The following is a 57,671-nucleotide window of genomic DNA, read 5'->3' as shown; positions in this document are numbered from 1 at the left end:
TTTGCAAACCAGCTTTTTAGACAAGCTAATATTCCAAAACGCTTAATTCCGGGAACTATCGCGCTTGGTGCATTTACATTTACCATGGATGCATTGCCGGGTACGCCACAAATCCAAAACGTAATTCCAACCACATTCTTTGGCACCAATATTTATGCCGCACCATTTCTAGGTATTATTGGCGCTATTTTTGTTCTATGCATGGGTTTGAGTTACTTAGAATGGCGTCGCCGCGCTGCTGCAAAAACTGGTGAAGGCTTCTCTGGTTTTGGTGTAGACAATACGCCATATCAAGAAATTGAAGCCGATATGACTGGGCAAAATAACGGAAGTACGGTACGTCAGTTTTTAGCGTTTGTACCTCTTATTCTTGTTGCAGTAATGAACAAATATTTGTCTAAAGCCATTAAAGAGTGGTACCCAAATGGCTTTGATTTCGCCACGGTCGGTTTAGCTGACTACACCGTAGATGTAGCAAAAACTGGTGCGATCTGGGCAGTTGGTCTTGCACTTATTGTCGGGATTATTTCTGCAATTTTGTTTGATTACCAACGTGTCGTGACGAATTTTAAAGAGGGCATTAATGCCAGTATTGGTGGCTCACTTTTAGCAGTGATGAATACGGCTTCTGAGTATGGTTTCGGAGCAATTATTGCGTCATTACCGGGCTTTGCCATGATTAGTCATGCAATGAGTAGCACTTTCACGAATCCTTTAGTGAATGGGGCGGTGACCACAACCGTTTTAGCGGGTATTACTGGTTCAGCTTCTGGTGGTATGAGTATCGCTTTAAGTGCAATGGCCGAACATTATAACGCCGCGATTTTACTAGCAGGTATTCCGCCAGAAGTTATGCACCGCGTGGTTGCAATGGCATCGGGGGGGATGGATACGCTTCCGCATAATGGTGCTGTTATCACTTTACTCGCTGTTACAGGTTTAACCCACAAGCAGTCGTATAAAGATATTTTTGCAGTCACAGTAATTAAAACGTTAGCGGTATTTGTGGTGATTACGGTCTTTACCGTAACGGGTATTGTTTAAATCAGCGCGTTATAAGTATTAAGGAGTAAATAAATGACAAAACTTTTAGACGGTCAGGTCGCTTTTATTACAGGTTCTGCAAGTGGTATCGGTCTAGAGATTGCTAAGAAATTTGCTCAAGAAGGTGCCAAAGTTGTCATTTCTGACATGAATGCTGAAAAGTGCCAAGAAACGGCGAACTCACTTAAAGAGCAAGGTTTTGATGCACTATCTGCACCATGTGATGTAACTGATGAAGATGCTTATAAACAAGCCATTGAGCTGACTCAAAAAACCTTTGGTACGGTTGATATCTTAATTAACAATGCTGGTTTTCAGCATGTTGCGCCTATTGAAGAGTTTCCAACTGCTGTTTTTCAAAAGCTAGTTCAGGTCATGTTAACAGGGGCATTTATTGGTATTAAACATGTTTTTCCAATCATGAAAGCTCAAAAATATGGCCGTATTATTAATATGGCTTCAATTAATGGCCTAATTGGTTTCGCTGGAAAGGCAGGTTACAACAGTGCTAAACATGGCGTGATTGGCCTAACAAAAGTTGCGGCATTAGAATGTGCACGAGACGGTATTACGGTAAATGCCTTATGTCCGGGTTATGTAGATACGCCATTGGTTCGTGGGCAAATTGCAGATTTGGCTAAAACCCGTAATGTAAGTTTAGACAGTGCGCTTGAAGATGTAATTTTGGCAATGGTTCCTCAAAAGCGTTTATTGTCTGTCGAAGAGATAGCTGACTATGCAATTTTCCTTGCGAGTGGTAAAGCTGGTGGAGTAACAGGTCAAGCTGTCGTTATGGATGGTGGTTACACCGCCCAATAATTTAAGTGTTTTAAAAGCCGCTTATTTTAAATAGGCGGTTTTTTTATTCGTTAAAATTTACGATAGTCTACTGTTTTAAATAATGATTTATCTCTACTGTATTTATTTATAAAAAATCTAATAAAATAAGTTTGTTAAGGTATGAAATTATACTTTAAAGGTATTTAACTTATTTCCATTTTTAAAATTTAATAGAGTATGAGAAAGTAATTTTTACTCTCTTTCTTGATTAGATATTTTTTCAGGAAAACTCGTCAATTAAAGGATATTAATTGGCATACAAGTTGCTTTTTAAGCAATAAGTTATTTAGCTAGGTGAAAAGGATATGATATCACTCAGCCAACAGACGGAACTCAATCATTATTCACGCAAAGCTGAATTTGCGCAGAATTTGATGTCCACGATTTGTGGTGAACACCGTCTAGACACAATTTACAAAGACACTCTCGATTTTCACTATGACGGAATGCGTTTGCCTAATAAAAAAATGGCAATCGGTACAATCAGTTATGGTGCAAACGTTGCCATTAACATCTCAAATTTAAAAGCGTATAGCATTAGCTTACCTATACAAGGGCGACAAGCTCTCAATATTCGTGGCGCTCATTATCAGTCTGATGAAAACAGAGGCCTTATTGTTTCAAATAACGATCAACAAGATTTGATTATTGATAAAGATTGCAGAAAATTTCAGGTGGTTATTCCTGAGCGGAGTATGCAGATTGTCCTTGCAGATCTACTGAATAAACCTATAGAAGCTCCCATTATTTTTAACCCTGAAATGCATCTGGACTCGGAGCAACTTATTGGTGCATGGTGGAAGAACATTCAAAATTTTGTACAGTTAAAATCGCAATATAGTAATTTTTATGGTTTGCAGATGTTGTCTGAAGACTATGAAAATTTTGTAATTAAAGCGTTATTGTTGTCTCAAGAAAATAACTACTCTGAAGCCTTAAAGTCACTCTCGCATCAGGATGAGCCAGCTTATATCCGTAAGGTTCGTAATTTTATTATTGAACATGCGCACGAAGAAATCTGTGCAGAAGACTTGCAACGTCTGGCTGGGGTTTCAAAATCAAAATTGTATGACGAATTTCAACAATACTACGGCACAAGTCCTATGTCGTATTTAAAAAAATATCGTCTCCAACAAATTTATAAAATCTTGAGCACCACAGGAGCAGATAGAAAGATTTCTATTTCAAAGCTTGCCTATGACTGGGGCTTTAACCATTTAAGTCGTTTTTCTCAAGAATATCGTGAAGAGTTCGGAGAAAATCCAAGTGAGACTAAAGGAAAAATTTTCTGATATTTAATTTTTCGCAATAAAAAAACTGATTTAATTACTTAAATCAGTTTTTTTATTTATTGATTAATAGTTATAGACTTTCTTCGAGCTTTAAAACTTGTTTGTTTTTAGATTTCTCATAAATCACTTTCAGGCTAAGCGCAATAAATGAGATGAATGTTGGTAGTGCAAGAATAAAGAAAATACCGCTTAAGCTTAGGTTGAAAGTGAAAATGAGCGAGCCAAAGAAAGCGCCTAAAATTGCACCGATACGACCAATACCATGCATCCATGAAACACCAACCGCACGGCACACTGCTGGATAGAACATAGCTGCAAGTGGCAGTAATGAAGACTGTGCACCTGCGAGTAATGCACCAATTAAGAAGATAGTAAAACCTAACAAGAAAATATTTGAGCTCACTAGACCAGCAACAATGAATAGGCCAAAAGCAATCAGATATGAATATTTAATGACTGTAGTTGGATTCAGTTTATCCATGTACCATCCCATAATGGTTGCGCCAATCACACCACCAAAAGGGAAAATCGCGGCAATTAAACTAAACTGTTGAGTACTAAAACCTGCTGTTTTTAGAATTGTTGGCATCCAGCTTGTTAAAAGATAAAACACCAATAGACTGGTAAAGCAGCAGAGCCAAAGCATGCTTGAACCCCACAGGTATTTACCTAAAACGATTTTAACCGGATTTTCACCTGAAGCATTTTCTGCTTGAGTTAAAACAAGTTTTACCGGCTCTTGGAAGGAATGTCCTTGAATGTTTTCTAAAATACGCTGAGCTTTGTCTTGTTGATGACGTGTAATTAAGTATTGAGTTGATTCAGGTAATTTAAGCAATAAAGCAACCACTAAAATTAGGGGAATGCTTCCGCCAATAATAATCACTTTTGCCCAGCCATAACTTTCTAATAGATAAGCTGACAGCACACCGCCGCAAGAAATTCCTAGCATGAAACCACAACCAGCTAGACCTGTCAGGAATGCTTTACGTTTTACAGGCATATATTCAGAGACAATGGTACTAATGTTTGGCATGGCTGCGCCTAAACCAACACCTGTAATGAAGCGATAAATCATTAAATCTTTGGTCGAGTCGGCAAAGCCACACAAAATCGTAAATATTGAGAATAAAAGGCTTGTAAAAACAATGACGCCTTTACGTCCAAACTTATCGGACAAAGGCCCAGAAATGATTGCACCGATTGACATACCAACTAAGGCAGCACTTAAAACCGGAGCAAGTTGCGGCTTGGTAATTCCCCAATCATCAAGCAATGCTGGAGCAATAAAACCAATAATTCCTGTGTCTAAGCCATCACAGAAGAAGACAAAAAATCCGAGTATAAAAACCATCCACTGCAATGGGGACAGTTTTTCGCGGTTGATTACCGAATTTGCATCTATCGTTTTCATATGTATTCCTTAACTCATTAAAATTTTCTGCTGTAATTAACAAAGAAACGGTTTTCCGAAAAATCGTTTCCATGCTTAACGTCGTAATTGATAAAGATGTACTGAAGGGCTAAACCTTTGAGAAAAGGCTGTTGAAGGGCATAATTGACAATAACGTTTGCTTCACTTTCTTTGTTTTTTAAGCCATCTGCTGTTTTAAAGTGATCGCCATATACATACTTCAAAGTGGTATTTAAACCGGGTACATAATCTTTAAAGTCATAGCCATAGATGAAGTGATAAGACTTTTCATCTTGTTTGAAGAAACCGGTCGTGTTCCAGTTAATAAAATAAGTTTCAGGCAAGAAACCATCAGGCAGTGGGTAAGCAGACTCGCCAATAATTTGTTGATAACCTAAACCAAAGCTGTGATTTTTTACTTTGAGCGTTTCTAATAAACCTACATTTTGCGCATCGATGTCGAAAAGATTTCCACTATCTTTGGCATTGAAATATTTGAATTTTGAATTAACTGAAAAATTAGAGTTCTTCCATATGTGGTCCATTCCCACATAATGTTTATTATATAAATCCTCCATATTTCCGAAGTAATATTCGCCTTTCAAAGTAGGAGTGATTTGATAGCGCAAATCTATGTAGTTAAGGCCATCGGAGTAGCCAGTCACGCCCTTTGAAGTAAAAGAAAATCGATGAAAATCTTCTTCATTTCGCGGTGATACTTTTTCAATACGGCCAATTTCAGCAAAAAGCTTATCGCTCAATTGAGACTTAAGGTTGGTTCCCCAATAAGATGTCAGGAGTTGTCGGCTTGCATCTACAGTCGTTACGGGTAAATCCAGCCATAATTCACCAATGCTTAGTAGCGTTTTGTTATAGCCTAACTTTAAGGTTGCGCCATATTTTAGATAATCAGGTGCTTGGGACTGCGTCGCTTTATCAAAAGGTAATACCGTATCTGCAACATGTTTATCTTGGCTTAAACGAACCGCATATTGTGCTGAAGCATTTGCGCCAATTTGAATCGGAGTGCCGCCAATTTCTAACGGCGTGTCGTGCATATTGGAGTTATAAAATAGAGAGATGGATTGTGACCAGCTACCCGTGTCTTTTACATCTGGGTTGTCATAGTTTCTATCTATATATGCATTTTTTAATGTAAATTTCCATTCTTCATCCGCTGAATAAGCCTGAGTGGAAAATGCACTACAACATAAAATATTGATGAGCATTAACGTTTTTTGTTGTCCATAAAGTGGCCATGGTCGATGCATAAATAAAACGCCTTAATTTAGAAAATGACTGGGCTTTTTTATGTAATCAAACGAATTACATGACTTGATTGAACTATTTTTAGCCAATCGTCACTATCCAATAAGTCCTAATCTTCATCCATTTTTTCCAAATTAGATAAAAAGTATTAATTTTATTTTTAATTTAAGGTTATGAAATTTATTAGTTTTCTTATTTTTAGTGTTTTATCCATTTTTATTGATTTTGATAATTGCGCAGAGATTGGATAGTGCTTGCAGCTTTTGGACAGCCTAAAAAAATATTCGGATAGAAGATAAAGCCATAACAATGTCAGGAGTTGACACTATGGCTGGTCAAACCGTTCAAATTAAAACAGCATCTGGAAAGCAGTTCAGTGCATATCTAGCAATACCAGAAACAGAAAAAGGACCAGGAGTGGTGCTTTGTCAGGAAATCTTTGGGGTGAATGCAGCCATGCGGGAAAAGGCAGACTTTCTTGCAGAAGAGGGTTATACCGTTTTAGTCCCTGATTTATTTTGGCGTGTAGCACCTAATATCGAACTAGGTTACACACCAGAAGATTTTCAAAAAGCTTTCGAGCTTTATCAGCAATATGATGAAAATCTTGGGGTTGAAGATATTCAGGACAGCTTATATTTTTTAAAGACTCGACCAGAATGTGACACCTCTACAGGCCTTGGTGTGGTGGGCTATTGTTTAGGTGGAAAGCTTGCGTATCTTGCAGGTTGTCGACTTTCGGAAGTGGCATGTGCCGTAGGTTATTATGGTGTACGCATTGAAAAAGCGTTAGATGAGTTAGCTAACGTAAAAGGGCGTTTGGTTTTACATATTGCAGAACTGGATCAATTTACACCACCAGATGCGAGACAAGCGATTGTTGATGCAGCCAACCAATATTCAAATGTACAAGCTTATGTTTATGAAGGTGTTGATCATGCTTTTGCACGCCCAAAAAGCAATCATTATCACAAACCTTCAGCACGCTTTGCCCACGAGCGTACAGTAACAGCTCTACATGACACGATTGGGCCGAAATATGACCTAGTCGCACTATGGGAAGAGCATATTCGTCATGAGTTCGATACGCGTGATGTGCCTGCAACCATGGCAACCATGGCAACGATGGTTGCAGAACCTTATGTCAACCATATTCCAACCTTAACTGGTGGTGTAGGCCAAAGCCAGCTTGCCCGTTTTTATCAATATCACTTTGTTCACCAAAACCCGAAAGATATGAAGATTACTTCAATCTCTCGTACGGTTGGCTCAACGCAAGTGGTAGACGAGTTCATTATGAGCTTTACCCATGACGCTGAAATTGACTGGCTATTACCGGGTGTAAAACCGACTGGTAAATATGTCGAAATTCCAATGTTAGGTGTAATTCAGTTCAGAGGTTCAAAGTTGTGCCATGAGCATATTTACTGGGACCAAGCGTCGGTACTCGTTCAAATTGGTTTATTAGACCCAACAGGCTTACCAGTTGCAGGTGTCGAGACAGCACGAAAACTTCTTGATGAAGACCATCCTTCAAATACGTTGATGCCATCTTGGTCAAGTAGTGAAGGCAAGCCAGTCAATTAAGGAGTATCTGTAATGAATATAGATTTGAAAGGAAAAGTCGCTGTAGTGAGCGGCGGCGCAACACTGATTGGTAAAGCTGTTGTACAAGCTTTGGTGAGTACGGGTGCTCATGTCGCTATTTTAGATATTGATGCCAAAGGCAAGGCGATTGCTGAAAGCTTTAACCATGATGTGATGTTTATTCAAACCGATTTAACCAGTGATGCGGCTATTCAACAAGCTGTGGCAGATATTCACCAACATTTAGGTGAAGTGAGTTACTTGGTGAATTTGGCATGTACATATTTAGATGAGGGTTTTAAATCTTCACGTCAGGACTGGTTACAAGCACTCGATATTAATTTGGTCTCTACCGTTGAGCTGAGCCGTGCTTTATACAATGACCTAAAAAAACAGCAAGGTTCAATCGTTAATTTTACTTCAATCTCGGCCAAAGTGGCACAAACAGGGCGCTGGTTATATCCAGTGTCTAAAGCCGCCATACGTCAACTCACACAAAGCATGGCAATGGATTTTGCTGCCGATGGTATTCGCGTCAACTCAGTTTCACCGGGTTGGACATGGTCTCGTGTCATTGCAGAAGTCAGCGGTAATAACCGCGAAAAGGCCGATAGCGTGGCAGCCGATTATCACTTACTAGGCCGATTGGGTCATCCCGAAGAAGTTGCCAATGTGGTTTTGTTTTTATTGTCACCCGCTGCGAGTTTTGTCACCGGAGCCGATTATGCGGTCGATGGCGGATATTCAGTGATGGGCCCTGAAGGATCACAGCCCGCTATTCCACGTTTAGCCGAATAGCACAGCGTTTTAAAAGCACATTTAGAAAATTATGGAGAATATTATGCGCCGTATTGCAATTGTTGGAGCAGGACAGTCTGGTTTACAGCTTGGTTTAGGCTTATTAGATACAGGCTATGACGTGACAATGATCACCAACCGAACTGCCGATGAAATTCGTCAAGGTAAAGTCATGTCAAGCCAGTGTATGTTTCATACCGCTTTACAAACTGAACGTGACTTAGGTTTAAATTTTTGGGAAGAAGAATGTCCAGCGGTAGAAGGCATTGGGCTAGCTTTAGTGAACCCTGAAAATGGTGGTAAAGCATTTGAATGGAGTGCTCGTCTTGAGCGCTACGCTCAATCGGTCGATCAACGCGTCAAAATGCCATATTGGATGGAAGAGTTCGAACGCCGTGGTGGTCGATTAGTGATTCAGGATGTGGGTATAGAAGAGTTAGAACAACTCGCAAACGACTATGAGCTTGTATTACTCGCGGCTGGTAAAGGTGAAGTCGTTAAACAGTTTGAGCGTGATGATGCACGCAGTGTTTTTGATAAGCCTCAACGCGCTTTGGCTTTGACGTACGTCAAAAACATGAAGCCAATTTCGCCATACTCTCGTGTGACTTTTAACATTATTCCCGGAGTAGGTGAATACTTTTCATTTCCAGCACTTACCGTGAATGGACCTTGCGACATCATGGTATTTGAAGGTATTCCAAACGGGCCAATGGACTGCTGGCAAGACATCAAAACACCTGAACAGCATCTGCAATGCAGCTTGGACTTACTCAAGAAATTTGTGCCTTGGGAGTATGAACGCTGCAAGCATGTTGAATTAACCGATGCAGGCGGTTATTTAGCTGGGCGTTTTCCACCAACCGTACGCAAACCAATTTTGACATTACCATCTGGCAAGAAAATTTTTGGTATGGCAGATGCTTTAGTGGTAAATGACCCGATTACTGGTCAAGGCTCAAACAACGCTGCTAAGTGTAGCAAAATCTATTTCGATGCCATTTTAGCCAATGATAATCAAGGTTTTAGCGAACAATGGATGGTTCAAACTTTTGAGCGTTATTGGGCTTATGCAGAAAAAGTGGTGGCTTGGACAAATAGCCTATTAGTACCACCGCAGCCGCATGTTGTTGAGCTATTAGCAGCCGCAAGCCAAAACCAGAGTATTGCTTCAGTTATGGCCAATAACTTTGATGACCCGCGCGCTTTCGCTCCTTGGTGGTTTGATGCAGATCAGGCTCAAGCATTCATGGTTTTAAAAACCACAGCAAAAGTGGCCTAAGGCCAAAGCATAAAGGGAGATATGAAAATGGACACAATTGAAACTCAAGGCTTACAAACCATCAATGCTGAGAACCCAAGAGAAATTCGTAACTTACTTGGACAGTTCGCAACTGGCGTTACAGTGATTACAACCCGTGGTAAAGATGGTCGAAAAATAGGAATGACAGCAAACTCTTTTTCCTCATTGTCTTTAGATCCACCATTAATTTTATGGAGCCTTTCAAAAACAGCTCCAAGTTTGTCTGATTTTGTAGAAGCTGAATATTTTGCCATTCACATGTTGGCGCGGGAGCATCACCAGCTTTCGGGGCATTTCGCTCGAGGTGCTGAAGATAAATTTGCAGGCGTTGCACATCAACAATGTAATGCAGGCGTTCCAATTTTGGCAGATGCACTCGCAACGTTAGTTTGCCGAAATATTAATCAATACGAAGGGGGGGATCATCTGATTTTTATTGGTCAAATTGAACAATACCAACAGCGTCAAGGTGAACCTTTGGTTTTCCATGCAGGGAAATATCGTATTGCGGCAGAGCATCCAGAATTAGCACATTAATTCACAACAATCACGATCAATCAGGTCGTGATTTTTTTTATAAGAAATAAGAAGATGAAAAGTACTTTAATTAAACATGGCTTTTTAGCAGGGACATTGTTGGGTTTGCCATTCATTACACATGCATATGATTTACCGACTGTGAATTTAGGCATGACCAGCTTTCTCGATGGCGGATTACCCGCAGGACCCGGCTGGTATGCTCAAACCTATTTTCAAAATTACGATAGCAATAAATTGGTCGATGCCGATGGACAAAAACTCGGTTTACCTAAAACAGATTTAAATTATCAAGTATTGGTTGAGCAGATTAGTTATTTATCGAATGTTCGAGTAAAAGATAAAGCTAGCCTAGGGATGAATTTTTTAATTCCCTTTGTCAGCAAAATGGACATGGATGATGGCTTGAATAATGCTGCAATTAAAGCTCAAAGTGGTTTTGGCGACCTTATGATCGGACCTTTTATTCAGTTCGATCCAGTCATGGGCGCACAAGGGCCGAAGTTTGTGCATCGTTTTGAGTTTCAGGTCAATTTACCTACTGGCGAATACGGCCAGAAAAAAGATATTAATCCAGGCAATAACGCCGTTTCATTTGATCCTTATTGGGCAGCCACATATTGGTTTAATCCAAAATGGACAGCTTCAACACGTATCCATTATCTCTACAATTTTAAAAATGATGACCCAAGCTATGCGTTTACAGGTGCAAGTGATATGCAAGCTGGGCAAGCAATTCATGCAAATTTCGCAATGGACTATGCCATTACCGAACAGTTCCGTTTAGGACTAAATGGCTATTGGTTAAAACAAGTCACTGACACCGAAGTTGATGGTGAAAAAGTAAAAGGCCGACGTGAACAAGTTTGGGCAATTGGTCCGGGTGCGATGTATAGTTTTTCTAAAAATGATCATTTGGTCGCAAATGCTTATTTTGAGCAAGATGCTGAAAACCGTCCAGAAGGTACACGACTACAAGTTCGCTATGTACATCATTTCTAATCTATAAAAAATTGATTAAAAAGCCTTTTATATCAATAAATATAAAAGGCTTTTATTCATTTATAAACTATGAAAAAGTGGAGGTAAATAAGCCTGAGCCATCGATTTTCCCTGAACGGCGGGTAGAAGACGGTAACTCACCATAACGGCGTTTGTACTCTTGAGAAAAACGGCCTAAATGAGTAAATCCCCACTTAAATGCAACGTCAGTGACCGATAAATTTTCATTGTGCATCAGCTCTAAATGAGCTTGCTCAAAACGTAATTCTTTTAGATAAGACATTGGGGTGGTCCCCAAATAATTTTTAAAACCGGTAAATAACGTTCGAACACTCACACCTGCATGTTCAGCCAAAATTTCGACATTAAGCGGTTCATGTAAATGTTCTTTAATATAGGCTTCTGTACGCTTCACGAAATAAGGAGAGACTGTTTTTTCTTTATAATGATCAATTTTATGTAATGCATTATTAGGTTGACCATAAATCAGTGCATTAAACAGATTTGACTCAAACTGTTTAAAGGCTAGAGGGTGATGGAGTGGATGTTGCTCGCATGCTAAGGCATCCATCAAGGTTCTAACGAGCTGTAAAAAATAGGCTCCACTTTGTGTAGAAAAGTCTAATTTGGGGTCAAAAACGAGTAAGTTGTTTTCTAAATCAGCAATGTGCTGACGGCAATGGTAAGTAAAATCATCCTTTGAAACTTTTAAAATGAGCTGCGGTGAGTTCGCGTGCCAGCGCATACGTAAAGATTGCTGAGGAGAAATAAGAGAAGCAACTTGAGAATAAGAAATAAACTTTTGTGAACCAAACTCGATTTCTGCGTAGCCTTGAGTTGGAATTTGAATTAGGTAAAAGTTATCCAGATGATCTGGTTCAATAATGACATCCGCGCCATATTCCAAGCGACTAATAGACAGTGCGCCTGTTTTAACATGGTGCATGGTTGCACTGAAATCTCGCTTCTGCTGAGAGATTTTAAGATCATGCGGTTTAAAAATTTGCCCGACATTTCGGCAAGTTTCGCTTAAATCGTGGTGATCAAACACCAAATTATGATTGGTAAAGATAGACTCATTTTGAAAATGACGTCCACTGAGTTCGTGGGAGTTGGCTTGGTTCATATTTATCCCTTTTGGCTCACTCCTGTATTTACTTGTGTTGCAAAAACTTTAAAACTTCGCTGTGCAGCAAGTAAATACGGCACTTAAAAAATTAAGTTACTCGCAAATTACAATGAGATATAAGCAAAATACAGACCAATTTAACCGCTAATTAATGTGATTTCCTCAAATTTTTAATTCGGATCTAGTCCATCAATTTAATAAATTCGAGAAATAGAATAGAGGGATATAAAAGGCGCTATAAGTTAATCTCATCGTGACCTTATTCCTTAAGATCTATCAAAATTTATAGCAAATCCGAGTGAACTGGTCAATTTATTTTGTCGGAATTTATTATTTTATACTGTTGAATATAAAGGTTTTTTAGTTTTTTAAATAAAAATTCAATATACCCTTTATAAGAGTATATTGAATCATTTCAGGTTTAGTGGTTTTTAAATTATTTGCACTTAAGCTATTTATATTTTCAACGTGATGTATTGCTCTGTAAAAACTTCTCGCTGTAGATCCGGTAGTTTTGCAGAGCTTGTTCATCTAACCAATTTTTTACGGCTTCAATCATTGGCGGTGGGCCACATAAATACATATCAAAAGCCTGTTCAGCCAGTTGATCTTTATTTAAATGCTCATGAATATAACCCGCTTTACCTTGCCAAGCCTCGGTTGCTTTAGTCACAATCGGGTGATAGCTAAAGTTTGGTAGCTGCTCCGCGTAGGCATGTAAACGCTGTTGTTCGCATAAATCGGTTTCATTATTTACGCCATAGTACAACTGAACAGCAGGTGAGTTAGGCTGCTCAACCAAGTTATCAAGCATTCCCAAGAAAGCTGATAATCCTGTTCCACCAGCTACAAAAACCAGTGGTCGCTGTACTTCGCGTAAATAGAAACTACCAAGCGGTGCTTCAATAAGTAGGATTTGTCCAACCTGACAACGATCACGCAAGTAATTGCTCATCACACCATCTGGCAAAAGACGAATTAAGAATTGCAATTGATTGGTTGCGTTTGGTCTGTTAGCAAATGAATAAGAGCGCCAATCTTCAGTATCTGGAATTTGCAAACGAGCATATTGACCCGGCAAAAACTGAAGCTGTTCAGCATGGCTGCTTGCATCAAGATGCAAAATTGCTGTCGTTTCAGAAACCAGCTCAACCGCAGTCACTTTGGTTTCAATTTTTAAAGTATCACCAGCGTTACAGATAGCAGAATCATGGTCGAAATAAAAAGCTGCATCTGATTTCACACGCGTCTGGCAAGCTAACATTTTACGCTCAGCCAAATCACGCTCACTTAATGCATCTTCATCAACATATTCTTGTTCATAAATACCAGTTTCACACTGACCCTGACAGGTACCACAAACACCTTCACGACAGTCTAGCGGTAGGTTAATCCCTTGGCGAACTGCTGCATCAAGCAACAATTCGTCCTTATTTACCGAAATGAAAAAGGTTTTGCCATCGGCAAAGTTAAGTGCAACTGAATGTCCCATTTTCATACCCCTTAAACGTGATAGAAGTCTAAAACGGAATCAATTTTGTCATTGAGCAAAATGCTATGCTGACGACGAATGCGGAAACCATCTGCTGTTTGACGTAAAAGATAAGTAGCGTGTCCGTAAAAACAGCCTTCTAAACCTTGACGGTTATACAGTGTTTGCCATGCAACTTTTGCTTCAATTAGACCATCATCAAGTGTTTTAACTCGAATGTTATTCATGCTGTGTAACGTACGTGGTAATGGCGTTGCAGAAGCTGCTTTTCCTGTACGAATACGGAATACACGGTCTTCGAGTCCAGTGCGGTCTGCGTAATAAATATAAGATAAGCCCTGATTCGGATCTTGAACATAGTTATGGTCATCAATCCATTGCGGAATATGATATTCACTATCTTCATCGTAAAGTTCTAAATAGGCATCCCAGTCATAAGCATCACAAAGTTCTGCTTTTTTGTACAAAAACTGAGATACAGCAAAATATAGTTCTTGTGACATGGTTACACCTCATCCATTACGGCATTGTTTTCGAAAGTAATATCCTGCATTTTCAGCGCTTTCTTGTTTAAGCCATCGAGCATTAGACGTTGCCAGTGTCCATGTTGATTTACATAGAGCCCTTCATGGGTAAACTCACGGCCAGTAATGACGGGTTGAATGCCTAAATCTTGTGAGTTTTTGGTTGCGCCATATTCCCAAGACTGACAGCCACGAGAAATATCGCTCCAACGTTCAAGACGTGCTTGGAAACCTTTTTGCTGTTCACGGAATTCAACTAAATCGTCTGGTGTACCAAGGCCTGATACGTTAAAGAAATCTTCAAACTGGCGAATACGGTTACGGCGCGCTTCAGCAGATTCGCCTTTAACACCAATACACTGACTAATGACTTCGGTTTTATTCCATGCCACAGGACGAACAATACGAAGTTGTGAGCTAATCTGGTCCATAAAAAATAGACTAGGGTACAAGTTCAAGTTTCTTAAACGATGCATTGCCCACTCAGCATATTTGTCGCCATATTTTTCGACTAAATAAGGCATAACGGTGCTGTAACCCGGACGAACTGTTGGATTTGGCATATCGCTAAACAGCACACTATGACCATTTTTAAAGCTAAACCAGCCATCATCAGTCTCGGAGTCACCCGCACCTAATTTGCTGTAATCGAGTGTGTCGAGTTCAGCACCTTTTGATGCATTGACTTGTTGGCGATGTTGAACTGTAGAGACATAGTTATAGTGAACAGTACTTACATGGTATCCATCTAAGCCATTTTCGTTTTGCAGTTTCCAGTTACCTGCAAAGGTGTAAGATGACTTGCCTTGAAGAACCTCAAGTTCACCTGTTGGTGACTGGTTAACCATTAAATCAAGGAACAGTTTTGCATCGCCCAAAAAGTCTTCTAGTGAATCTGTTGCTTGAGTATCAAGGCTTACAAATACAAATCCACGATAGCTAGCAATACGGCCTTGTTTTAATCCACGGCTTGATTTATCGAAATCTTCGCAATATTCACTCGGTGCTTTTACTTTGACCAAGCGGCCATCTGACTTGTAGCACCACGCATGGAATGGACAAGTAAATGTAGACTGGTTGCCTTTTGCAACACGTGTTAAAGTCGCGCCGCGATGCTCACAAGCATTGACCATGGCGTGTAATTCGCCTTTACCATCACGGCTTACAATAATCGGCTGACGACCAATTTGAACCGTGAGGAAATCATGATTGTTTGGAATTTCACTTTCGTGACATGCATAAATCCAAACCTTTTCAAAAATGAATTCCATTTCCAAATCAAACAGCTCAGGCTCGGTAAACATATTACGTGCAATACGAAACACGCCATCTTTAGGACGGAAGTCGATACATCCATCTACAAAATCATTCCATTGTTTTAAATTAGATGAGGTCATTTGCTCAATCCTATTCATTCAGCTTTTAACTGATTGAACCGCGATTAGACCTTTACCTCTATCCGTTTTTTCCAGATCTTTATCCACTTTGTGCAGTTTTGATTTTTTAATAAAATGATTTTCAAGGGAGTAATGAGGATTCTAAATTTGTATGGTGTCTTATCTTCTTAAACTTCCCTATAATCCTAAAGAGCATAAAGTGAAACCTTGTGAGTTAAACCTATGAAAGAACACAAATTAAAATTACAAATCAGAGTTCTTTCAGAGCGAAATATTGCATTTGGTCCTGGAAAGGCAGACTTACTTGAAGCAATTGAGAGAACTGGTTCGATCTCACAAGCTGCAAAATCTATGAATATGAGCTACCGCCGTGCATGGCAGTTGGTAGACACCATGAATCAGTGCTTTGAAACAGCTTTAGTTGAAACTCAAACGGGTGGAACACATGGTGGTGGGGCAGCGGTCACAGCTTTAGGCCAGAAAGTCTTACAACACTATCGCCAAATGGAAATAAACGCTCGACAAGCCTTAGAACATGATTATCAAATTATGAGTAGCTATTTAAAAAATTAAATTAAAAGACTTTGTAGTGACTGAATCTTTTTTAATTTGGTATAACTTTTGCTTAATAAAAAGTGCACGCTGAAAAAGCACTGCTGCAATTTTCAGTTACACAGATAATGGCGTCTATTCTGTACTATCGTAAAAGATGGTCGGGAATAGGCGTTTTTTATTGTGTATCCGAAATAGTGGCTGGCATAAACGACTGATCTGTTTACAGATTTTTATGGACATCGCTATGTGCTTCTTGGCATGGTGATGACCATAAAACTAATCAAGCTATTAACCGACACTAAAGGAAAATAGGTTTTAAAAATAGAGTATCTCTATAGATAAACTTTCAGCATATTGCACCAAAATGAAGTTTAAAATGAGAAATGTACCATCTACCTGCATTTAGGTCCTCTAATATTTAACTGATTTCTGCTTTTCATCATCTACGTATACCGCTATATTCTAGGATATATATCGCTGTATAAATCGATAAAAAAGGAAAAACAATGGTAAGCCCTATACAGATAAAAAAAATCGCTATAGTCAGTTCAATCATAAGTCTTGGGTTATCAATCAGCCTCTCTGTAAAGGCCGAATCGGTTACTGTTTATGCAGCAGCAAGCTTGACCAACGCGATTAACGATTTAGAAAAAATTTACGAAAAACAAAATAATATAGAAGTCAAAACTTCATATGCAGGTTCATCGACCTTAGCTAAACAAATTGAAGCTGGAGCACCAGCCGATGTATTTATCTCTGCTGATACACAGTGGATGGATTATCTACAAAACAAAAAATTAGTTGCAGCAAATGACCGTATAAATTTATTAGGTAATCGATTAGTACTGATTACACCAAAAGGACAATTATTAAAGGTTAAATTGGATAAAACTACCGATCCAAATAAAGTGTTTACAGGGAAGATTTGTACAGGGGATACCAAAAGTGTGCCTGTAGGCAAATATGCTAAACAAGCATTTACCAATTTAGGTTGGTGGGGGCGTATTGAGCCAAAGTTAGTTGAAACAGAAGATGTTCGAGCAGCTCTAAACTTTGTGGCGCATGGTGAATGTCAGGTGGGCATTGTTTATGCAACCGATGCAGCGATTAGTAAAGACGTGAAGGTAGCAGGCGTATTTCCAGAAAATACCCATTCGCCAATTATTTATCCTGTAGGGATGGTTAAAAAGAATCCGAGCTCAACAAAGTTCTATCAATTTTTACAAGGCAACCAAGCCAAAGCTGTCTTTAAAAAATATGGCTTTAGCGTGTTGGCTCAAGCAAAACCATGATGTTTTCTTTAACCCCAGAAGAACTCAGCGTTCTGCAACTTTCTTGTAAGGTTGCAGCAAGTTGTCTTGTCGTCAGTATTATTCCTGCAATTTGTGTGGGATGGTTTTTGGCGCGTAAAGAGTTTTGGGGTAAGTCATTCATTGAAACATTGGTCTTTTTACCATTGGTACTGCCCCCAGTTGTGCCGGGTTATTTGCTATTACAAGTGTTTGGAAACCGCGGCATTATTGGGCAATACTTAGCGCCTTTAGGATTAGAGTTCGCATTTAACTGGAAAGGGGCAGTTCTTGCTTCGGCAGTGATGGGTTTTCCTCTCTTGGTGCAATCAATTCGTTTAGCGATTGAGCTAGTCGATCAACGTTTAGAAATGGCAGCAAAGACATTAGGTGCCTCATCTTTAGGTGCCTTTTTTCATGTTACTTTGCCTCTTGCCAGCAGTGGTATTTTAATTGGTGCCATTTTATGTTTTTGTCGTAGTTTAGGTGAGTTTGGGGCCACCATTACTTTTGTTGGCAATATCTCTGATGAAACAAGAACCTTACCTTTGGCCATGTATAGTCTGATGCAACAACCAGATACAGAGACTGCGATTCAAAGGCTTATTGTTTTATCGTTAAGCGTGGCATTTTTAGCGCTATGGTTTGCACAGTGGTTTCATCGTTATCAAAAAAAGCGCTTAGGGCGGTAGAGTTATGTTGATTGATTGCCACTTTCAGCTACAAATGGGTCAATTTCTTATTGAACCTAGTTTCCAGTCAGATGCTTCTGTTATTGGCTTATTTGGTGCCTCTGGTTCTGGTAAAACTTCAATATTACATGCCATTGCAGGATTAAACACACCACGTAGTGGACTAATTAAGATACAGGATCAAACATGGTTTGATTCAAATCAAAAAATTAATTTGAGCACGCAAAAGCGGCATGTTGGACTGGTTTTTCAAGATGCTCAGCTTTTTCCGCATAAAACGGTAAAGCAAAACTTATTATTTGGTCTTAAGCATCTTTCCCAACAAGAACGTCATTTTGAGGCTGATTACATTATTGAATTATTAAAGTTAGAACACTTGCTACAACGTATGCCAATCAAGCTCTCAGGTGGTGAAAAACAGCGCGTGGCACTGGGTCGAGCATTGTTATATTCACCTAAGCTGTTACTACTTGATGAGCCTTTATCAGCACTAGATGCGAACCATAAAGCTGAAATTATTCCTTTTTTTCAAAAGGTAAAACAGGAAATAAAAATTCCGATGATTTATGTGAGTCATGATATTCAAGAAATTAAACAACTGACCGAAACAATGTGGATTTTATAATTTTTCATATTTCACACATTATTTCAGTCATCTTGATTTATGGTTGTTAGCTAGCCCATAAACTGCCCAGTGGAGCAGCTTTCAAGCGATCTTGGGCTTGTTGATAAAAACGCCAGAAGGCGAAAGCAAAAATGACAGCCAAGAAATCAACCAGCAAAATTTCTCCACCATGTACCCATAAACCACTTTGTGGAATGAAGTAGGCCGCAAGAGACGTAAGAGGAATCGCAAATAACACAAAAACCAAGGCCAATAGCAGTTGGGGTAAAGCTTTCGCATAGCCAATCACAAAGGTATAAACCAAGGTCAGTAGGAAAATCGCATAATAACCATACATAAAGAGGTGATTCATGCTTTCAATATTGAGTGCTGCAAAGAGCCAACGACTGACCAACATGGTGCCCACTACAGCTAAAACACATCCTAAGCACGCACCAATGGTTAAGTTCGCAAGGAACACAACATCTTTACGCTGCACGGGAACAGGATCTTCAGCACGCTTTTGCTTACGTGCACGAGTTTCAACCCAAAGAATGTTGCCTGTATAAAATAAGAAAGCTCCGCCAATACCTAAAACAAAATAGATCCAACGTACGCCTGTGCCACCAAAACTCCCAAAATGTAGGCTAAACATTGCATTGATTAACTTATTACCAGCATCAGTCTGTGTGTTAATGCCTTTATGATTAAAGTGCTCAACCGCGTAAGGATTCATGCGCATAAAGTCTTGATTCGCACCGCGTAACATCTGATCTGAACTATATAAAGCTATACGTGCATTGGCTTTTTCAGGTTTATCTAGACCACTGAACTGGATATAGTCAACTGAATATTCAGGCGCAACTTTTTTGGCTTGAGCTAATATTTGCTGCACATCAATCTGTGTTTGTTTAGGTTGGATAAGCGCAGGAGGCGAACGTTGAAAAATAGGCTGTCCTTTGAGTGCAAGTTGTCCAATCGCATCATAAAAAAAGTCATGAAAAGCAAAGACAATAACGCTAATACTAATAATGATATGGAAAGGTAGACTGGTAATTCCGATTACGTTATGTGCATCTAACCAAAAGCGCTTTTTATTCTTGCCAGGGCGAATAACAAAGTAATCTTTCACTAATGTTGGTAAAAGTATAATTACGCCTGAAAGTAAGGCAAGAAAATATAAAATTGAAACCACACCCATCACATAGAGACCCAATCCGTGATGGCCTGCCATGCCTGGTATGCCTGCTGTTTCATGCAACTGTTCTATCAGCCAGCCTGCTTTAGATAAGTTTTCTTGAGCAACAATTAACTGACCTTTGTCATCTAAGCTTGCCATCCACGCGGTCTGAGCAGTATTAAAACCATCTCCACGTTCATGTTCACTCCACGTAATGGGCGCATAGTGAAATTCATTCGACGATAAATTCAGTGTGAAATTCTTTTGCGCAGCAGGATAGGCGGTCTGTACTTTCTGAATAAGATCATTATATTGGTTGGGTGAGACTTTAGGTAAAACTTGCTGCGTTGGCGTAGCCCATTTACTAATATGGTGCTGAAACATGCTGAGGCCGCCAGCAAAAAAGCAGATAAAAAGCAAAATCCCTGCACATACACCCACCCAAGTATGCATGCTTTTTGCAAGTTTCATGATATCCGAACGTACTTTCATTGTTTAACCCCGAATTAGAAACACACAGCTATAAGCCAGTACGTTGGCAACAAATAAATAAACCATTGCTTGTCTTCCTGTCACAAAGAAATAGGTGCCAAACATAATTGGCATCCAAACCCAAGGAACACTCCACATGCCTAATTGGGCCAAAAGATCCATCGAAATATAAGGCTGACCCAATAAAACAATCAGGTTGCCAAAAGCAATGGCAAGGCTTAACCCTAGAACACCACCAGCAAAGGTTTTACTCCACCAGTCTGGCTGAATAGGAGACTGAATTTTAGCTTTCATGAAACCAGTTTCCGTTTAAAAAGCGCCACAAAAGGAAGGAACGACCATGCAAAAATGAGAAGCATGAACCAACAAAAAGCGGCAACAACTTTGGGTAAGCTGGCAAAGAGTGCAATTAATCCAATGATTAAAAACAACAGGCCTAAATACTTAAATAGAGTGGGAAGATGTTGAGATAACAGGTTTTGGTTGCTATGACTACAATAGACACTGACCGCTCCCAACAGGGTCAAAAAAAGTCCTATAAGTTTCATGATCAATATTTTTAAATAAATTAAGGGGAAAATTTATCCAACAGTATAAGTAAATAATAATTATTATCAAATGATAAATATAATTATTTATCGATATGTTACCATGCGATAAGATAGGAGATAACTCGTTAAAAATTCTTTATTTGATGTCAAATTCTGTAAGTGATTATTTATATATTCCTGAGTTTCTTTGTGGATTGATTTTCGAAATTTCTAAACCAATTTTATTTAAAATGCCGTTCTATTGTTATGGTTTAGACTTATCAAAAACACTGCATTTACATATAGATCAGCAATTAGAGCATCCCCCAAAAATTGTTCAAGCCCATCCTAAACGCCAACATGAATATTTATGTGGAAGGATATTAGCTCAAGCTGTTTTAAAACATCATTTAGATTTAGATCAGCCACTAACATCTATGCACGAACATTTGCCCATCTGGCCACCCCATGTTTTGGGTAGTATTAGTCATTCACAAAATAAGTTGATCGTTGCGCTATCTCACAATGCGATTTATTTGGGAATTGATATTGAGCACTGGGTAAGCTCTGAATTTGCTCAAGAGAGTGCACATCTTATTTTAACGCCTTCTGAACTTGAACTTTGGAAGATTAAAGCCTCTGAGTTTTTTGATTTTTCTCAATTTGTAAGCTTAATCTTTTCTGTTAAAGAAAGCTTATATAAAGCTGTATATCCTATTGCTAAACAATACATCGATTTTTTAGAAGCATCGGTAGTCGATATTGATTTTGAAAACCAAAAATTATTTTTAGTTTTTACATCAGAAATACGAAATCGCCATCAACTCTTAGAACATTATCAAGGCGGCTGGAAAGTGGAACAAGACCATATTATGACTTGGGTTTTTAAAGCTAATAGATCTGCTTGAAAACAAAAGAAGGCAACGAATTGCCTTCTTTAAAATTATGGCTTAATTTTCTTGTAATTTAGGATCTTGGAATCCTGTTTCACGCATATCTTGAGAATTGAATAAGAACATAAATCCTACCGCAAAACTTAATATGCCGAAGAAGAGAATGCTTCCTGATATTGGTAAAAACCGCGTTAAAAGTCCTAAAGTTGTGGTTGCAATCGAGTCGCCTAACGCATCTTGTGCAAGCCAGATTGCGTTAATACGTCCTAAATATTCATCAGGTGTATGTCCTTGCACAATGCTGTATTGAAGCAAGTTAGCAATCGACATCAAATATCCAAATACACACAAAATTGGTAAAGTCACGATGAGCCACGGTGAAAGTCCAATCATAATCATGCAGCTAAAAACACCTAAGCACGTATAGAGCATGACTAAGCCGGGTCGAAGTAACCTTGTTGTCCATCCACTCAATAAGGCGCCTAAAGTCGAGCCTAACGGAACGGCTGAATACATAAGTCCGAGTTCAAATGCGCCGCCGTGAAAAATTTCATCTGCCATTTGCGGAAAAATAATACGAATAGCACTGCTAAAACTCAGCAATGTTCCAATTAAAATGGTGCTACCGACTACTTTATTTTTAAAAACAAATTTAAACCCTTGAGCTAATTGGCGAAGAGGACTTTCACCATTTGATGAGTGTTGCGGTTTAAGTGCAGGCAGCCCCATTAATAAAAACACAGTAAGTAACGTACCCACCGTTGAGACCCAATACACAGTTGCAATACCACTAGCAGCAATTAAAATACCGCCGATTGCTGGTGAAATAACGGTTGCAAGACGTACTGATACCATACTAATCGCACGGGCTTGTACAATATTCTCGCGTCCTACAATCACAGGCATGATCGCCATCATTGCGGTTACACCTAGTGCACCAAAGAAACCATCCCATGCTGAGAGAAAGTAAATAGCATAGAGCGAAGGGTGCTCAAACATGGCGTTGATGGCGAGGCCTGCAAAGCCTAAACCACACACACCACGTGCCAATAAAATCAGCCATTTTCGATCTTTGCGATCTGACAGCAAACCACCAAGTAATAGGCCAATAAACATGGCTATGCCTTCAAAAGCCATTGCGACGGCAACATTTAACGAACTACCCGTAATGTCATAGACCTGTTTTGGAATAGCCACGACTAACATGCCAATGGTTAACAATGACAATGTACGGGCAATAAATACATGTCGGAAATGAGCATTACGTTTTAAAAGACTAAAGTCGGTCAATATAGATTTGAAGCTCATGGCGTGTGCTCCTCTAAACCGCGCGCCTGACAAATCATGCGGTTTAAAATCGGACCAAGTGTTTCAAGCTGCTGTGGAGACAATATATCGGTATGGTCCGCTTCGCTTAGCCGAACAATATTGAGTTTTTTAACTAAAGGTGACCATTGTTGTTCTGGTTGGATATACGGCAGCAAGTCTTTTTCAGCGACAACTAAGTGTAGTTCACCATTAAACTGCGGCATTTTATACGGTTTTAATAACCGTACCGCATCGCGATAGTTCGCAAAAATATCCTCTTGTAAGCGGCGGGTTTCTTCATTTAATGCCGTATCTGCATCGGCTAAAATATCATTGAAGAATTGAAGCTGTTCTTGTTCAGCTTCAGCATTCATTTCCTCTACCGATAAATCTAACCACTGATGAATTTCAGCAGGGTAAGTGTCTAATAAGCCGAGATAATCAACTTTTTCACCTTGTTCAGTGAGCTTCGCTGCAACTGCATAAGCCACAGTGCCGCCAAGTGAATAACCTAATAAGGTATAAGGTCCTGTTGGTTGTTGGTTGCGAATAATCTCAAGTTGTTTTTCAACCAGTTCGTCCATGTCATTGCTATTTGCCAAGAGGCCATCTGGTCGAGGTGACTGCAATCCAATAATGGGTAAGTCGGAATGCAAATAACGATTCAGCACCGTATATTGCCATGCTGAACCAGAACCGGGGTAGAAACAGAACAATGGATGCCCAGAGCCAGAACGGATTGGTAAAATTGGTTGCATGCCAGTTTGTTCAACTTCTGCCAAACGTTCTTGTGTAAGCAGTAAAGCCGCTAAACGCTGAATAGTGACATGACTCATCAATTGGCCAATTGGAATGGTCCGCTTAAATACTTTTCGGATTTCAATTGCAAGCTTCATCACCAAAATGGAATGCCCACCAATGGCAAAGAAATCTTCGTTAACACCAATATTCTGATCTGTATTTAAAATTTGCTGGAAAATACGTGTCAGTTCATGTTCAAAAGCAGTGGTGGCGTACTGTTTTTCTGTATTTGAAGGGTCAAGTTGTGGTTGCGGCAGCGCTTTACGGTCCAGCTTACCATTATGACTTAATGGAAATTGCTCGACCAACATATAGTGTGTCGGCACCATATATGCAGGAAGCTGTTTCGCCAATTGTTTCTTTAACTGGTCGATGTCCACAAGTGCAGTTGTTTGCAAGTAAGCGACCAATTGAACATCTGCTTTATTTTGCTCAGAAGAGATAGGATGTACAACCACATCAAAACCGCTGATTAAGCGTAATTGTTGTTCAATTTCACCCAGTTCAATACGTTGCCCACGTATCTTTAACTGGTCATCAGCACGGCCCACATATTGAATACTGCCGTCTGCATGCCAACGGGCAATATCACCAGTACGGTACATGCGTTGACCTGCTGCGAATGGGTTTGCCACAAAACGTGTTGCCGTTAAGTCTGCTCGATGTAAATAACCCATGGCCAATTGATGGCCTGCCAAGTAAAGTTCACCGTCCACTCCAACAGGAACAGGGCGTAAGTATTGATCTAAAATATAAAGCTGGGTATTCCAGACTGGATATCCAATCGCAACGCTACTTTCTTCTGGATGTAATCCTAGTGTTGCGTCCATATAACTCACATCTACCGCAGCTTCCGTTGGACCGTATAAGTTATGTAGCTCACAGCTAAAGTGCTCGGTAAATGATTTTGCTAAAGCCGTTGGTAATGCCTCACCACTACAGAACACTCGGCGGATTGGTAAACTTTGACGCTGAGCAGATGACAAAATTTCGGTAGCAGCATTTTCAAAAACAGCCAACATTGACGGTACAAAATGTAATGTTGTTACCTGATATTTTTGAATGAGGCTTAATAATGCCAATGGATCACGGTGTGCATCCACAGGAGCCATAACCAATCGTGCACCTACTAAATATGACCAGAAAAACTCCCATACCGAAACATCAAAAGTACATGGCGTTTTTTGCAAAATCGTATCGGTTGCTGACAGTGGATATTCTGATTGCATCCATAAAATACGGTTCACAATGGCTTGGTGAGAAACCATGACACCTTTTGGCTGGCCTGTTGTACCCGATGTATAGATTAAATATGCCGGATGCTGTGGCGTAATGACTGTCGTTTTATAGCTGCTTAAATCAACTTTTGTTTCATCAAACAATTCATTAAAAGCAAAGGTAGCTATTGATGGATGGGCAATAGGAGCTAGATCTTTTTGTTCACCAATCACAAGTTTAGATTTGGCATCCTGCAACATAAATTTGATGCGTTCAGTCGGATGTTGTAAATCAATAGGTAAATAAGCTGCACCTGCTTCAATCACCGCTAAAATCGCGATACTCAGTTTGACAGATCTTTGTAGGGCAACCGCAACAATATCTCCAGCTTGTACACCCGCGCTTTGCAATTGCTGTGCCAAAGCACAAACTTGCAAGCGCACTTCACTGAAACTGAGCTGATGATTTTCATCTGATAACGCCGTTTGTTCAGGCGTAATTCGAGCTTGTTCTCTGAGTAATTGCTGTAACGTGCTCTGGCGAACATAGTATTGAGTTTGATTTGTCTTCTGGATTAAATCGCGTTCTTCGGCCAGTTGTAAGCGATAGTGAGCTAGAGAAGTCTCTGGTTCATTTAATGCAATTTCAATCAATTGAACCATTCGCTCAAGGAAGTGTTCAGGCTGATCAATTACACCACGCTGTTCGAGTAATAGCTCAATTTGATGATCAGGAATAACTAACAAAGCAAGCGGGTAATGGCTATAACCACGATTTGTGAGTTTGGAAATCACAGCATCGCCAAGTTTTTGCTGTAAATACTGATTATCAGGGTAGTTTTCTACGACTAACAAACTATCGAAAAGATTGCCTTGTCCCACTAATTGCTGAATTGCACCCAGACCCAAACCATCATGTTCTAAATGTTCAACATGCAATTGCTGTAACTGAGTCAATTGCTCCCAAAGTGTTTGCTGCATGTTGAGCTTTACACGTACTGGAATCGTATTTAAAAACAATCCGATCTGCTGATCTAAGCCATTGATAGGTGCTGAACGCCCAGAAACAGGAGTACCAAACACAATATCTTCACGGTGAGCATAAATATTTAAAGTCATTGCCCAAATCATTTGCATGAAGACATTGAGCGTGATGCCTTGCTGGCGTAATTTGTGTTGAAGTTTCGCACCCAACTCAGCACTTAAACGATATGAAGTTTCCTGTACAGCTTGCTGTGCTTGATTAAATAAAATAAGTGGCTGTAAATCTGCTAAATCGCGTTGCCAAATTACTTTTGATGTTTCATGGTCACGTCCAGATAAAGCTTTGATTACTGTTTCATAACTATATTCAAGCACTGGCAATTGTTGATTAGTTTGCTGATAGGCTTTAATAAAGTCTTGTAAAAACAGCGGAGTGGACCAGCCATCTGTTAAAAGGTGATGCACCATAATCAATAATTCGGACTGTTCTGGAGCATGTTGAATTAAGGTTGCCCGAATTAAGCCGTAGGGTTGGTCGAGGTGAATCGGTTGCTGTAATGCTTCTTGAATGGTTTGCTCAAGCAGATCGGGAGTGACTGAGCAAAACTGAACTGGCCAAGCTTGAGTAGGATGTAATGAATAGATAAAAACAGGTTCTTCAGCTAATTCGCTATCAAAATGTCCGCCTAATTGAGGGTGACGTTTTAATAAGGTAATCAACGCTTGCTGCAAACGTACCGGATCAATGTCTCCATTTAAACTAAGACGAGTAAAAGCATTATAGTTCGATTGATTTTCTACTTGAGACAAGAACAGCATGCCTTTTTGTAAAGGAAGCAAAGGTAAAATAGTACTGTTTTTTCCATATTTTTCTTGAACTTTTTGCTCTAGGTCTGCTGAAAATAACGGTTTTGAAACGGCCGCTTGTTGTTCATCTAAACGGGTGAGTTGCGGTGCCATAGCGGCGACTGTTTTAAATTGGAATACATCACTTGGTCTTAAGCCGTAACCACGTTGGCGCAATTGAGTACAAAGCATAATAGCCGAAATACTATCGCCGCCTGTCATAAAGAAGTCGTCATCAATCCCAATGGCATCGAGCTTAAGAACAGATGCAGTAATTTGGCATAAAAGCAGTTGTTCAGGTGTTTCGGCCATTCGGCTATGGGTACGAATTTGAGGCTTTGGCAGTGCTTTTTTATCAACTTTACCACTTACATTTCGTGGAAATTCGGACATAACAGTCAGGGCAGAAGGCACCATATATTCAGGCAGATTTTGGCGTAACTGACTTAAATATTGCTGACTTAATTGCTCACTCGTTTTTTCATCAAGCTCAATGTCTTTAACCACACAATAACCGAGTAAACGATGACTGTTATTAATCGGTTCTGCAATCACGACTGCGCTTTCAACATTGGCTAAAATCGAAAGTGCATTTTCAACTTCACCAATCTCAACTCGATAACCACGAATTTTAATCTGGTCATCACAGCGCCCCATAAATTCAAGCTTACCCGCGCTATTCCAGCGGACTAAATCACCCGTACGGTACATGCGCTGTCCATGTTCAAATGGATTCGCTACAAAGCGGGCAGCACTTAAGTCAGCGCGTCCTAAATAACCATTGGCGATCCCAAAGCCAGAAATATAAAGCTCACCAATGACACCAGTTGAGCATCGTTGTAAGTGGTGATCTAGTACATAGGCCTGTGTATTACCAATAGGGTTACCAATGACAGGGCGAGCTGTCTGCTTTAATTCTGCTCGGAAAGTATCAACCGTATATTCTGTTGGCCCATATAAGTTATGTGCAAAAAGCGCTGGCTGAGCATTGAGCTGTTGCCATAAAGCTAACGGTGCAGCTTCACCACCAATCAAAATAAGGCTTGGTTGATGCTGATTTTCAGCAAATAAACCATTCGTCATCATTTGCGCACAAAAAGATGGCGGTAAATCAAGTGTATCGATTTGTCGGTGCTGAATTTCTTGTACTAAGCCAAAAGCATCACGACGCATGTTTTCATCAAAAATATGTAGCTCTTGGCCCCATAACATCCAGAAAACTTGTAACCAAGATGAGTCAAACGAGAAAGAGTGTGTATGAGCTGCACGTAACGGACGCTCAGGGAAACGCTGATTTACAACTTCTAATACTGGCCAGTAAATGGTTGGTTTATGCGACAAAATGAGGTTGAGTAAAGAACCATGTGTATTCATTACCCCTTTAGGACGACCAGTACTTCCTGAAGTAAAAATTACATAAGCAACATCTTGGAAATCAAATTTACGATTTTCGGCAGCAATATCACTCGCATCTTGCTTTCGAATTTGTGTTTGAACATCTTCATGATCAAGATATAACTGCTGAATATTTTGTGGTAATTGCTGTGCAAGTGCTTGTGTGGTTAATACAAATAATGGATTGGCATCTTCACACATCATTTGCATACGATCGATTGGATAATCTAAATCGAGAGGTAAGAAACTCGCACCAGAATTGAGTACAGATAACATCACCACAACTGAGTCAATTGAACGAGGAATAGCTCCAGCAATGACCGTTTGCTTTTTGGCTCCATTTTCTTGTAAAAAACGAGTGAGTTGATTTACTTGTACCGCAAGCTCAGCAAAACTAAGATGCTGAAGGTTTGGACGTTCACCACTCACAATTGCGGTACGTTCGGGATACTTTTTAATTTGCTCATAAAAAATATCTAGAACATTATTATATTGTTCAGGATGGCTAACACGTGGACCAATACCACTTTGAGTCAGGGTAGCAAGCTCTTGTGGTGTCGTAATATTAAAATTGCTACATGCCTGTTCTGGACGAATTAGAGCTTGTTCAAGCAATAAAGTTAGGCGTTGACCGTGGTTAAATAGCTCATCTTGTGTATAACGCTGCGAATCTGCACGTAGTTCGATAATGAGTTCATGATCTTGAACAATAAAAGAAAACTCAAAATCATCAATTGGTCCTGTAGAAATATGGTGTGTTTTGACCTTTTCACCGTCTAACACCAGATCTTGATCAAAAGCTTTATAGTTTAAAATAGGGCCGTACATTCGTTCATGAATATCGATACTATTTAAATCTCTTAAAATTTGTTCAGCATCGTATTTTTGATGCGGACGAATTTGTCGTAATTGCTCTTGTACGTGTTGAGCCAAGCTCACCCAACTGTCTTTTTCAGCAACTTTAAACTTCACAGGCAAGACATTTACGGTTGGTAAGGTTGAGCGAATCGCTTTTGAACCTAAACGACGCATGAATGGAATACCATTAACCAAATCAGCTTTATCAGTCATTTTGTAAATATAATGTAATGACAATGACATCATCATATCATTCAAAGCTAATTTAGATTGCGCAGCTAAAGCCTGAATTTGCTCTAAAATTCCTGTTGAAAAACGTAGCTGATGCTTAATAAATGTCGCTGTAGTTTTTGCCGCTAAATGATGAGTACTTAAACTAATTGGACTGGGTAAATCTTCACAATATTCCTTCCAAAAAGCTTGGTCTATTTTAAATTGATGGCTATTTTCATAAGCCTTACGCTCCGAAATAACATCATTTACGCCAATGAACGGAGAAATCGAAAGGTCTTTTTCTTCTTGTAATTGTTGATAGAGTTCAACAATACGTTTGGTCAGGTTAATCATGCTAAAGCCATCAAGCATGATGTGGTGATAACGTTGATACCAATACACTTTATCATGCGTCGTAAACAACACCTGACGGAACAGTTGAGATTCACCCGCTTTAAGTGATTTAGCACATTGACGATCTGATGGCATCCAGTCCCATAAACGTTGCTGAGCTTTTTTAGGCGTTAAATGACAAAAATCAAATTCTTCAATTTGAAACTTAACTTGTTTATTAAGCTCAATAAACGGTTGAGACGGGTCAGATGAATATGAGGCAATGACCGTATCGGCTTCATTTAAGCCGATCTGAATTGCTTTTTTGAACGTTGAGATATCGACAGTTTTTGGTAGTTCCAAGCAATGCGCAATGGTATATAAATCTTCAATTGAACTTAAATGGTCGGCAAGGAAAATCCCAAGCTGAGTAGATGCCAATTCAAAACGAGCTGGTTGAGAAAGGTCCGGAGTAAATTCATTGTTTAATGCTTGATTCATGACAATCTCCTTTACGCTTGTTGAAAGGGGTTAATTGTAAGCCAGTGCTTTTCTACATATGCAATACACGAAGCTCGTGTATCTGGTCCATGCTGAATATCCCACCCCGATGGCACCTGATGTTGAGCAGGCCATAAACTGAACTCACCTTGTTGATTTTTTAAAACCTGAAAAGACAAACTTTCATTGTCGAAAGGATTAATATAGTTTTCCTGTAAGTTGCTCATGATATTGTTATCCTTGATGAAACAAATGGTTATAGTGAAAGAGTTTGTTGCAATGCCTTAAGCAAGTCAGTACGCCAGTTCACGGCATCATGTCCGCCTGAAAAACTGTGAAAACTCACTTGATTGAATGATTGCAATTGTTGATAAAGCTGAAGGGCATCGTCCCGCATATCGGTTTCATACGTGCCAGCACTGATATAAATTTGAGTTGTTTTTGATAATTGATGAGATAGGTTTTGAAGCAGTTCTAAAATATTACCTTTATGCTTTTGCCCTAAAATACTGTTTGAAAAATCTGACCACCAATAAGATCCAGATTGCAAAATCAGGGAAGTAAAAATGGTCGGAAACAGCAAAGCGCTATGTAAAGCACATAAACCACCTAAACTTTGACCACATAACGTAATGTCTGTTTTAGAAATAAAAGAATATTCTTTTATGAGTATTTCAATAAGTTCATCAACCAACGCCTGACTAAACGCATCATGACAACCATAATCTTGTTGGCGTTGTTGACTATTTAAACTATGAACAAAAACATAAACTGCTGGACGAATCTTATTTGAATCAGTCAAATGTTGAATTTCGGGCAGAATTGAAAGCTCTCGGCTCCACATTTGACCATCAAGCAATATGACGAGTGGCAGGTCTTCTTGAGCCGATTGATGACTAATAAAAATGTCGACCAAATAGTCTTGTTGGCATAAGCGACTTGACCATTGAAATGTCTTTGTAATTGGACAATCGTCTATGAAAGATTTTGTGTTTTCGAGTTGAATTTGATTGATGTATCGGGCCAGATGTCCCGTATAAAACTCATGTTGATTGAATGAGTCAATTTGAGAATTTTGTTTAAGCTGTGTTTGCCACCATGAGCGTCGTGTTGCCGCACAATCTGTTTCTGGTGCTTCTTCACTAGCAGTCACTACAACATAACTACCAGTCCAAGCTAGGGGCAGCTCTATTTCAAAGAAGTACACATCTGTCCCAGCTATATGGCTAAAACGATTCCACTTTTGATAGATAGAAGGGCTCTGTGAATAGATATCAATATAAACAAAGGTACTTTCTTTAGGCTCAGGACTACGCCAAACAAAGATACAGAGCGCTTTATTTTTTTGTAGATTAACTAGCGGACTACCTATTTTTTTAACGGTGTTCCACCAGACCTCACTCCCAACATTGAGTTGTTGAAATAGGGGATGTAAGGGATGAGAAAATGGCTTCATTTTGAGTCCATCTCGACAAGAAAGCGCGGTCAAATTAACAAAATGATTCTCATTAGTAAATGAAAACAATTATCATTATAATCAATAAAAAAAGATGGGTTTTGTTAAAGTTATTAAAAATCAATAAAATAAGTCGAATTCTTGGTTAATAAATAACTTGATTTAGATTGTAATCTTATGTTTGATATTTATCGCACTTGATAATAATGATAATTATTTGCAATTATGTGACGGAATTTACTATTCGAGTCAAACTGGAGTAAAACATGAGCTCTACCATCGTAGTCACAGGTGCTGCAAGAGGTATTGGAGCTGCTATTGCAAAAAAATTATTGCAGCAAGGGTATCAAGTCATCGGCATAGACCGACAGGAAAATCCCGAACAATGGGAAATCACACAAAAGATAGAAAGCAGTGAAATATCGCGTTGGCACGGCTTTCAGCAAGATATTACTGATCAAGAAACAACAGCGAAACTCATTAAAGATATTTTAAACAAACATAACGTAACGGGTTTAGTGAATGCGGCGGGCGTTTTGATTATGCGTTCTATGCTTGAAGCAAAAACAGAAGACTGGCAAACACTTTTCGCTGTAAATGTCATGGCACCCATCGCAATTAGTCAACAACTTGCCAAGCACTTTTGTGAAAAAAAGCAGGGAAGTATTGTCACGATTAGCTCGAACAGTTCACGTATGCCACGCATACAACTTGGCATGTATGCAACGAGTAAAGCTGCACTCAGCCATTACTGCCGTAATCTTGCGCTTGAAATTGCACCTCATCAAGTCAGGCTTAATATTGTTTCACCAGGCTCTACTCTAACTCAAATGCAGCAGCAGCTTTGGACAGATAATTCACCTCCATCTGCGGTAATCGATGGAGATTTAAGCCAATACCGCACTGGTATTCCACTTAGAAAACTTGCCCAGCCTGAAGATATTGCGAATACGGTCAGCTTTTTACTTTCGGATCAAGCTGCACAAATTACCATGCAAGAAATTGTGGTTGATGGAGGAGCCACTTTAGGCGTTTAAACATTCATTCATTACAACAAAATAACTGTATAAGGAGTTGCGAGATGTCGGCACAGCATCCGTATTTTATCCAACGAGAAAATTTTACTGAGAGCCGCGTTGCATTAGCCCAAGAAATTTTAAATTGTGGAAATGACGCAGGTTTTATTTTCACAACGCCAGAATACACCATCAATAGTCATCAAAAATTACGCGATATTCAAGTCGCTAAAAATAGCCTTTTAAAAGATTGGTTAGATGAAGCACGAGCTCAATTACAACTTGCAATGAATGACGGTTATAAAGACGTCAAAATTATGGGTGGTTTACCATTTTGCTCGGCAGCCGATGTCAATTTAATGCTGATGCAAAATGCAAAAATCTATCAGAAAGTACTCTATGCACAATCTGATATTGATTTCGGTTCTTTATCTTTAGAAAAGGCGGATTATTTCCCTTTAGGTGACCATTACCAACAGCAAGTTGAATATTTAGTTCAGCAAATGCAAGCAAAAAAACTCGATAAAGCCGTACTTGCTCGTATTTTGCAACTTGAGTTTGAACAAAATATTCCCGTCTCGGATTTATTTTATAACTTAGCTAAGCATAATCCCGAAGGCTATAACTATGCAGTCGCAAGACATCCTCAAAGTGAAGGATGGTTTGTCGGTGCGAGCCCAGAGCTTTTAATTGCAAAGCAAAATACAAAAATCTGGAGTAAACCGGTTGCTGGCACATTGGCTCGTGATGACGATCCAACCCTAGACCAAAATAACGCCAGAGCATTACTTGCGTCACAAAAAGATCAACATGAGCATGCACTCGTCATCGAAATGATCGCTGATGAGCTCACACCTTTCTGCAAGCAATTAAAAGTACCTAAGCAACCATCACTCATTCGTACTAAACGCCTTTGGCACTTGGCATCACACATTACTGGCGAACTTAAGCAAGCCGATACTCATGTTTTTGACTTAATTGAACGTTTACACCCAACACCTGCAATTTGTGGGGAGCCTAGTCCAATTGCTAAAGAATTAATTCAGCAACTTGAACCATTTAACCGTGAATTATTTGCAGGAACTATGGGGTGGGCAGATGAACAAGGTAATGGTGAATGGTCGGTGACTGTGCGCTGTGCCCGAATTTATCAAAATATTGCCCGTTTATTTGCTGGTGCAGGAATTGTTGAAGCTTCTCATCCACAAGCCGAACATGCTGAAACTGCGGCTAAATTTCGTACTGTACTTGATGGCTTTCAAATTTCACCAGACCAATTACTACGATAAGGAATAAATAGATGACAACAAAGAATTATTTAAAGGGCGCTGTGCCATATCCAGCAGAATTTGCTGAGATTTACCGTAAAAAAGGTTATTGGCTTGGACAAAACTTGAGTGATTTCTTGCGTGAAAGTGCTCAAAAATACTCGAAAAATATTGCGGTATATGATGGTGATAAAGCCGTCAGTTACGCTGAGTTTGATCATTTAGTTGATTACTGCACAAGCCACTTATATCAACATGGACTAAGAGCGGGTGATAAAGCGGTTGTACAAATGCCGAATCACTATCAGTTCTATGTTTTATTTTTTGCATTGATTCGGCTTGGTGCTTTACCTGTGATGTCTTTACCAGCACATCGATATGCCGAACTCAGTAGTTTTTTCAAACAAACCGAAGCAAAAGCTTATTTCTGTGCTGATTTTGGTGCACAAAAATTTGACTACCGAGAGCTTGCCGAAAAGCTTCAGCAAACTGCTCCTTGCTTACAACATATATTTGTCCTTGGAAATGCCGACAAATTTGTAGAAATTCAAAATCTATTAAAAGAAACCAATATTCTAGATGAGGCGATTGCACCGACTACGGCAGATCAGGTTGCTTTTTTACAACTTTCAGGTGGAAGTACTGGTGTTCCTAAACTGATTCCACGTACTCATGATGATTATCTCTACAGTGTGCGTGAGAGCGCAAAAATCTGCCGTCTCAATCAGGCATCACGTTTACTCATGGTTTTACCCGCGGCACATAACTTTTCAATGAGTTCGGCCGGTTCTTTAGGTATTTTTTATTCGGGCGGGGCTGTAGTTTTAGGAACTGATCCAAGCCCTGAAACTGCTTTTTCATTGATCAAAAAACACGGTGTGACAGATGCTTGCTTGGTTCCTGCTTTGGTTCGCCCGTGGATGGATAAAGCGGCAAAAGATCAAGATCCAATATTGTCGACTCTACGTTGCTTGCAAGTCGGAGGAGCGCGTTTACCCGATGCAGTTGCCACACGCTTGATTGATGAGTTTCAAGTCAATCTACAACAAGTTTTTGGCATGGCTGAAGGGCTGGTGAATTACACCCATTTTGACATGACAAAAGAGCAAATTATCCATACCCAAGGTTTAAAAATCTCATTAGATGATGAAATTTTGGTGCTGGATGATAATGATCAGCCAGTAGAAGCGGGAGAAGTAGGGCATTTACTGACTCGCGGCCCCTATACTATTCGTGGCTATTACCAAGCGCCAGAACACAATGCACGTTCTTTCACACCGGATGGTTTTTATCGCACAGGCGATTTAGTACGTATTCGCGAAGATGGCTGCATTGTTGTAGAAGGCCGTTCAAAAGAACAAATTAATCGCGCTGGTGAAAAAATTGCGACCGAAGAGGTTGAACAAGCTTTATTAACTCATCCACAAATTCGCCTAGCAGCACTAGTCGCTATGCCAGATGAGATTATGGGTGAAAAGAGCTGTGCCTTTGTTGCATGGCAAGCACAAACCGATGATCCAAGCCCAATTCGCCTTGCAATGTCAGTTCGTCAACATCTTAAGGATTATGGACTTGCCACCTATAAAATTCCCGATCGAGTCGAATTTATCGAGCAATTTCCATATACAGCTTTTGGAAAAATCGACAAAAAAAGATTACGTCAACAATTTGAAACCAACACCAATGTTCTTGCTTAAAGATAAAAAAGGAAAAATTTGATGAGTATTCCTAAAATTGCTAGTTACAGCATGCCACAAGCGCACGAATTTACAGCGAATAAAACACATTGGCAGTTGCATACCGATCGCGCTGTTTTATTAGTACATGATATGCAGCAATATTTTTTAGATTTTTATGATCAAACTCAAGCGCCTATTCCAGAGCTCATTAAAAATACCAAAGAACTGATTGAAACTGCGCGTAAGTTTAATATCCCTGTGGTCTATACTGCACAGCCTGGTAACCAGACACCTGAACATCGCCAGTTATTAACTGACTTTTGGGGCACAGGCCTAAAAGATGACCCATATATTACCCAAATTTTGCCGGAAATTACGCCTGATAAAAATGATACTGTCTTAACAAAATGGCGTTATAGCGCTTTTAAATTTTCTCCACTCGAACAACTTATGCGTGAGTCAAATCGCGATCAACTGATCATTTGTGGTGTCTATGCCCATATTGGTTGCCTTATGAGTGCCGCAGAAGCCTTTATGCTAAATATTCAGCCGTTTTTATGTGGAGATGCACTTGCTGATTTTAGCCGTGAAGAACACGATATGGCTTTAAAATATACAAGTACACGTTGTGGGCAAGTCATGACAACTCAGCAAGTCACACGAGCTTGGGTGCTTGAACAAGCTGCATCACCACTCACTGAAGAAGGTATTGTTTTGGCAGTGAGTGAACAGCTTCAGATTCCAGCATCAGACATTCAGTTAAATGATGATTTACTCATGCTTGGACTTGATTCAGTACGACTCATGACATTAGTGGGTAAATGGCAAGCTTACGGTGCACAGGTAAGTTTTGAAGATTTAGCTGAACAACCAACACTAGAAGTTTGGATTGATAAGCTAGTCGCTTAAATTGAAAGAATAAAAAATGGCAGATTTAATATCTGCCATTTTTTTTATTCTAACTTTTAAAAAGATGTATTGTCCTTTTTAATACGGCTGTTAAATCTTAAAGTTCGACTCAGCCATAGTTTGCTCATTGACCACTGGAAACTCGGTAAACTATGAACTACAACAAAGAAGAACACAGTAAATAGCGGTACGAGTAAAGTACCAAACACGACACTACCAAATACGCTCATTCCAATTTCATATCTGCTCGCAGCACCTGCACCAGTTGCAAAAATTAAAGGAACCACACCCGCGCCAAAGGCAATAGATGTCATCAAAATCGGACGTAAGCGTAGCTTTAACGCTTCACTTGCCGCATCGACTTTACTTTTTCCCTGTTTGAATGATTGAGTCGCAAACTCAACAATTAGAATTGCATTTTTACAAGATAAGCCAATACCTGTTAATAGGGCAATTTGAAAGTAAACATCGTTAGGTAACTTAAAAATCCAAGCAAAAATAATAGTGCCTGTAATGCCTAGAGGAAGCCCTAATAAAATAATAAAAGGAACTTTCCAGCTTTCATACAAGGCAGCCAGACATAAGAAAATAAACAAAATAGAAATGAGATATAAATAAATTGCTTGGCGGCTAGATTGCTGTTCTTGTAAAGAAAGACCACTCCATGCGACATCTATACCAGACTGTTTACTGACTATATCACTTAACTGTTGCATTGCCTGGCCTGAGCTAAAGCCAGAACTTACATTCGCTTCAAGTTGAATGGCAGCCAGTCCCATAAATCGGGTCAGAGCTTCTGGGCCACCTGTCCACTGACTTTGCGCAAAATGAGCGAGGGAAAGCATTCCACCAGAGTTATTGCGTACATGCCAGTAGGCTAAGTCTTCGGGTTTAGAACGAAACTCTGAATCACCTTGCATAATGATTCTCTTAATTCGACCTCGTTCAACAAAATCGCCAACATAGTTTCCACCCCAAGCAGTCGATAGTGTTGAACGAATTGCTTGTTGGTCAATTCCTAACATTTTGGCTTTATTTTGATCGAGTTGAATAAATACTTCGGCTTTATCTTCACTCACAAGAGGACTTAGATTCTCAAAGGCCGAATAATTTCGAGACTCTTTTTCTAAGGCTTTATATTGTTTAATTAATTCATCGCGCCCTTGACCATTTACATCTCTAAGCCAAAGTTCTAAAGCATCAGATTGACCTAAACCAGATACACTTGGCGGCATTCCTACCATGACTTTAGCCGGCAAGTTTTTTTGTAAATATGCTTGGGCACGTTCACGAATAGCACTCGCCGTATTGGCTTCACCTTTACGCTCATTCCAATGTTTAAGCGAAACAAAGGCCATACCTAAATTTGGGCCGCTCCCTGAAAAGTTTTGTCCATTCACGACCAGTACAGTATTAATATTTTTACCTTCGTGTTCAAAGAAATAATTATTGACGAATCTTCCAATTTCTTCGGTTTGGCTCATTGAAGCACTGTTATGCAAACTATAGGGAACAACCAGTAGTCCTTGATCTTCGTTAGGAATAAAGCTGGTAGGCAAACTGCGGTAAATCATAAATAAAATAACCGCGATGCCCACAACCAACAGACTGGAAAATACTTTAAACTGGATTAAACGAACAGATAAAAAACTAAAAGCTGATCTGACTTTTTGAAGAACAACCTCAAGTGCTTGTCCCCATTTGGGTTTTTTATTATGTTTTTTTAATAGAACTGCGCACATTGCTGGTGTGATGGTCATGGCTACAAATAGCGATAACAACATAGCCGCTGCTAATGTAATAGAAAACTGACGGTAAATCATACCCGTCGAACCACTAAAAAAAGCCATTGGTATAAATACCGCGGTTAAGACCAGCGTAATACCCACCAATGCGCCGCTAATCTCTTGCATCGACATTAAACAAGCTTCACGTACACTTAGCTGTTGTTCGTGCATAAGCCGTTCAACATTTTCCACGACTACAATGGTGTCATCAACCAATAATCCAATCGCTAAAACTAGAGCAAATAGCGTAAGGGTATTAATGCTCATCCCAAATAAATACAACACCACAAATGTGCCACTAATGACGATGGGAACTGTAATGGTTGGAATAAGAGTTGCACGCCAATTCTGTAAAAAGAGATACATGACAATAACGACAAGCACGATTGCTTCAAGCAAAGTAATCATGACCTGCTTAATTGACTCTTCAATAAACGGTGTATTGTCTCGCGGATAAACGACTTTATATCCAGCTGGTAAATGCTGGCTAAGCTGAGCCATTTTTTCTTTAATAAGAGCAGAAGTCTCGATTGCGTTGGCATCGGGGCTTAGAGAAATTCCTAAACCTGCCGATGGATAGCCATTAAGTGTATTAATACTCTCGTAATTTTCTGCCCCTAATTCGACTCTCGCGACATCTTTTAAATAAACAAGGCTACCATCAACATTTGCTTTAACCACCACCGATTTAAAGTCATCTATTGTTTTTAAACGCGAACCTGCTTTTACTTTTGCATAAATATTCTGGTCAGAAGCGGAAGGCATTGCACCAATCGAACCCGCAGCAATTTGAGTATTATAATCTTCGAGCGCCTGTTCAATATCACTCGGCACAAGTTGATAATTTCTAAGCTGATTTGGATTTAACCAAATTCGCATGGCATAACTCGAACCAAAAACATCAACCTCACCAATTCCTTGTAACTGGCTTAAAGGTTGTTCAAAGTGATTCACCATATAATCAGACAACTCAATATTGCTGGCTTTGCCTGTTTCATCATATAGCCCAACAATAAGCAGCATATCACCCGTGGTTTTCCATATATTTACGCCTTGTCTTTGAACTTCCTCTGGCAAACGGTTTAACGCAGCATTAATTCGGTTTTGTACTTGTAACTGTGCTTTATCAATATCTGTTCCAATTTTAAAGTGAATATCAATGCTACTCGTTCCCGATGATTCACTATAGGACGTAAAGTAAAGCAAATTATCCAGACCTTTGATTTGTTGTTCTAAAATTTGGGTCACGCTTTCTTCTACAGTGTCAGCAGCTGCACCACGGTAGTTTGCAACAACAGTGACACTGGGCGGAGCAAGGTTTGGATACCGTTCAATAGGCATTGCTAAAGTGGCAAAAAAACCAAAAATAAGAATAGTGATTGCAATGACAGAAACAAAGATAGGGTGATATATAAAAAATCGAGAGAGCATTGTTATGTCTACTTTAAGCTTGTTTTAAATAGGTTTTTAGGCACACGAATGTGTAATGGTAACGCTTTTTTACAGCACAAACAATAATGATTATCATTATATAACTAATAATTATTTTTATCTTGATCAGTAAAAGTCATGCGTATATGATGCTCGGCACATCATAAATGATAATAATTATCACATGGTAATCATTATCCAAAACAAGGGCCGAGAAATGACGTTAACTAAAAAGGCGCTGGTGGTCGCCATCTCAACACTGCTTCCATTCGCCGTTCAAGCAAATACAGATAGTGAACAGCAGGGCAATAACGAACCAGTTCAAAAACTTAAAACTATTGTGGTTTCAGCAGCATTAAAAGAACAAGATGTTGATAAAGCACCCGCATCGATTAGTGTGATTACTAGCGAAGAGATTGAGCGTAGTGCAGCACTCAGTCTTGCTGATGTTTTACAAAAACAGGCTGGGGTTTATAACTACAATAGTGGGCAAGATAAGATTGTTATACGAGGAATGCTCAACACATCGGGTAACTACACACTCATCTTACTCAATGGCAAACGCATGTCATCGAACGGAGCAATGTGGCGAGGTAATGACTTTGACTGGAGCGCAATTCCTTTAAATAGTATTGAACGTGTTGAAGTGATTCGTGGGCCAATGTCATCACTTTATGGTGCAGATGCCATGGGTGGTGTAATCAATATCATTACCAAAAAAGCCGAAGATGGGCTGTTTCATGGTTCGATTTTTGGGCAATATAACCGAGCCGACCGTGGAAATGGTAAAGATCAATTTCGTTACGGATTTAATTTATATGGCGGTTTAACTGACAATCTAAGTTTTACTTTGGCCGGTGACGCATATAACCGTGATGCATGGTACCGAAATGGTAAGCCAGATCCAGATGGAGCGTACTTTGTAGAAAAAGACACTAAAAATGTAAATGGTACTTTAAGCTGGAATATTAGTGACCAACAAACTTTAGACCTAGATTTGGGTTATAACAACGATAAACGCCCCCTTACCCAAGATGCTGCAACCTCAATTCAAGAATCAGAAATGAAACGTACCAATGTGGGGATTGCGCACCGCGGAAAATGGGGATGGGGTAAAACAGAAGCCTATATTGGTAAAGAAACAGCCAAAATTTATGATTACGACAGCGAGTATGATGCACCGCAAAGTCGTCAATATAAGCAAGAAAATTTAATTGGTCGTGCTTTCGCTAACTTTGATTGGCTGATGAATAACACCACAGCAGGTTTTGATTATAAAGACCAGAAAATTACCGATGTTGTGAGTTATATCGGCACTGGAAAAAACCAGCAGAAGAGCTACGGTGTATTTGTTCAAAACGATACCCACATTAACGATGCACTGACATTAACTTTAGGTGGTCGTTATGACGATTTTGATGACTTTGATGGCAAATCAACAGGCAAAGCCTATTTAACATATGAGTTAGCAGAAGGTGTCATCCTTAAAGGTGGTGTAGGACAGGCATATAAGGTTCCATCTCCAGCACAGTTAGATATCAATTATTCAATGATCTCATGTGGTGGTAGTTGCCATATTCGAGGTAACCCTAACTTAGATCCTGAAGAAAGCACCAACTATGAAGCTTCTTTAATTGTGACTCGACCAAATTGGAATGCTGGAGTTACAGTTTTCCAAAATGATGTGAAGAACCTGATTGAAGCGATTACCCTAAGTGATGGAGACCCTCGTTTAGAAGGCGATTTTAGAAAAATTTGGACCAATGTAAGCCGTGCAGAACTCAAAGGGGTTGAACTTACTGGTGGTTATGACTTCACCGATAATTTAGGTGTTAAGGCAAATGCAACTTATTTAGATGCAAAAAACAAAACTACAGGGAAAGACTTAACCGAACGACCAGAGTGGCTGGCTAATGGTTCAATTTCTTGGGCGCCAGTTGAAGATTTTCGTGTAAATGCTGGCGTAAGTTATGTGGGTAAACAAATGTACTCAGCAACTAAAGAGTTACCAGCTTATACAACTTACGACGTTACCTTTACGTCACCACTTTCACCACGTTTAACATTGGATTATGGTGTAAAAAACCTGACCGATGTTGATCTTGAAAATGAAGATGCATCATTCAATACGAAACTCTATGGACGTAATTATTTTGTAAAAGCGACTTATAGTTTCTAAGGTAAAGCTAAGCTCAAAGCCTATTCATAGGGGAATAGGCTTTGCTTTTTTATAAACAAATACCCATAATTTTCAAGCAAGTATAGACAAAATAATTTTAATAAATCTTATGCTTCTAAACATTCAGGCTAATTAATCATGACGACAACTTCAAAATCATTATTAAACGGACTACCGATAAAAAAATCGAGAATACATGTTTTTGAAATCTTAAATCAGAATCCACAAGGTTTAAGCGCAGACAATATTTATGCTCAAATTAAAAATGAATATAAAATAACGTTAGGAACGATCTATAGAATTTTATCTGAATTTGAAAATCGTAAACTCATCAAAAGAGTATTCTTAGGTAAAAGCAAAAGTATCTACAAAATTAGAAAAGATAAAATGAGCTGTAATCTGATTTATCTTAAAACATCAGAAGCCTCTAACTTTGAGCATGAGAAAGTTAATGAATTACTTCATGAAGTCATAGAGGTTATTTTTGCGAATACAGGGACTAATATCAGTAGCATTGAACTTAATCTCTATACAGAATAAAAAGTTTAGATTAAAAAAGGACAGCCTAAACTGTCCTTTTTTATTAAATTTGCTATTTGATAACTTTAATTCGAGTAGTCGATGGAATAATTAACGGGGAATTCTTTGAGTTTTCCGCAATATAGCTTTCAAGGGCATCAATATCTTGACCACCACCTACACGGTTTTGACCTTCTTTTAATACCGTAAAGTTGTCACCACCATCTGCCAAGAAGCTATTTACCGTCACGCGGTATATTTTACTGTCAACCAATGGTGAACCAGCAACCATGATGTTACTTGCTCGTGGCGAAACAGATGCATTTGCCGCATATTGATAAGTTAATTCTTTAGACGGCTGTAAAATTCTAGCTGAATTTGCATTTGCACCAGACCATTGCTGTTCAAGTACATCTCTAATTTGTTTGCCAGTTAAGCTCAAAGTCACAATAGAGTTACCAAAAGGTTGCACCGCAAAAACATCACCAAAGGTGATTTGGTTACTACTGTTAATCAGTAGATCGGCACGGACACCACCTGGGTTCATTAAGGTAAAGTCAGAGCCTTGGTTACTTGCTTTTAAGGCAGCCGTTTGTTGAGCATCTGCAATCATAATACCGAGCGGGCTTTCACCACTTTCAACTTGAGTACGACTTACTACTGCTGTTGTAGTTCCAACCACACGGCTTGAAATGGTGGTCACAGCTTGACGGTACTTATCTAAAATGGCTTCAATGCTTGGTGTTTTACTAAATTTTTGATAGAGATCGGTAAGGCTTACCGTGGTTGTGCCAGACGTATAGGCCTCGCTTTGTATAGGAACTTGTTTAGCGTCCTTCTTAATCACATCACCAGTTTTACCATCTAGTTCAACCTTGATGTCAGTAATGAGCGTGCCATATTGTCCAGCTGAGGTAAGTAAGAACGGTTTTGACGGATTTTTGGTTGCATAGTCACAAATATAAGATTGGTGTGTATGACCTGAAACAACAATATCAACTGCTGGATTAAGCTTATCCAAAATTCCTAAAATCGGGCCGCTTAAGCCATCACATGTTTTTTCATTAAACTTTGTACTTGGCGCTGCGCCTTCATGAACAACCACTACAATCGCTTCAATTCCTTGTTTTTGTAACGCAGGAATCAAAGCGTTTACCGTATCGGCTTCATCACGAAACTCAACGTCTTTAATACCAGCAGCAGAAACAATACTTGGCGTTGCTTTAAGGGTTAAACCAATAAATGCAACTGGAATTCCACCATAAGTTTTGACTTTATATGCAGGAAAGATCGTTTTACTGGCGTCATTTTTCATTGCTACGTTAGCAGCAAGGAAATCAAATTTTGCACCTCCAAAGTTTTTATTTATTTGGCAAGGCGCAGTGCTTGTATATTGCTGACATCCACCGTTCTTTAAACGGCGTAATTCATCTGTACCACGGTCAAATTCATGGTTACCGACAGCATTAAAGTCAATTTGAATATCATTCATGACTTCAATGGTCGGTTCATCTAAAAATAAAGAAGAAGTGAGCGGAGAGGCGCTAATTAAGTCGCCCGCCGAAACCACAGCGTTATTTGGATTTTCTGCTTTAAGTTTTTTAATCGCATCGGCAAAGTAACTCACACCACCCACAGGAATACGAACAGATTGAGCAGCATCATTTGGATTTGGTGCTTCAACATAACGCTTAGGTGGTTCAAGATTTCCGTGAAAGTCATTAAAAGCTAAAATATTTACAGTTTGATTGCTTCTTTGAGCAGGCGGTGCGGTGTCATTATCATCATCGTCATTACATCCAGCCAATAACGTTACTGCCAGAGAAAGTGTTGTTACTTTAAAAAGTGTTGTTAAATTTTTCATTTTTTATCATTTGATCAATTAAGACGGATAAAAAATACGCTTTTAGTATGAATGTTTGATGAAACCTCCAATAAGCAAATATGTTCGAAATATTAAAATTTGGACAAAAAACACAATTATCGAACAATATCTTGGCTAGGGGTGGTCTACAAACCCAAATTTTTTATTTAGAATAAATTTTTAATGACCTTATAAGATTTAATCAAGTGATTCATTTCACGAGATTAATATGAACCGGAGATAATTTATGCAATGGACTAAACCAGCTTTTACTGATTTACGCATTGGTTTTGAAGTTACTATGTACTTCGAAGCACGTTAATTCAGTTTCATCCAAATATGTCATAAGCCCTAGTCTTGTTCTAGGGCTTATCTCTTTCTAATAAGATATTAATTTTATGTATATTTATGTTTTAGGTTCAGCTGCTGGAGGCGGGTTCCCGCAGTGGAATTGTAATTGCCCGAACTGTCATGGTGTACGCACAGGTTCAATCCAAGCCAAAGCTCGCACTCAATCATCAATTGCTGTTTCTGAAAATGGAACAGACTGGGTTTTATTAAACGCATCACCTGATATCCGTCAACAACTTTTCGAATTTAAAGCAGCTCAACCAGCGCGTAAATTGCGTGATACAGGAATAACAAGCGTTATTTTAATGGATAGTCAGTTAGACCATACGACTGGGCTTTTAACCTTACGTGAAGGTTGTCCAATGAATGTATGGTGTACAGAAATGGTCCACCAAGATTTAACAAGCGGCTTTCCAGTATTTAATATGCTCAAACACTGGAATGGTGGTCTTCAATACAATGAAATTAATCCTAAACAAGCTTTTAAAATTGATGGTTTCGAAAATTTAGAATTTTTACCTTTAATTATTAAAAGTGCTGCGCCACCATATTCACCGCATCGACATGACCCACATGACGGCGACAACATTGCCTTAATTATCAAAGACCATAAAACACAAAAACAGTTATTTTACGCACCAGGTCTTGGAAAAATTGATGATCAAATCATGCAGATTATGCAGAGTTCAGACTGCGTCATGATTGATGGAACGCTCTGGACAGATGATGAAATGCAACAAACAGGGGTTGGTAAAAAAACTGGCCGTGAAATGGGGCATTTATACATTAGTGGGGAAGGTGGTTCGCTGTCTTATTTGAACCAACTGAGTACACCTAAAAAAGTGCTGATTCATATTAACAATACCAATCCAATTTTAAATGAAAACTCTAGCCAGTTTGCTGAGCTTAAAGCAAATGGTGTAGAAGTTGCCTATGACGGCATGCAGATTGAACTCTAAGGTGAAACATGACTCAAACACCTGAAGCTTTAACAACAGAGCAATTTAAACAAGCGATTATTGATAAGGGCCAGTATTATCATATCTATCATCCATTTCACGTGATGATGTATGAAGGCAAAGCAACTCAACAACAAATTCAGGCTTGGGTTGCAAACCGCTATTACTATCAAATTAATATTCCGCTTAAAGATGCAGCCATTATGGCAAATTGCCCAGATCAGCGCGTCCGTCAAGAATGGATTCAACGCATGATCGATCAAGATGGTGAATATCCAGATGGCGGTGGTCGAGAAGCATGGTTACGGTTAGCCGAAGCTGTGGGCTTGAGTCGTGAACAAGTGATTTCTGAAGAACTGGTATTACCAGGTGTTCGTTTTGCCGTAGATGCCTATGTGAACTTTGCACGTCGTGCCTCATGGCGGGAAGCAGCAAGTAGTTCTTTAACTGAGTTGTTTGCTCCAAAAATTCATCAATCACGTCTAGAGTCGTGGCCACAACATTACCCATGGATTGATGATAAAGGCTATGAGTATTTCCGTTCACGCTTAAGTCAGGCACGCCGTGACGTTGAACATGGCTTAACGATTACACTTGATTCATTTACGACTCATGAGCAACAAGAACGAATGCTTGAAATATTGCAGTTTAAGCTGGATATTTTATGGAGCATTTTAGATGCTTTAACACTGGCATATGTTCACAATGAAGCACCGTATCACAGTGTGACTAGCAAACGGGTTTGGCACAAAGGACTATTTAAATGAATAAAGAGCAGTTTGATTTAAACCTTGTGCCGACATGGCGACAAGGTTACCGTTTTCAGTTCGAGCCAGCTCAAAATGGTTTTGTGATTTTATATCCTGAAGGCATGATCAAGTTAAATGAAAGTGCAGGGGCAATCGGGCAATATATTGATGGGCAGCAAAATGTTTCCGGAATTATTGCCCAGTTAAAGCAAAAATTTGGTGATATTGCTGAGATTGATCAAGATGTAGTGGATTACATGCTGGTCGCAAAGCAGCAACACTGGATTGATTTAGTATGACAGAAGGTGTTGGCCTACCTTTATGGTTATTAGCGGAGTTAACTTATCGTTGTCCGCTACAATGCCCATATTGCTCAAACCCATTAGACTATGCTCAGCATAAAAATGAGCTGACCACCCAAGAGTGGTTTGATGTTTTTGATCAGGCGCGTCAGATGGGTGCTGTTCAACTTGGTTTTTCTGGCGGTGAACCATTGGTACGTCAGGATTTAGAACAACTCGTTGCACATGCTCATCAGCAAGGGTTTTATACCAACTTAATTACCTCAGGCATGGGTCTTACCGAAAAACGTATTGCTGATTTAAAACAAGCGGGTTTAGACCACATTCAAGTGAGCTTCCAAGCGAGTGATCCTGTGGTAAATGATGCCTTGGCAGGTTCAAAGCATGCTTTTGAACAAAAGTATGAAATGTGCCGACTGGTTAAGAAATACGATTATCCAATGGTACTTAACTTTGTTATTCACCGACATAACATTGACCAGATTGAACAAATCATTGAACTTTGCCTTGAGCTGAATGCCGATACAGTCGAGTTAGCAATTTGTCAGTTTTATGGTTGGGCTTTTTTAAACCGCCAAGGTTTATTACCCACACAAGAGCAACTGATACGTGCAGAACGGATTACCAATGAATATCGAGAAAAATTAAAAGCGCAAAATCATCCTTGCAAACTCATTTTTGTAGTGCCTGATTATTATGAAGAGCGACCAAAAGCCTGTATGAATGGCTGGGGTAAAATCTTCTTTACAGTTGCTCCAGATGGTATGGCGCTGCCTTGCCATGCAGCACGACAATTGCCAATTTCATTTCCAAACGTCCGTGAACATAAATTGTCAGATATTTGGTACAAATCAACTGGATTTAATCATTTCCGTGGTGATGCATGGATGCCAGACGGTTGCCGTAGTTGCCCAGATAAAGATCGAGACTTTGGTGGATGTCGTTGTCAGGCCTATATGCTGACTGGAGATGCGGCTAATGCCGATCCTGTATGTGGGAAATCGCCGTATCATCAAATGATTGAACAAGCACGTACAGAAAGTCAGTTGGCTGCACCATTGCAAAATTTAGTATTCCGTAATAGTAGAAACTCTAAATCTTTAAGTGCCACACAAAATATTCCGGTCCACACGATTACAGACATATAGCAAGTAATAGGAATGCTCATGAAGCCTAGCCATATTCCAGTTTTTGATGGGCATAATGATGCTTTAACACGCTTATGGCTAAGTGATCATCCAGATCCTGTACATGCTTTTATTCATGAACGCTTAGCGGGCCATCTTGACCTAAACCGCTGTCAACAAGCTGGTTTTATTGGAGGAATGTTCGCGATTTTTTTACCGCCATATGGCTATGTGCAACAGCATCATCCCAATAAATTATTTGATCAAAATGCTTCTGATTTTACCCAACAGCAAATTGAACAAATTTGCTTGGAACAACTCGATTTAGCTCATCAACTTGCTCAGCAGTCTAAAAATATTGAAATTTGCACATCGGTTCAAAATATTCAAGATTGCCGAGCAGAGCAAAAGCTAGCAATTGTGTTGCATATGGAAGGTGCAGAAGCTTTACAAAAAAACTCTGATTTACTCGATGTGTTTTATGAAAGAGGTCTGCGTAGTATTGGCCCACTCTGGAATAGACCGAGCCGCTTTGGACATGGTTTAAATGCTAAGTTTCCTCATTCGCCCGACACTGGAGCAGGTCTTACCAGCGATGGCAAAAGCTTTATAAAACGCTGTGCTGATAAAAAGATGGTGATTGATGTTTCACACATGAATGAACAAGCGTTTTGGAATACGGTAGATATATTGCAACAGCCTATTGTAGCAACGCACTCAAATGCGCATGCTTTATGTGCTCAAGCACGCAACTTAACTGACTCACAGCTTAAAGCAATCAGAGAAAGTAAAGGTATGGTAGGCGTAAATTTTGATGTCGCGTTTTTACGATCGGATGGACAACGCAATGCTGATACACCCATCGATGTAATTTTAGAACATTTAGAATATTTAATGGATCATTTGGGCGAGGAACATGTCGGTTTTGGCTCTGATTTTGATGGTGCACTTCTTGGTACTGAACTTGAAGATGTAACGGGGCTACATCGCTTAATTGAGCGTATGCAACAGCGTGGTTACTCTCATACCTTGATTGAAAATATATGTATGAATAATTGGGTGAGGGTGCTTAATAGAATTTTTGGACAATAATGAATGACTAAACAGAGTTAATCTACAAAATCATAAATGTTTTTTTATTGGCCGAAATGACTAAAAAAAACACAAATAGTTTAATTGTCAATCATTCGGTATATTCACTACACTCAACCTTACTAAATGTAAGAACATTTGGTATTTCAGGTCTTTTGTGGTTTTCACATTACCCATTTCTTCATGAGAAGTAGAAATGGGTTTTTTCTTATCTCAAACAAATAAACGTGATATTCGTCACAAGAATCACTAATTATTGGTATAACCACTCAACTCTGTCTTGACTAAAACTTCAGCATTAAATACATTTGTAGTGTATTAAAGATAATAAGATTGCTTAAAGCAATTCATAATACTGCTTAATCCTGAAATACAGTAAAAAGCCTATTCAAAAAATGGAATAGGCTTTTTGCTTTGTATCAAAATTTATTTTTTAACTATTACACTATTTAATTAACATAAAAATTAAATACCTTACAAAAGCGGAGCAAATGAAAGCCGTTAAATAACAAATTATGTGCTATTAATTTAAGCTGATTTCTAAAAAGTTACTCCGTCAATCGAAGAGGTGCAAAATGTTAAAGTCAATTTTAGTGATAGGAACAGGTATTGCGATTGGGATGTGTGTCTACAAGAAGAAGCAAAAGAACAGTAAGAGTTTTAACACAGATCACGATAGCGACTCAGTGACTAGTAAAGACAGGGTCCAAAATCAAGATGACGGTTCAGTTGATAACGCTGTACAAGTTTAAAATTAAATAAAAAGGGGTTCAGATAATGAACCCTTTAATTTTTATTAAAACTCACTATTATTTTGAATAGATTAACTTAAAGATAATATTTAAATTAAATAATTACTCAACTATTCATTTAATTATTACAAAAGTATGATTAAAACAAAAAAAACACTTTCATTATTAAAATTTACATATTGTATCAATGGAGCCTTTATTATTATCGATGCGGATAATAAAAATGGAGACTAGAATGTCAAAGCGCCATATTTTAAAAGAAGTAAATGCCAAAAGTATGTGTGGTATGGAAATTGTTGTTGAACAAATTTATGAAAATATTTATGAAAAAAGCTTTGTCCAAGCTGAACAAGAGCAAAGCTGGTTACCACTTTCTAAAATTGTGATTTCGGATAAAGTCATTAATTTAGATCCAGATAACAGTTTTGCTCATCCAAGAACAGGTAAGGTTTTTAAAGTCTTGAACTCTTAATAAGTTTGAGTTCACCAGCTCACTTACAAGTTATAAATTATTGAGGTGATCCCTACAGAGGTGTCACCTCAATATTTTTTAGTAAGAGCTGATTTTTCCCATTAACGCTTTAATTAAGAGAAATTGCATTTCATGACTCGTGATTAACTCAAAAATAGGGTAATTTGTTTATAAAGTTTTTAAGTAAACACTGATTTTTTATGATAATTGAGATAGAAACACATCCACTAGAACCCTTTTTACCTGAAAATGCGCGTTTACTCATGTTGGGTAGCTTTCCACCACCGCGTAATAAATGGAAGATGGATTTTTACTATCCAAATTTCCAAAATGATATGTGGCGAATTTTTGGTTTAATTTTTTTCCAAGACAAAACTTACTTTTTAAGTGAAAACCAAAAAAACTTTAATGAAGAACGTATCCGAAATTTCTTAATTGAAACAGGTATTGCAATTTTTGATACGGCTTATCAAATTAAGCGGTTGAAGGGGAATGCCGCAGATAAATTTCTGGAAATCGTAACGCCAACAGATCTTACAGTTTTGCTTCAGCAGATTCCTCTATGTCAGACCATCATGACCACTGGTGATAAAGCAACTGATACTTTAATTTCAGTTTTACCCGAGAACACTGAAAAACCACTTATAGGGACATCTACATCGACTTACTTTGCAGGACGAGATATTAATTTATATCGCTTACCATCTTCGTCTCGAGCGTATCCATTGGCGCTAGAGAAAAAAGCTGAGGCTTATCAAAAATTCTTTAAAGAGATTGGGGTTTTATAAGTCAATTTGAAGTCTCTTACATCATCCATTCAACGGGCAAATATGAAACAGCTTTAATCATTGTACGTTGGAAAAGGCTCGTATCTGGGTCTTTTTCATATTCAACAACTTGTCCATTCGACTGATAATCTAACCAAATAATTTTACCTTCACTGTTTAACTTAAGCTGGTAAGCGACTTGAGGTAAATGCTGATCAAGCATGACTGAAATTTGGTCTTGTAATTGACTCGATTCAATAACAAGACCAACCTCAGTATTTAAGTAAGTTGAACGTGGATCAAAGTTAAAAGAACCAATAAATACTTTACCGTCTACATCAAAAAATTTGGCATGTAAGCTCGATTTATTTTTACCTTTTGCTGGAATCACACTTCCAGTTACCACTTCATACCATGTTCTACGTCTGCGTTCTAAAAATGGCTTAAACTCAAATAGTTCTACACCGCTTTTCAGCATTTCGACCCGATATTGACTATAAAAAGTATGCACAATTGCTACATCATTTGCAGCAAAAGAGTTCGTTAAAACCCTGACTTTAACGCCTTGAACTTTTAACTGTTTTAAATAGTAAGTGCCTTGTTGTGTAGGAACAAAATAAGCCGATGCTAACTCTATATGCTGTTTTGGTTCACCCATAATGGCCATAACTTGCCCATAAAGCATCTCTTCTTTAGACGCTATTCCTAAGATCTTTTTCGGTGAATCTGCAACAAAATATGCTTTTGACCATTGAATTGGATAATGCTCTAGAAGTTCTTTTAGATAAGTTTGAGCATCATAAAGTTTATCTTCGGTTTGAGTATGATTTTCACTTTCATGAAGCAAATCATGATAATGCTGTCTTAAAGATTGCAAGTGGTGGACAGCACAAGTCCCGACCAGCTTGGTCGCATCTTGGCTTAACTCACTTTGCCAGAAATCATTAAAAACTTCTTGAGCATGCTGGACTGTATGCCCATAAAATAGGATATCTAGATCTGTAAACTGAAACTTACTGCTTGCATCAAAATACTCACTACTGATATTTCGACCACCTGTTACAGCAATCACGCCATCTGCAATAATTAATTTATTATGCATACGATGGTTTACTTTCTTGAACCGGAAAATATAGTCCAAGATTCTTATATATCTGAATTTGTATGGATTAAATAAGCGAATTTCAAAGTTAGGATGGTGTAGAAGGCTTCTTAGTACACCATCAAGTTTTACTCCATTTTGATCGTCAATGAGTAACCGAACTTTTACCCCACGATCTGCCGCCGTTAATAACTCGTGCAGCATTAGATTTCCAACAAAATCATTTGTCCAAATATAGTATTGTAAATCGATTTTTTCTTTTGCATTTCTAATCAGATACATACGAGAAGCGATACTAATAAAAGCATCATCTAATGCAACAAAAGCCGTTAATCCTTGTTTAGTTTTTTCTGTAGCTTGTTCATCATTCAACCAATTAAAGCTATTTGTCACTGTATCATTCTCATCAGGGTCGTATGTACCGTTATACGAAGGTGTATGTGTAAAGCCCCAGGCATTTAATGCCATATTACTGTACTGCTGATAAAACTGATTAATCATGTAAGCTTTTAAGTCGCATCCAAGATAAGCACATCACAGCATTTTTATATTCAATTTATATGTCAAAATTCATATTAAACGCTATAAATGCATTCTGCCAAGCCTCAACTCTAGCAATTTCTTATATTCATAGGCACTTCTAAGAGATCATATCCATTTAAACATATAAAGTTAAATTTAACCTTTTTAAGCCTAATGATATATTCAATATTATTTTCTAAGGATGCTCGAGATGAGCCATGTAGGTTCTTGCTTATGCAGTGAAGTTAAATTTTCTATCACTAGCGAAATAAATACCATCTACCATTGTCACTGTAGTCTATGTCGTAAACAAACTGGAACAGGAGCCAATGCAGCAACTTTAGTGAGTCAGGATAAATTTGAATGGTTATCAGGTTTAGAATTTGTCCGTACTTATAAAAAAGAAACAGGTTTCACATCTTCATTTTGTAGTAAATGTGGATCGCCTGTACCTAATTTGGTAGGAACTACTCATTTTATGTGGATACCATTAGGTTTATTAGACAAAGACATTCAGGTCCTAAAGAAGCTTAATTTTTGTATAGTTTCAAAGACAAACTGGGCAAATACCGTAATTGTAGATCAATCTTATAATCAGCTTCCAACTTTAGATGAGCTAAAAATATTTTTTGATTAGAATAAATTTTTATCTAAAAACGAGACTCAGTTTGCATTAATTTTAATTTTTTCGGATGGTTATGCTTTCTTGTTTCACAAAAACACACTAATTACAATTGGAAGCACAACAATTACATTAGAAAACATGATATCTATCATACTTCCTTAAAGGGCTGAGTGAGTAGCTTGACAATAAAAGGGAGAAAATAAAATGCCACAATATTTAATCATTGCTGAGAATGTGTATAAAAAGATTGAGGACAAAAATTTATTTTCAGAAAGCTCAGCAGAGAACTTAAATCAGTTGGTTGGCGTAATTCGTAAGGAAATTAAAGGAACCAAGTTTAAACTTAAATATAATTTTATAGATTTTGAAGAGTGCTTAACCAAGCCATTAGAAGAGTGTGCAATTAAGTTGGATATGAGCCTCATGCCCAACCATAAAAATAAAGATGAATATATACTTTGGCTCGCGGGCTTTATTGAAAGAATTACAACAGGAGGAGAGGCTAAGCTTCCACCGATCTCGAAATTTATTCCTCAAGACTTTAAATTTAACTATGACGAACCTCCTAAAGTGTCATCATCGACAAGTGATGATGGGGAGATGATTATTAATTATTTCAAGTCAGATGCCTTTACAAAAATTATAAAAGAAGAAAAATAAGTTTAAAAAAATATAGAAGTGATCGTCCACTACACTTCTATATATCGCTGTAAATTCAGCAACCGCCTTCTGGGGCGGTTTTTTAATAGTGATTTTTAAAATGTTTAATATTTTAAAAATATAGAGTTTCTTAAATATAAATTTTAGCTGTCATTAAAATACCTAGTAATTTAATCAGAATATAAATCAAACCAAATCACATTTAAAAAAATGGTTGATTATTGAAAAACAACTTGTCAATTAAAATCTAAGAAATAGCAACAATTTAATAAAAATTATAAATTTATTTTTATAACTTCAGCTTTATACTTCTATTTAATAAATAACTAATAAGGAGATAAAAATGCCAAAATACTTATTATTAGCCGAAAAAATTAATAAAAACATTAAAAACAAACATTCAAATAATTACTTTAAAGACTTAAATAGTCTAATTATAGAAATTGAAAAAGCCATTTCTGGCACAGAATTGAAATTTTTATATAACTTTGTGAACTTCAATGGTGCTGTTGTTAGCGTGCAAAGTGAATTACCCATTAAAGTAGATGTAAGCTTGATTCCCAAACACAAAAATGAAGATGACTTTATTTTGTGGTTAGCAGATTTCATTGATCGAATCACCATAGATACTAGTAAACAAGTCGTCAAATAAGAAAGTTGCTCCTAGTAAGACACGATCACTTAACTGCCAAAACGAGAGAAATAACTTATTTAAGGCTCTTGTCTAGGTGCGGAATTCATATCATGTCGAACCCTGCTTATATTTTCATAAATGACTTTACGCATTCTGTTTACTGCACCTAATGGCTTATGTGCAGGTAAGGCATGCCACGGTGTAAAAGACAGATTTTCACAGAACTTATTTTGCTCGGGCGTATCAAAATTCTGCTTTGGAATATGAATAGTCGCTACTTGATAAAAAGGAGCCGCTTTCTCATCCCATTCTGTCATCGAGTCTTCTATTAACATTTGACTTGAAGTTCTCGGCTGAATAAGGAATTCCATACAGGCATCATTATTTTGCAAAGTATTTTTTAACGCTTCTCTTAAAAAATCATGACTCGGGTTTTTAGGTAGATTATTTGGTGTTACCGAACAAGCACGTACTGAATATTTAACTGCTTGCCGATCTTTGCCCAGTCCTAATTGATACGGAACCATAGACCAGTAACGTGCATAGAGTGGGTTTGCAATTTGTGAGTTACGTGCTCCCAGTGCATTCATGGTTCCCTTAAAACCTAAGGCAAAAGGAATATGAAGTTTTCTGATCATATTGTGGCTATTCACATCATTCATAAAAGAAAGGTAGCGTTTCGCATCATTGGCAAAAAAGACAGGGTGATTAATCATAATAAAATCTTGGGTGGTTGCTTGTTTTTCACTTTCTAAAATTTTATCTCCAGATACACCTAAAAGTTTTATGGCGATTCCTCGTGCATCTTTATCAATGTCGGCACTAGTGGCATCATTTGAGGCATTTGAAAAGCGAATCCATGCTTGATAAGTTTGATCTGGGATAAAAACTCCTTTAGCAAACTGAGCAGGTATATTTTTTGAGACATGAAACTCGGCTCGCACACACCCATGTGCTTTAGGATGGGCATCACGTAAAGCATTTCCCGCCGTATAGTTTTCACGAATTGACTTTTCAATGACTTGAGCTATGTTTTGAGCTAACGCTTCCTCATTAGGCTGTAACTTTTCCCCTAAAACTGTATCAGCTTCTGGATAGGCGATACTTTCTGAAGATACCTTTATTGGTATGGTTCTTTGGGAATGTAAAGTTTCACTACAACCTGCGATTGCAAACACAAGAGGAGTAAATACAAACAACACCCTAAAATGTATAGGCTGTATAAAATTTGACATTTATTATCTCCTCAGTGCACAAATATTTTAGGATAATATTAAGTTTAATTGTTTAACTTTATTTTGAGCTTTATAAAAAATATTAACTGTAAATAATTTAAACCTCATTGTTACTTATCTGAACAATAAAATAAAAATTATTATTTAATATAAAACCTCTTAATACATTAAGAGAATGACGACATGATAACTAACTCACAAAATGTACAAAATAATTCTAATACATCACCACATCCAATCACTCAAAATACACTTATTGATCGGTTTAGTCCTATCTATTGGAGAATAGACGGCCCACAAACGATGTCTTTTGCTATTACGAATTATGGAAATGGTTTTGAGGCATCTTTTAGAGCACGGATGGCAAATGATCTGGTAGGAATTAGTTGGGATTCTTCTGACACTAAAGATCATAAATTTTTAGCGTATCAAACCAAATATAGCTATGCAGGGGTGGTTTGGGACTTCGATATTGAGTTATCTGCCACGATGCCAGTGCTTAACAATCCAACTTTAACGCCCACTTTAACGGTGTACTATAATGAAAATGGTGTAGATAAAGTTGCATATGTTGTCTTATTTAGATACGCAAATAATCCTTCATCTCGTACAGCACATATTCATATTAACTGGGACACAGTAAAAGCCGGCTTTTCTGCTACAGATAGCTTTCCAGTGACTAACATTCAACGGATTTCATTTTCAGGTTTCACGAGCCATTATAATAGCCAATCAGCCCTACCTTTAAGCCAGCCTGAAGATGGCTACATCCGTCTGACCAATTCAGTCGTAACTGGTACAAATGCAAAGTTAAATTTGAGCCGTGTGGTTGTACCTCAGCACAATTATGGTATCTGTACGAGCTATGACGACCACTATGATTTAAACCCTCAGCGCTTAGTCAACAATATGGTGGCTTTGGGATATCAAGGTTTGGTTAACCACTATTGTGGAATGTCACATTATCCTGAAATGAAATGGAAAAGTGATATTAATAAATGGCAAATACCAGATACATTGGTGACGGGTGAGGCAGTCGTTAACTCATGTACGCGAAAATGGCATGAGAAATATGCTCAGGCTTTACATAGCGCCAGTCTGCAACCCATCTTTGGGGTAAGCTTTGAAATGTATTCCTTAGGAGCCAATGAGTATTGGGCACAGCGTGACTGGAACAGTAATTTGGGTAAAACAGGCTACCAACCACCGAGTTATTTCTTTAGTTTAAGTGACCAAAATGCTTTGGCATATCTACATAAAGTCTTTATTGAGTTTGCAGATACAATGGTAGTAGGGGGATGTGATGTAAACATGCAGATTGGTGAACCTTGGTGGTGGTATAACACTGACACGAATCTACCTTGTGTATATGACTATCCAACAAAACTAGCCTTTAATACAGATACAGGTCTATATGCACCAGATTTGGGTACAATTTATGAAGCAATGAATAAAACAGGAACGCCATATGATGAGTTTAAAACATGGCTTAGAAATAAATTAGGTCAAACCTGCCAAGACATTCGCACCGTTATCAAAGCAAAATACTCCGCTGCCAAAGTTAGCCCACTTATTTTCTTTCCTTCTATTCAATCTCCAATTCAGACTTTAGCCACTTATATTAACTATCCAAGCCAACATTACTCATATCCTAATTTTGATTACATGATGACAGAAGCTTACGACTGGCTATTAGAAGCTCGCTTAGATTTGGCACATCAAGCGGTTTCTCAAATACCCATACAAGGTCTAGGCTATCCTGCAAATAAAGTCGTTTACCTATCAGGTTTCGTCCCTGATGCATCTATTGCTTATATCTATGGATTTGATAAGACCAAACCCTATCGAACACCCATTTGGCAACGAATTTTTGGTGACATGAAAAACAATGTTTC

At 38.6% G+C, this 57,671-nt stretch carries 48 protein-coding genes and 1 pseudogene (2 of these 49 only partly in view); 33 read left to right on the top strand and 16 right to left on the bottom strand.

Annotation, left to right across the window (positions count from 1 at the left end; genetic code table 11):
* From FY048_RS05525 to FY048_RS05515, 3 genes are all read left to right on the top strand, one after another.
* Positions 1 to 1,044: the 3' portion of a GntP family permease gene (locus tag FY048_RS05525; protein WP_446090448.1), read on the top strand. The gene continues 378 nt to the left of window position 1, outside the view; 1,044 of the gene's 1,422 nt are visible here — the last part of the coding sequence; its start codon lies off the left edge, out of view; it ends in the stop codon at positions 1,042 to 1,044.
* Positions 1,045 to 1,077: 33 nt separating this feature from the next.
* The gene (locus tag FY048_RS05520) at positions 1,078 to 1,863 is read left to right on the top strand and encodes a 3-hydroxybutyrate dehydrogenase (protein WP_446090447.1); all 786 of its coding nucleotides are present in this window, start codon (positions 1,078 to 1,080) and stop codon (positions 1,861 to 1,863) included.
* A 326-nt stretch (positions 1,864 to 2,189) separates the two neighbouring features.
* Positions 2,190 to 3,176 (top strand): AraC family transcriptional regulator, encoded by a 987-nt coding sequence (locus tag FY048_RS05515; protein WP_016138163.1) that lies wholly within the window; start codon positions 2,190 to 2,192, stop codon positions 3,174 to 3,176.
* A gap of 70 nt (positions 3,177 to 3,246) precedes the next feature.
* On the opposite strand, the gene FY048_RS05510 is transcribed toward FY048_RS05515, so the two are convergent.
* Together FY048_RS05510 and FY048_RS05505 are read right to left on the bottom strand one after the other, a co-directional pair.
* Positions 3,247 to 4,590, bottom strand: coding sequence for an MFS transporter (locus FY048_RS05510; protein WP_446090446.1), 1,344 nt, complete (start codon positions 4,588 to 4,590; stop codon positions 3,247 to 3,249).
* A gap of 17 nt (positions 4,591 to 4,607) precedes the next feature.
* Positions 4,608 to 5,819, bottom strand: a complete 1,212-nt coding sequence (locus FY048_RS05505) for an OprD family outer membrane porin (RefSeq protein WP_446090725.1) — start codon at positions 5,817 to 5,819, stop codon at positions 4,608 to 4,610.
* A 367-nt stretch (positions 5,820 to 6,186) separates the two neighbouring features.
* Between FY048_RS05505 and FY048_RS05500 the strand changes: the two genes are divergently transcribed.
* From FY048_RS05500 to FY048_RS05480, 5 genes are read left to right on the top strand one after another with little or no spacing between them, the layout of a single operon-like run.
* Positions 6,187 to 7,446, top strand: coding sequence for a dienelactone hydrolase family protein (locus FY048_RS05500; RefSeq protein ID WP_446090445.1), 1,260 nt, complete (start codon positions 6,187 to 6,189; stop codon positions 7,444 to 7,446).
* Positions 7,447 to 7,458: 12 nt separating this feature from the next.
* Entirely contained in the window at positions 7,459 to 8,244 is a 786-nt protein-coding gene (locus FY048_RS05495) for an SDR family oxidoreductase (RefSeq protein WP_446090444.1), read from the top strand.
* 43 nt (positions 8,245 to 8,287) lie between these two features.
* Positions 8,288 to 9,526 carry a styrene monooxygenase/indole monooxygenase family protein gene (locus FY048_RS05490; protein ID WP_446090443.1) on the top strand — a complete coding sequence of 413 codons (1,239 nt, stop codon included), beginning with the start codon at positions 8,288 to 8,290 and terminating at the stop codon, positions 9,524 to 9,526.
* A gap of 27 nt (positions 9,527 to 9,553) precedes the next feature.
* Complete coding sequence (locus FY048_RS05485; protein WP_446090442.1) at positions 9,554 to 10,084, top strand: flavin reductase family protein; 531 nt, start codon at positions 9,554 to 9,556, stop codon at positions 10,082 to 10,084.
* Positions 10,085 to 10,138: 54 nt separating this feature from the next.
* A complete protein-coding gene (locus FY048_RS05480; protein WP_446090441.1) occupies positions 10,139 to 11,086 on the top strand; it encodes a SphA family protein in 948 nt (315 codons plus the stop codon).
* Between the two features lie 67 nt (positions 11,087 to 11,153).
* On the opposite strand, the gene FY048_RS05475 is transcribed toward FY048_RS05480, so the two are convergent.
* The 4 genes from FY048_RS05475 to antA all read right to left on the bottom strand — a co-directional run bounded on the left by FY048_RS05475 (position 11,154) and on the right by antA (position 15,628).
* Positions 11,154 to 12,212 carry an AraC family transcriptional regulator gene (locus FY048_RS05475; protein WP_446090440.1) on the bottom strand — a complete coding sequence of 353 codons (1,059 nt, stop codon included), beginning with the start codon at positions 12,210 to 12,212 and terminating at the stop codon, positions 11,154 to 11,156.
* A 466-nt stretch (positions 12,213 to 12,678) separates the two neighbouring features.
* Positions 12,679 to 13,713, bottom strand: a complete 1,035-nt coding sequence (antC, locus tag FY048_RS05470) for an anthranilate 1,2-dioxygenase electron transfer component AntC (protein WP_446090439.1) — start codon at positions 13,711 to 13,713, stop codon at positions 12,679 to 12,681.
* Between the two features lie 5 nt (positions 13,714 to 13,718).
* On the bottom strand, positions 13,719 to 14,210 hold the full coding sequence (antB, locus tag FY048_RS05465; RefSeq protein ID WP_003651713.1) for an anthranilate 1,2-dioxygenase small subunit: 492 nt from the start codon (positions 14,208 to 14,210) through the stop codon (positions 13,719 to 13,721).
* Between the two features lie 2 nt (positions 14,211 to 14,212).
* Complete coding sequence (antA, locus tag FY048_RS05460) at positions 14,213 to 15,628, bottom strand: anthranilate 1,2-dioxygenase large subunit (protein ID WP_270902434.1); 1,416 nt, start codon at positions 15,626 to 15,628, stop codon at positions 14,213 to 14,215.
* A gap of 222 nt (positions 15,629 to 15,850) precedes the next feature.
* Between antA and FY048_RS05455 the strand changes: the two genes are divergently transcribed.
* From FY048_RS05455 to FY048_RS05440, 4 genes are all read left to right on the top strand, one after another.
* Complete coding sequence (locus FY048_RS05455) at positions 15,851 to 16,201, top strand: winged helix-turn-helix domain-containing protein (protein ID WP_446090438.1); 351 nt, start codon at positions 15,851 to 15,853, stop codon at positions 16,199 to 16,201.
* Positions 16,202 to 16,689: 488 nt separating this feature from the next.
* Positions 16,690 to 17,475 carry a molybdate ABC transporter substrate-binding protein gene (modA, locus tag FY048_RS05450; RefSeq protein WP_446090437.1) on the top strand — a complete coding sequence of 262 codons (786 nt, stop codon included), beginning with the start codon at positions 16,690 to 16,692 and terminating at the stop codon, positions 17,473 to 17,475.
* Positions 17,472 to 18,164 carry a molybdate ABC transporter permease subunit gene (gene modB / locus FY048_RS05445; RefSeq protein ID WP_231763335.1) on the top strand — a complete coding sequence of 231 codons (693 nt, stop codon included), beginning with the start codon at positions 17,472 to 17,474 and terminating at the stop codon, positions 18,162 to 18,164. The genes modA and modB overlap by 4 nt, the downstream gene beginning before the upstream one ends.
* 4 nt (positions 18,165 to 18,168) lie before the next feature.
* A complete protein-coding gene (locus FY048_RS05440) occupies positions 18,169 to 18,789 on the top strand; it encodes an ATP-binding cassette domain-containing protein (protein ID WP_348949229.1) in 621 nt (206 codons plus the stop codon).
* A 46-nt stretch (positions 18,790 to 18,835) separates the two neighbouring features.
* Here FY048_RS05440 and FY048_RS05435 read toward each other — a convergent pair whose 3' ends face one another.
* Together FY048_RS05435 and FY048_RS05430 are read right to left on the bottom strand one after the other, a co-directional pair.
* Positions 18,836 to 20,440 (bottom strand): PepSY-associated TM helix domain-containing protein, encoded by a 1,605-nt coding sequence (locus FY048_RS05435; protein ID WP_446090436.1) that lies wholly within the window; start codon positions 20,438 to 20,440, stop codon positions 18,836 to 18,838.
* A gap of 3 nt (positions 20,441 to 20,443) precedes the next feature.
* Positions 20,444 to 20,734 (bottom strand): hypothetical protein, encoded by a 291-nt coding sequence (locus tag FY048_RS05430; RefSeq protein ID WP_003651724.1) that lies wholly within the window; start codon positions 20,732 to 20,734, stop codon positions 20,444 to 20,446.
* Positions 20,735 to 21,134: 400 nt separating this feature from the next.
* Between FY048_RS05430 and FY048_RS05425 the strand changes: the two genes are divergently transcribed.
* Positions 21,135 to 21,878 carry a 4'-phosphopantetheinyl transferase family protein gene (locus tag FY048_RS05425; protein ID WP_446090435.1) on the top strand — a complete coding sequence of 248 codons (744 nt, stop codon included), beginning with the start codon at positions 21,135 to 21,137 and terminating at the stop codon, positions 21,876 to 21,878.
* A gap of 42 nt (positions 21,879 to 21,920) precedes the next feature.
* On the opposite strand, the gene entS is transcribed toward FY048_RS05425, so the two are convergent.
* Genes entS through fes form a run of 4 tightly spaced genes read right to left on the bottom strand, consistent with a single transcriptional unit; the run spans position 21,921 to position 31,775 of the window.
* Positions 21,921 to 23,171 (bottom strand): enterobactin transporter EntS, encoded by a 1,251-nt coding sequence (gene entS, locus FY048_RS05420; protein ID WP_446090434.1) that lies wholly within the window; start codon positions 23,169 to 23,171, stop codon positions 21,921 to 21,923.
* Entirely contained in the window at positions 23,168 to 30,319 is a 7,152-nt protein-coding gene (locus FY048_RS05415; protein WP_446090433.1) for an amino acid adenylation domain-containing protein, read from the bottom strand. Before FY048_RS05415 ends, entS begins: the two co-directional genes overlap by 4 nt.
* An 11-nt stretch (positions 30,320 to 30,330) precedes the next feature.
* Entirely contained in the window at positions 30,331 to 30,546 is a 216-nt protein-coding gene (locus tag FY048_RS05410; RefSeq protein ID WP_039253723.1) for an MbtH family protein, read from the bottom strand.
* Positions 30,547 to 30,575: 29 nt separating this feature from the next.
* Positions 30,576 to 31,775, bottom strand: coding sequence for an enterochelin esterase (fes, locus tag FY048_RS05405; RefSeq protein WP_446090432.1), 1,200 nt, complete (start codon positions 31,773 to 31,775; stop codon positions 30,576 to 30,578).
* 266 nt (positions 31,776 to 32,041) lie between these two features.
* Here fes and FY048_RS05400 point away from each other — a divergent pair, with 266 nt between their 5' ends.
* From FY048_RS05400 to FY048_RS05380, 5 genes and pseudogenes are all read left to right on the top strand, one after another.
* Entirely contained in the window at positions 32,042 to 32,812 is a 771-nt protein-coding gene (locus tag FY048_RS05400; protein ID WP_446090431.1) for an SDR family oxidoreductase, read from the top strand.
* Positions 32,813 to 32,856: 44 nt separating this feature from the next.
* Complete coding sequence (locus tag FY048_RS05395) at positions 32,857 to 34,080, top strand: isochorismate synthase (RefSeq protein WP_446090430.1); 1,224 nt, start codon at positions 32,857 to 32,859, stop codon at positions 34,078 to 34,080.
* A gap of 11 nt (positions 34,081 to 34,091) precedes the next feature.
* Entirely contained in the window at positions 34,092 to 35,756 is a 1,665-nt protein-coding gene (locus FY048_RS05390) for a (2,3-dihydroxybenzoyl)adenylate synthase (RefSeq protein ID WP_446090429.1), read from the top strand.
* Between the two features lie 21 nt (positions 35,757 to 35,777).
* A pseudogene (locus tag FY048_RS05385) lies at positions 35,778 to 36,428 on the top strand (isochorismatase family protein); the annotation flags it as partial.
* Positions 36,408 to 36,647: a phosphopantetheine-binding protein gene (locus tag FY048_RS05380; protein WP_446090724.1), complete on the top strand. Its 240-nt coding sequence runs from the start codon at positions 36,408 to 36,410 to the stop codon at positions 36,645 to 36,647. The pseudogene FY048_RS05385 and the gene FY048_RS05380, both read left to right, overlap by 21 nt.
* Before the next feature lie 56 nt (positions 36,648 to 36,703).
* Here the strand turns inward: FY048_RS05380 and FY048_RS05375 are convergent, their stop codons facing one another.
* Positions 36,704 to 39,865 (bottom strand): multidrug efflux RND transporter permease subunit, encoded by a 3,162-nt coding sequence (locus tag FY048_RS05375; RefSeq protein WP_446090428.1) that lies wholly within the window; start codon positions 39,863 to 39,865, stop codon positions 36,704 to 36,706.
* A 217-nt stretch (positions 39,866 to 40,082) separates the two neighbouring features.
* Between FY048_RS05375 and FY048_RS05370 the strand changes: the two genes are divergently transcribed.
* Both FY048_RS05370 and FY048_RS05365 read left to right on the top strand, forming a co-directional pair.
* The gene (locus FY048_RS05370; RefSeq protein ID WP_446090427.1) at positions 40,083 to 42,044 is read left to right on the top strand and encodes a TonB-dependent receptor plug domain-containing protein; all 1,962 of its coding nucleotides are present in this window, start codon (positions 40,083 to 40,085) and stop codon (positions 42,042 to 42,044) included.
* A 138-nt stretch (positions 42,045 to 42,182) separates the two neighbouring features.
* Entirely contained in the window at positions 42,183 to 42,584 is a 402-nt protein-coding gene (locus tag FY048_RS05365; RefSeq protein ID WP_446090426.1) for a transcriptional repressor, read from the top strand.
* Between the two features lie 52 nt (positions 42,585 to 42,636).
* On the opposite strand, the gene FY048_RS05360 is transcribed toward FY048_RS05365, so the two are convergent.
* Positions 42,637 to 44,427, bottom strand: a complete 1,791-nt coding sequence (locus tag FY048_RS05360; RefSeq protein ID WP_446090425.1) for a bifunctional metallophosphatase/5'-nucleotidase — start codon at positions 44,425 to 44,427, stop codon at positions 42,637 to 42,639.
* A gap of 247 nt (positions 44,428 to 44,674) precedes the next feature.
* Between FY048_RS05360 and pqqA the strand changes: the two genes are divergently transcribed.
* From pqqA to FY048_RS05315, 9 genes are all read left to right on the top strand, one after another.
* Positions 44,675 to 44,749 carry a pyrroloquinoline quinone precursor peptide PqqA gene (gene pqqA, locus FY048_RS05355; protein WP_001982218.1) on the top strand — a complete coding sequence of 25 codons (75 nt, stop codon included), beginning with the start codon at positions 44,675 to 44,677 and terminating at the stop codon, positions 44,747 to 44,749.
* Positions 44,750 to 44,825: 76 nt separating this feature from the next.
* Positions 44,826 to 45,737, top strand: coding sequence for a pyrroloquinoline quinone biosynthesis protein PqqB (gene pqqB / locus FY048_RS05350; protein ID WP_446090424.1), 912 nt, complete (start codon positions 44,826 to 44,828; stop codon positions 45,735 to 45,737).
* An 8-nt stretch (positions 45,738 to 45,745) separates the two neighbouring features.
* A complete protein-coding gene (gene pqqC, locus FY048_RS05345) occupies positions 45,746 to 46,504 on the top strand; it encodes a pyrroloquinoline-quinone synthase PqqC (protein WP_092705809.1) in 759 nt (252 codons plus the stop codon).
* Positions 46,501 to 46,785, top strand: a complete 285-nt coding sequence (pqqD, locus tag FY048_RS05340; RefSeq protein WP_440600691.1) for a pyrroloquinoline quinone biosynthesis peptide chaperone PqqD — start codon at positions 46,501 to 46,503, stop codon at positions 46,783 to 46,785. The genes pqqC and pqqD overlap by 4 nt, the downstream gene beginning before the upstream one ends.
* Positions 46,782 to 47,936 carry a pyrroloquinoline quinone biosynthesis protein PqqE gene (gene pqqE / locus FY048_RS05335; RefSeq protein ID WP_446090423.1) on the top strand — a complete coding sequence of 385 codons (1,155 nt, stop codon included), beginning with the start codon at positions 46,782 to 46,784 and terminating at the stop codon, positions 47,934 to 47,936. The genes pqqD and pqqE overlap by 4 nt, the downstream gene beginning before the upstream one ends.
* An 18-nt stretch (positions 47,937 to 47,954) precedes the next feature.
* Positions 47,955 to 49,007 (top strand): dipeptidase, encoded by a 1,053-nt coding sequence (locus FY048_RS05330; RefSeq protein ID WP_446090422.1) that lies wholly within the window; start codon positions 47,955 to 47,957, stop codon positions 49,005 to 49,007.
* A 575-nt stretch (positions 49,008 to 49,582) separates the two neighbouring features.
* Positions 49,583 to 49,759 carry a hypothetical protein gene (locus FY048_RS05325; protein ID WP_446090421.1) on the top strand — a complete coding sequence of 59 codons (177 nt, stop codon included), beginning with the start codon at positions 49,583 to 49,585 and terminating at the stop codon, positions 49,757 to 49,759.
* Between the two features lie 235 nt (positions 49,760 to 49,994).
* Positions 49,995 to 50,231: a hypothetical protein gene (locus FY048_RS05320; RefSeq protein WP_446090420.1), complete on the top strand. Its 237-nt coding sequence runs from the start codon at positions 49,995 to 49,997 to the stop codon at positions 50,229 to 50,231.
* Positions 50,232 to 50,431: 200 nt separating this feature from the next.
* Positions 50,432 to 51,019 carry a uracil-DNA glycosylase family protein gene (locus tag FY048_RS05315; protein WP_446090419.1) on the top strand — a complete coding sequence of 196 codons (588 nt, stop codon included), beginning with the start codon at positions 50,432 to 50,434 and terminating at the stop codon, positions 51,017 to 51,019.
* A 16-nt stretch (positions 51,020 to 51,035) separates the two neighbouring features.
* Here the strand turns inward: FY048_RS05315 and FY048_RS05310 are convergent, their stop codons facing one another.
* Entirely contained in the window at positions 51,036 to 52,601 is a 1,566-nt protein-coding gene (locus FY048_RS05310) for a phospholipase D family protein (RefSeq protein WP_446090418.1), read from the bottom strand.
* Between the two features lie 223 nt (positions 52,602 to 52,824).
* On the opposite strand from FY048_RS05310, the gene FY048_RS05305 reads away from it, so the two are divergent.
* From FY048_RS05305 to FY048_RS05295, 3 genes are all read left to right on the top strand, one after another.
* Complete coding sequence (locus tag FY048_RS05305) at positions 52,825 to 53,259, top strand: GFA family protein (RefSeq protein ID WP_446090417.1); 435 nt, start codon at positions 52,825 to 52,827, stop codon at positions 53,257 to 53,259.
* Positions 53,260 to 53,451: 192 nt separating this feature from the next.
* The gene (locus FY048_RS05300) at positions 53,452 to 53,907 is read left to right on the top strand and encodes a hypothetical protein (RefSeq protein ID WP_446090416.1); all 456 of its coding nucleotides are present in this window, start codon (positions 53,452 to 53,454) and stop codon (positions 53,905 to 53,907) included.
* 343 nt (positions 53,908 to 54,250) lie between these two features.
* Entirely contained in the window at positions 54,251 to 54,559 is a 309-nt protein-coding gene (locus tag FY048_RS05295) for a hypothetical protein (RefSeq protein ID WP_446090415.1), read from the top strand.
* Between the two features lie 59 nt (positions 54,560 to 54,618).
* On the opposite strand, the gene FY048_RS05290 is transcribed toward FY048_RS05295, so the two are convergent.
* Complete coding sequence (locus tag FY048_RS05290; protein WP_446090414.1) at positions 54,619 to 55,776, bottom strand: catalase family protein; 1,158 nt, start codon at positions 55,774 to 55,776, stop codon at positions 54,619 to 54,621.
* A 183-nt stretch (positions 55,777 to 55,959) separates the two neighbouring features.
* Here FY048_RS05290 and FY048_RS05285 point away from each other — a divergent pair, with 183 nt between their 5' ends.
* Positions 55,960 to 57,671: the 5' portion of a non-contractile tail sheath protein gene (locus FY048_RS05285; protein ID WP_446090413.1), read on the top strand. 160 nt of this gene lie beyond the right edge of the window; the window shows 1,712 of its 1,872 coding nt (coding positions 1-1,712); its start codon is at positions 55,960 to 55,962; its stop codon lies off the right edge, out of view.

The organism is Acinetobacter sp. 1124_18A (assembly GCF_052824995.1).
Note: the sequence above shows the minus strand (reverse complement) of the source record. Positions and strands in the feature narration are given on the sequence as shown.

What these genes read in the sequence shown, in the direction of transcription:
- FY048_RS05435 (WP_446090436.1), bottom strand. Translation starts at nt 20,440, where the DNA reads ATGAAAGTACGTTCGGATATCATGAAACTTGCAAAAAGCATGCATACT.
- FY048_RS05480 (WP_446090441.1), top strand. Translation starts at nt 10,139, where the DNA reads ATGAAAAGTACTTTAATTAAACATGGCTTTTTAGCAGGGACATTGTTG.
- FY048_RS05455 (WP_446090438.1), top strand. Translation starts at nt 15,851, where the DNA reads ATGAAAGAACACAAATTAAAATTACAAATCAGAGTTCTTTCAGAGCGA.
- FY048_RS05290 (WP_446090414.1), bottom strand. Translation starts at nt 55,776, where the DNA reads ATGTCAAATTTTATACAGCCTATACATTTTAGGGTGTTGTTTGTATTT.
- FY048_RS05365 (WP_446090426.1), top strand. Translation starts at nt 42,183, where the DNA reads ATGACGACAACTTCAAAATCATTATTAAACGGACTACCGATAAAAAAA.
- FY048_RS05510 (WP_446090446.1), bottom strand. Translation starts at nt 4,590, where the DNA reads ATGAAAACGATAGATGCAAATTCGGTAATCAACCGCGAAAAACTGTCC.
- FY048_RS05300 (WP_446090416.1), top strand. Translation starts at nt 53,452, where the DNA reads ATGCCACAATATTTAATCATTGCTGAGAATGTGTATAAAAAGATTGAG.
- pqqE (WP_446090423.1), top strand. Translation starts at nt 46,782, where the DNA reads ATGACAGAAGGTGTTGGCCTACCTTTATGGTTATTAGCGGAGTTAACT.
- FY048_RS05425 (WP_446090435.1), top strand. Translation starts at nt 21,135, where the DNA reads ATGTCAAATTCTGTAAGTGATTATTTATATATTCCTGAGTTTCTTTGT.
- FY048_RS05375 (WP_446090428.1), bottom strand. Translation starts at nt 39,865, where the DNA reads ATGCTCTCTCGATTTTTTATATATCACCCTATCTTTGTTTCTGTCATT.
- FY048_RS05490 (WP_446090443.1), top strand. Translation starts at nt 8,288, where the DNA reads ATGCGCCGTATTGCAATTGTTGGAGCAGGACAGTCTGGTTTACAGCTT.
- FY048_RS05370 (WP_446090427.1), top strand. Translation starts at nt 40,083, where the DNA reads ATGACGTTAACTAAAAAGGCGCTGGTGGTCGCCATCTCAACACTGCTT.
- FY048_RS05325 (WP_446090421.1), top strand. Translation starts at nt 49,583, where the DNA reads ATGTTAAAGTCAATTTTAGTGATAGGAACAGGTATTGCGATTGGGATG.
- FY048_RS05520 (WP_446090447.1), top strand. Translation starts at nt 1,078, where the DNA reads ATGACAAAACTTTTAGACGGTCAGGTCGCTTTTATTACAGGTTCTGCA.
- FY048_RS05400 (WP_446090431.1), top strand. Translation starts at nt 32,042, where the DNA reads ATGAGCTCTACCATCGTAGTCACAGGTGCTGCAAGAGGTATTGGAGCT.
- FY048_RS05390 (WP_446090429.1), top strand. Translation starts at nt 34,092, where the DNA reads ATGACAACAAAGAATTATTTAAAGGGCGCTGTGCCATATCCAGCAGAA.
- FY048_RS05295 (WP_446090415.1), top strand. Translation starts at nt 54,251, where the DNA reads ATGCCAAAATACTTATTATTAGCCGAAAAAATTAATAAAAACATTAAA.
- fes (WP_446090432.1), bottom strand. Translation starts at nt 31,775, where the DNA reads ATGAAGCCATTTTCTCATCCCTTACATCCCCTATTTCAACAACTCAAT.
- antC (WP_446090439.1), bottom strand. Translation starts at nt 13,713, where the DNA reads ATGAAAATGGGACATTCAGTTGCACTTAACTTTGCCGATGGCAAAACC.
- FY048_RS05415 (WP_446090433.1), bottom strand. Translation starts at nt 30,319, where the DNA reads ATGAATCAAGCATTAAACAATGAATTTACTCCGGACCTTTCTCAACCA.
- FY048_RS05440 (WP_348949229.1), top strand. Translation starts at nt 18,169, where the DNA reads ATGTTGATTGATTGCCACTTTCAGCTACAAATGGGTCAATTTCTTATT.
- FY048_RS05430 (WP_003651724.1), bottom strand. Translation starts at nt 20,734, where the DNA reads ATGAAAGCTAAAATTCAGTCTCCTATTCAGCCAGACTGGTGGAGTAAA.
- pqqC (WP_092705809.1), top strand. Translation starts at nt 45,746, where the DNA reads ATGACTCAAACACCTGAAGCTTTAACAACAGAGCAATTTAAACAAGCG.
- pqqD (WP_440600691.1), top strand. Translation starts at nt 46,501, where the DNA reads ATGAATAAAGAGCAGTTTGATTTAAACCTTGTGCCGACATGGCGACAA.
- FY048_RS05505 (WP_446090725.1), bottom strand. Translation starts at nt 5,819, where the DNA reads ATGCTCATCAATATTTTATGTTGTAGTGCATTTTCCACTCAGGCTTAT.
- antA (WP_270902434.1), bottom strand. Translation starts at nt 15,628, where the DNA reads ATGACCTCATCTAATTTAAAACAATGGAATGATTTTGTAGATGGATGT.
- entS (WP_446090434.1), bottom strand. Translation starts at nt 23,171, where the DNA reads ATGAGCTTCAAATCTATATTGACCGACTTTAGTCTTTTAAAACGTAAT.
- antB (WP_003651713.1), bottom strand. Translation starts at nt 14,210, where the DNA reads ATGTCACAAGAACTATATTTTGCTGTATCTCAGTTTTTGTACAAAAAA.
- FY048_RS05330 (WP_446090422.1), top strand. Translation starts at nt 47,955, where the DNA reads ATGAAGCCTAGCCATATTCCAGTTTTTGATGGGCATAATGATGCTTTA.
- FY048_RS05320 (WP_446090420.1), top strand. Translation starts at nt 49,995, where the DNA reads ATGTCAAAGCGCCATATTTTAAAAGAAGTAAATGCCAAAAGTATGTGT.
- pqqB (WP_446090424.1), top strand. Translation starts at nt 44,826, where the DNA reads ATGTATATTTATGTTTTAGGTTCAGCTGCTGGAGGCGGGTTCCCGCAG.
- FY048_RS05310 (WP_446090418.1), bottom strand. Translation starts at nt 52,601, where the DNA reads ATGATTAATCAGTTTTATCAGCAGTACAGTAATATGGCATTAAATGCC.
- FY048_RS05410 (WP_039253723.1), bottom strand. Translation starts at nt 30,546, where the DNA reads ATGAGCAACTTACAGGAAAACTATATTAATCCTTTCGACAATGAAAGT.
- FY048_RS05485 (WP_446090442.1), top strand. Translation starts at nt 9,554, where the DNA reads ATGGACACAATTGAAACTCAAGGCTTACAAACCATCAATGCTGAGAAC.
- FY048_RS05360 (WP_446090425.1), bottom strand. Translation starts at nt 44,427, where the DNA reads ATGAAAAATTTAACAACACTTTTTAAAGTAACAACACTTTCTCTGGCA.
- FY048_RS05395 (WP_446090430.1), top strand. Translation starts at nt 32,857, where the DNA reads ATGTCGGCACAGCATCCGTATTTTATCCAACGAGAAAATTTTACTGAG.
- modA (WP_446090437.1), top strand. Translation starts at nt 16,690, where the DNA reads ATGGTAAGCCCTATACAGATAAAAAAAATCGCTATAGTCAGTTCAATC.
- FY048_RS05515 (WP_016138163.1), top strand. Translation starts at nt 2,190, where the DNA reads ATGATATCACTCAGCCAACAGACGGAACTCAATCATTATTCACGCAAA.
- FY048_RS05495 (WP_446090444.1), top strand. Translation starts at nt 7,459, where the DNA reads ATGAATATAGATTTGAAAGGAAAAGTCGCTGTAGTGAGCGGCGGCGCA.
- FY048_RS05500 (WP_446090445.1), top strand. Translation starts at nt 6,187, where the DNA reads ATGGCTGGTCAAACCGTTCAAATTAAAACAGCATCTGGAAAGCAGTTC.
- FY048_RS05305 (WP_446090417.1), top strand. Translation starts at nt 52,825, where the DNA reads ATGCTCGAGATGAGCCATGTAGGTTCTTGCTTATGCAGTGAAGTTAAA.
- FY048_RS05475 (WP_446090440.1), bottom strand. Translation starts at nt 12,212, where the DNA reads ATGAACCAAGCCAACTCCCACGAACTCAGTGGACGTCATTTTCAAAAT.
- modB (WP_231763335.1), top strand. Translation starts at nt 17,472, where the DNA reads ATGATGTTTTCTTTAACCCCAGAAGAACTCAGCGTTCTGCAACTTTCT.
- FY048_RS05315 (WP_446090419.1), top strand. Translation starts at nt 50,432, where the DNA reads ATGATAATTGAGATAGAAACACATCCACTAGAACCCTTTTTACCTGAA.